This window comes from Polaromonas sp. OV174 (genome assembly GCF_900112285.1).
In the GTDB taxonomy this organism is placed as follows: Bacteria; Pseudomonadota; Gammaproteobacteria; order Burkholderiales; family Burkholderiaceae_C; genus Polaromonas.
Map to the genome: position 1 here is coordinate 1 of NZ_FOKZ01000004.1, position 56,268 is coordinate 56,268.

The 56,268-nt window shown below is 61.4% G+C and carries 56 protein-coding genes and 2 riboswitches (1 of these 58 only partly in view); of the genes, 27 read left to right on the forward strand and 29 right to left on the reverse strand.

The genetic code is table 11. The features are described 5' to 3' along the window. Positions 1-300: 300 nt before the first annotated feature. Positions 301-489: a heavy-metal-associated domain-containing protein gene (locus BM160_RS04685; protein ID WP_092001310.1), complete on the reverse strand. Its 189-nt coding sequence runs from the start codon at positions 487-489 to the stop codon at positions 301-303. A 199-nt stretch (positions 490-688) separates the two neighbouring features. Between BM160_RS04685 and BM160_RS04690 the strand changes: the two genes are divergently transcribed. The 5 genes from BM160_RS04690 to alkB all read left to right on the forward strand — a co-directional run bounded on the left by BM160_RS04690 (position 689) and on the right by alkB (position 5,622). Further along, positions 689-3,130: a heavy metal translocating P-type ATPase gene (locus BM160_RS04690; RefSeq protein WP_092001313.1), complete on the forward strand. Its 2,442-nt coding sequence runs from the start codon at positions 689-691 to the stop codon at positions 3,128-3,130. Beyond that, positions 3,127-3,543 (forward strand): Cu(I)-responsive transcriptional regulator, encoded by a 417-nt coding sequence (cueR, locus tag BM160_RS04695; RefSeq protein WP_092001317.1) that lies wholly within the window; start codon positions 3,127-3,129, stop codon positions 3,541-3,543. The genes BM160_RS04690 and cueR overlap by 4 nt, the downstream gene beginning before the upstream one ends. A gap of 141 nt (positions 3,544-3,684) precedes the next feature. Beyond that, positions 3,685-4,086, forward strand: coding sequence for a nuclear transport factor 2 family protein (locus BM160_RS04700; RefSeq protein WP_092002036.1), 402 nt, complete (start codon positions 3,685-3,687; stop codon positions 4,084-4,086). Between the two features lie 135 nt (positions 4,087-4,221). Further along, on the forward strand, positions 4,222-4,941 hold the full coding sequence (locus BM160_RS04705; RefSeq protein ID WP_092001320.1) for a 2OG-Fe(II) oxygenase: 720 nt from the start codon (positions 4,222-4,224) through the stop codon (positions 4,939-4,941). Positions 4,942-4,968: 27 nt separating this feature from the next. Further along, positions 4,969-5,622, forward strand: coding sequence for a DNA oxidative demethylase AlkB (gene alkB, locus BM160_RS04710; protein WP_092001323.1), 654 nt, complete (start codon positions 4,969-4,971; stop codon positions 5,620-5,622). Here the strand turns inward: alkB and otnI are convergent. From otnI to BM160_RS04735, 5 genes are all read right to left on the reverse strand, one after another. Continuing rightward, the gene (otnI, locus tag BM160_RS04715) at positions 5,606-6,418 is read right to left on the reverse strand and encodes a 2-oxo-tetronate isomerase (protein ID WP_092001326.1); all 813 of its coding nucleotides are present in this window, start codon (positions 6,416-6,418) and stop codon (positions 5,606-5,608) included. The genes alkB and otnI overlap by 17 nt on opposite strands. Positions 6,419-6,421: 3 nt before the next feature. Beyond that, positions 6,422-8,281 carry a SulP family inorganic anion transporter gene (locus tag BM160_RS04720; RefSeq protein ID WP_092001329.1) on the reverse strand — a complete coding sequence of 620 codons (1,860 nt, stop codon included), beginning with the start codon at positions 8,279-8,281 and terminating at the stop codon, positions 6,422-6,424. Positions 8,282-8,513: 232 nt separating this feature from the next. Next, entirely contained in the window at positions 8,514-9,122 is a 609-nt protein-coding gene (gene metW, locus BM160_RS04725) for a methionine biosynthesis protein MetW (RefSeq protein WP_092001331.1), read from the reverse strand. Further along, positions 9,119-10,276, reverse strand: coding sequence for a homoserine O-succinyltransferase MetX (locus tag BM160_RS04730; protein WP_092001334.1), 1,158 nt, complete (start codon positions 10,274-10,276; stop codon positions 9,119-9,121). The genes metW and BM160_RS04730 overlap by 4 nt, the downstream gene beginning before the upstream one ends. A gap of 129 nt (positions 10,277-10,405) precedes the next feature. Next, positions 10,406-10,969 carry a TMEM165/GDT1 family protein gene (locus BM160_RS04735; RefSeq protein WP_092001337.1) on the reverse strand — a complete coding sequence of 188 codons (564 nt, stop codon included), beginning with the start codon at positions 10,967-10,969 and terminating at the stop codon, positions 10,406-10,408. A 1-nt stretch (position 10,970) separates the two neighbouring features. Continuing rightward, a riboswitch (yybP-ykoY riboswitch) is annotated at positions 10,971-11,152 on the reverse strand. Positions 11,153-11,257: 105 nt separating this feature from the next. On the opposite strand from BM160_RS04735, the gene BM160_RS04740 reads away from it, so the two are divergent. The 3 genes from BM160_RS04740 to BM160_RS04750 all read left to right on the forward strand — a co-directional run bounded on the left by BM160_RS04740 (position 11,258) and on the right by BM160_RS04750 (position 12,828). Next, on the forward strand, positions 11,258-11,824 hold the full coding sequence (locus BM160_RS04740) for a sigma-70 family RNA polymerase sigma factor (RefSeq protein ID WP_092001340.1): 567 nt from the start codon (positions 11,258-11,260) through the stop codon (positions 11,822-11,824). 33 nt (positions 11,825-11,857) lie between these two features. Then, positions 11,858-12,097 (forward strand): zf-HC2 domain-containing protein, encoded by a 240-nt coding sequence (locus tag BM160_RS04745; protein ID WP_092002039.1) that lies wholly within the window; start codon positions 11,858-11,860, stop codon positions 12,095-12,097. A 284-nt stretch (positions 12,098-12,381) separates the two neighbouring features. Next, a complete protein-coding gene (locus tag BM160_RS04750) occupies positions 12,382-12,828 on the forward strand; it encodes an RNA recognition motif domain-containing protein (RefSeq protein WP_092001342.1) in 447 nt (148 codons plus the stop codon). Between the two features lie 178 nt (positions 12,829-13,006). On the opposite strand, the gene BM160_RS04755 is transcribed toward BM160_RS04750, so the two are convergent. The 4 genes from BM160_RS04755 to BM160_RS04770 form a co-directional block, all read right to left on the reverse strand. Next, positions 13,007-13,783: an SDR family oxidoreductase gene (locus BM160_RS04755; protein WP_092001345.1), complete on the reverse strand. Its 777-nt coding sequence runs from the start codon at positions 13,781-13,783 to the stop codon at positions 13,007-13,009. 63 nt (positions 13,784-13,846) lie between these two features. Further along, the gene (gene lptC / locus BM160_RS04760) at positions 13,847-14,458 is read right to left on the reverse strand and encodes an LPS export ABC transporter periplasmic protein LptC (RefSeq protein ID WP_369821744.1); all 612 of its coding nucleotides are present in this window, start codon (positions 14,456-14,458) and stop codon (positions 13,847-13,849) included. Between the two features lie 98 nt (positions 14,459-14,556). Next, complete coding sequence (locus tag BM160_RS04765; protein WP_092001351.1) at positions 14,557-15,102, reverse strand: KdsC family phosphatase; 546 nt, start codon at positions 15,100-15,102, stop codon at positions 14,557-14,559. Between the two features lies 1 nt (position 15,103). Next, positions 15,104-16,096 (reverse strand): KpsF/GutQ family sugar-phosphate isomerase, encoded by a 993-nt coding sequence (locus tag BM160_RS04770; RefSeq protein ID WP_092001354.1) that lies wholly within the window; start codon positions 16,094-16,096, stop codon positions 15,104-15,106. Positions 16,097-16,214: 118 nt separating this feature from the next. Between BM160_RS04770 and BM160_RS04775 the strand changes: the two genes are divergently transcribed. Both BM160_RS04775 and BM160_RS04780 read left to right on the forward strand, forming a co-directional pair. After that, entirely contained in the window at positions 16,215-18,200 is a 1,986-nt protein-coding gene (locus tag BM160_RS04775; RefSeq protein WP_092001359.1) for a monovalent cation:proton antiporter family protein, read from the forward strand. Positions 18,201-18,274: 74 nt separating this feature from the next. Continuing rightward, complete coding sequence (locus BM160_RS04780) at positions 18,275-18,841, forward strand: adenine phosphoribosyltransferase (protein WP_092001362.1); 567 nt, start codon at positions 18,275-18,277, stop codon at positions 18,839-18,841. Between the two features lie 119 nt (positions 18,842-18,960). Here the strand turns inward: BM160_RS04780 and BM160_RS04785 are convergent, their stop codons facing one another. The 7 genes from BM160_RS04785 to rpmH all read right to left on the reverse strand — a co-directional run bounded on the left by BM160_RS04785 (position 18,961) and on the right by rpmH (position 24,577). Then, positions 18,961-19,674: a hypothetical protein gene (locus BM160_RS04785; protein ID WP_092001365.1), complete on the reverse strand. Its 714-nt coding sequence runs from the start codon at positions 19,672-19,674 to the stop codon at positions 18,961-18,963. Positions 19,675-19,847: 173 nt separating this feature from the next. Beyond that, the gene (locus BM160_RS04790) at positions 19,848-20,207 is read right to left on the reverse strand and encodes a Crp/Fnr family transcriptional regulator (protein WP_369821745.1); all 360 of its coding nucleotides are present in this window, start codon (positions 20,205-20,207) and stop codon (positions 19,848-19,850) included. Between the two features lie 273 nt (positions 20,208-20,480). Continuing rightward, complete coding sequence (gene mnmE, locus BM160_RS04795; protein ID WP_092001373.1) at positions 20,481-21,917, reverse strand: tRNA uridine-5-carboxymethylaminomethyl(34) synthesis GTPase MnmE; 1,437 nt, start codon at positions 21,915-21,917, stop codon at positions 20,481-20,483. Between the two features lie 42 nt (positions 21,918-21,959). Then, on the reverse strand, positions 21,960-23,666 hold the full coding sequence (yidC, locus tag BM160_RS04800; RefSeq protein ID WP_092001376.1) for a membrane protein insertase YidC: 1,707 nt from the start codon (positions 23,664-23,666) through the stop codon (positions 21,960-21,962). Then, a complete protein-coding gene (gene yidD / locus BM160_RS04805) occupies positions 23,663-23,977 on the reverse strand; it encodes a membrane protein insertion efficiency factor YidD (RefSeq protein ID WP_177218913.1) in 315 nt (104 codons plus the stop codon). The genes yidC and yidD overlap by 4 nt, the downstream gene beginning before the upstream one ends. Then, entirely contained in the window at positions 23,974-24,384 is a 411-nt protein-coding gene (locus BM160_RS04810) for a ribonuclease P protein component (RefSeq protein WP_092002045.1), read from the reverse strand. The genes yidD and BM160_RS04810 overlap by 4 nt, the downstream gene beginning before the upstream one ends. A 58-nt stretch (positions 24,385-24,442) precedes the next feature. Next, complete coding sequence (gene rpmH, locus BM160_RS04815) at positions 24,443-24,577, reverse strand: 50S ribosomal protein L34 (protein WP_007862708.1); 135 nt, start codon at positions 24,575-24,577, stop codon at positions 24,443-24,445. A gap of 941 nt (positions 24,578-25,518) precedes the next feature. Here rpmH and dnaA point away from each other — a divergent pair. From dnaA to BM160_RS04840, 5 genes are all read left to right on the forward strand, one after another. Continuing rightward, positions 25,519-26,913, forward strand: coding sequence for a chromosomal replication initiator protein DnaA (gene dnaA, locus BM160_RS04820; RefSeq protein WP_092001379.1), 1,395 nt, complete (start codon positions 25,519-25,521; stop codon positions 26,911-26,913). Between the two features lie 275 nt (positions 26,914-27,188). Further along, on the forward strand, positions 27,189-28,295 hold the full coding sequence (dnaN, locus tag BM160_RS04825; RefSeq protein ID WP_092001382.1) for a DNA polymerase III subunit beta: 1,107 nt from the start codon (positions 27,189-27,191) through the stop codon (positions 28,293-28,295). A 101-nt stretch (positions 28,296-28,396) separates the two neighbouring features. Next, positions 28,397-31,021: a DNA topoisomerase (ATP-hydrolyzing) subunit B gene (gene gyrB, locus BM160_RS04830; RefSeq protein ID WP_092001387.1), complete on the forward strand. Its 2,625-nt coding sequence runs from the start codon at positions 28,397-28,399 to the stop codon at positions 31,019-31,021. A gap of 18 nt (positions 31,022-31,039) precedes the next feature. Continuing rightward, a complete protein-coding gene (locus BM160_RS04835; protein WP_092001391.1) occupies positions 31,040-31,645 on the forward strand; it encodes a 3'-5' exonuclease in 606 nt (201 codons plus the stop codon). An 86-nt stretch (positions 31,646-31,731) separates the two neighbouring features. Beyond that, positions 31,732-32,832 carry a 3-deoxy-7-phosphoheptulonate synthase gene (locus tag BM160_RS04840; RefSeq protein ID WP_092001396.1) on the forward strand — a complete coding sequence of 367 codons (1,101 nt, stop codon included), beginning with the start codon at positions 31,732-31,734 and terminating at the stop codon, positions 32,830-32,832. Positions 32,833-32,881: 49 nt separating this feature from the next. Here the strand turns inward: BM160_RS04840 and BM160_RS04845 are convergent, their stop codons facing one another. Continuing rightward, positions 32,882-33,517 (reverse strand): hypothetical protein, encoded by a 636-nt coding sequence (locus BM160_RS04845; RefSeq protein ID WP_177218914.1) that lies wholly within the window; start codon positions 33,515-33,517, stop codon positions 32,882-32,884. A 244-nt stretch (positions 33,518-33,761) separates the two neighbouring features. Between BM160_RS04845 and BM160_RS04850 the strand changes: the two genes are divergently transcribed. Continuing rightward, positions 33,762-34,340 (forward strand): NnrU family protein, encoded by a 579-nt coding sequence (locus BM160_RS04850; RefSeq protein WP_092001402.1) that lies wholly within the window; start codon positions 33,762-33,764, stop codon positions 34,338-34,340. A gap of 60 nt (positions 34,341-34,400) precedes the next feature. Here BM160_RS04850 and BM160_RS04855 read toward each other — a convergent pair whose 3' ends face one another. After that, the gene (locus BM160_RS04855; RefSeq protein WP_092001407.1) at positions 34,401-35,213 is read right to left on the reverse strand and encodes an alpha/beta fold hydrolase; all 813 of its coding nucleotides are present in this window, start codon (positions 35,211-35,213) and stop codon (positions 34,401-34,403) included. 232 nt (positions 35,214-35,445) lie between these two features. On the opposite strand from BM160_RS04855, the gene BM160_RS04860 reads away from it, so the two are divergent. Further along, positions 35,446-35,787, forward strand: coding sequence for a carboxymuconolactone decarboxylase family protein (locus BM160_RS04860; RefSeq protein WP_092001410.1), 342 nt, complete (start codon positions 35,446-35,448; stop codon positions 35,785-35,787). 118 nt (positions 35,788-35,905) lie between these two features. On the opposite strand, the gene minE is transcribed toward BM160_RS04860, so the two are convergent. The 10 genes from minE to BM160_RS04910 form a co-directional block, all read right to left on the reverse strand. Continuing rightward, the gene (gene minE / locus BM160_RS04865) at positions 35,906-36,169 is read right to left on the reverse strand and encodes a cell division topological specificity factor MinE (RefSeq protein WP_092001412.1); all 264 of its coding nucleotides are present in this window, start codon (positions 36,167-36,169) and stop codon (positions 35,906-35,908) included. A gap of 6 nt (positions 36,170-36,175) precedes the next feature. After that, positions 36,176-36,991 (reverse strand): septum site-determining protein MinD, encoded by an 816-nt coding sequence (gene minD / locus BM160_RS04870; RefSeq protein WP_092001415.1) that lies wholly within the window; start codon positions 36,989-36,991, stop codon positions 36,176-36,178. 91 nt (positions 36,992-37,082) lie between these two features. Continuing rightward, positions 37,083-37,844 (reverse strand): septum site-determining protein MinC, encoded by a 762-nt coding sequence (minC, locus tag BM160_RS04875; RefSeq protein ID WP_092001418.1) that lies wholly within the window; start codon positions 37,842-37,844, stop codon positions 37,083-37,085. A gap of 245 nt (positions 37,845-38,089) precedes the next feature. Further along, positions 38,090-38,908, reverse strand: a complete 819-nt coding sequence (locus BM160_RS04880) for an endonuclease/exonuclease/phosphatase family protein (RefSeq protein ID WP_092001421.1) — start codon at positions 38,906-38,908, stop codon at positions 38,090-38,092. Positions 38,909-39,142: 234 nt separating this feature from the next. Beyond that, positions 39,143-39,709 (reverse strand): Spy/CpxP family protein refolding chaperone, encoded by a 567-nt coding sequence (locus BM160_RS04885; protein WP_092001424.1) that lies wholly within the window; start codon positions 39,707-39,709, stop codon positions 39,143-39,145. A 167-nt stretch (positions 39,710-39,876) separates the two neighbouring features. Further along, on the reverse strand, positions 39,877-41,187 hold the full coding sequence (locus tag BM160_RS04890) for a four-carbon acid sugar kinase family protein (RefSeq protein WP_092001427.1): 1,311 nt from the start codon (positions 41,185-41,187) through the stop codon (positions 39,877-39,879). A gap of 7 nt (positions 41,188-41,194) precedes the next feature. Continuing rightward, on the reverse strand, positions 41,195-42,460 hold the full coding sequence (locus tag BM160_RS04895; protein WP_092001431.1) for a ribulose-bisphosphate carboxylase large subunit family protein: 1,266 nt from the start codon (positions 42,458-42,460) through the stop codon (positions 41,195-41,197). Positions 42,461-42,470: 10 nt separating this feature from the next. Then, positions 42,471-43,013: a VOC family protein gene (locus tag BM160_RS04900; protein WP_092001434.1), complete on the reverse strand. Its 543-nt coding sequence runs from the start codon at positions 43,011-43,013 to the stop codon at positions 42,471-42,473. A gap of 54 nt (positions 43,014-43,067) precedes the next feature. Then, positions 43,068-44,945, reverse strand: a complete 1,878-nt coding sequence (locus BM160_RS04905; protein WP_092001437.1) for a TRAP transporter large permease — start codon at positions 44,943-44,945, stop codon at positions 43,068-43,070. Positions 44,946-45,051: 106 nt separating this feature from the next. Next, complete coding sequence (locus BM160_RS04910) at positions 45,052-46,071, reverse strand: TRAP transporter substrate-binding protein (protein ID WP_092001440.1); 1,020 nt, start codon at positions 46,069-46,071, stop codon at positions 45,052-45,054. Between the two features lie 113 nt (positions 46,072-46,184). Between BM160_RS04910 and BM160_RS04915 the strand changes: the two genes are divergently transcribed. The 10 genes from BM160_RS04915 to BM160_RS04960 form a co-directional block, all read left to right on the forward strand. Next, on the forward strand, positions 46,185-47,249 hold the full coding sequence (locus tag BM160_RS04915; protein ID WP_092001443.1) for a LacI family DNA-binding transcriptional regulator: 1,065 nt from the start codon (positions 46,185-46,187) through the stop codon (positions 47,247-47,249). Positions 47,250-47,348: 99 nt separating this feature from the next. After that, a riboswitch (TPP riboswitch) is annotated at positions 47,349-47,462 on the forward strand. Between the two features lie 93 nt (positions 47,463-47,555). Then, positions 47,556-49,472 carry a phosphomethylpyrimidine synthase ThiC gene (thiC, locus tag BM160_RS04920; RefSeq protein ID WP_092001446.1) on the forward strand — a complete coding sequence of 639 codons (1,917 nt, stop codon included), beginning with the start codon at positions 47,556-47,558 and terminating at the stop codon, positions 49,470-49,472. Position 49,473: 1 nt separating this feature from the next. Then, on the forward strand, positions 49,474-50,556 hold the full coding sequence (gene thiO / locus BM160_RS04925; RefSeq protein WP_092001450.1) for a glycine oxidase ThiO: 1,083 nt from the start codon (positions 49,474-49,476) through the stop codon (positions 50,554-50,556). Then, positions 50,553-50,762, forward strand: a complete 210-nt coding sequence (gene thiS, locus BM160_RS04930; RefSeq protein WP_092001453.1) for a sulfur carrier protein ThiS — start codon at positions 50,553-50,555, stop codon at positions 50,760-50,762. Before thiO ends, thiS begins: the two co-directional genes overlap by 4 nt. Before the next feature lie 6 nt (positions 50,763-50,768). Continuing rightward, positions 50,769-51,581, forward strand: a complete 813-nt coding sequence (locus BM160_RS04935; protein WP_369821746.1) for a thiazole synthase — start codon at positions 50,769-50,771, stop codon at positions 51,579-51,581. A 4-nt stretch (positions 51,582-51,585) separates the two neighbouring features. Beyond that, positions 51,586-52,221: a thiamine phosphate synthase gene (thiE, locus tag BM160_RS04940; RefSeq protein ID WP_092001460.1), complete on the forward strand. Its 636-nt coding sequence runs from the start codon at positions 51,586-51,588 to the stop codon at positions 52,219-52,221. A gap of 196 nt (positions 52,222-52,417) precedes the next feature. Beyond that, positions 52,418-53,194, forward strand: a complete 777-nt coding sequence (locus BM160_RS04945; protein WP_092001467.1) for a GntR family transcriptional regulator — start codon at positions 52,418-52,420, stop codon at positions 53,192-53,194. Positions 53,195-53,200: 6 nt separating this feature from the next. Next, positions 53,201-54,685 (forward strand): sulfatase-like hydrolase/transferase, encoded by a 1,485-nt coding sequence (locus BM160_RS04950; protein ID WP_092001471.1) that lies wholly within the window; start codon positions 53,201-53,203, stop codon positions 54,683-54,685. 54 nt (positions 54,686-54,739) lie between these two features. After that, positions 54,740-55,723 carry a Bug family tripartite tricarboxylate transporter substrate binding protein gene (locus BM160_RS04955; RefSeq protein WP_092001475.1) on the forward strand — a complete coding sequence of 328 codons (984 nt, stop codon included), beginning with the start codon at positions 54,740-54,742 and terminating at the stop codon, positions 55,721-55,723. Positions 55,724-55,740: 17 nt separating this feature from the next. Beyond that, on the forward strand, positions 55,741-56,268 hold the 5' portion of the coding sequence (locus tag BM160_RS04960; RefSeq protein ID WP_255368643.1) for a gluconokinase. The gene runs 33 nt beyond the window's last position; the window shows 528 of its 561 coding nt (coding positions 1-528); its start codon is at positions 55,741-55,743; its stop codon lies off the right edge, out of view.

Here is a 56,268-nt window from a genome sequence, read left to right on the forward strand (position 1 = left end):
GAGGAGCGCAGGGCCAGACGGATCAGGGCTCGTGCTTGTCTGAGCCGCAGGCGAGTTTGCACGAGACCCCGGCTGGACCGAGCACCGCAGGGTGCCCGTAGCGAAGCGAAGGGTCGCAGACAGTAGGGTCGCCTTTTCTTTGCTTACTTTCTTTTGGCGAAGCAAAAGAAAGTAAGTAGCCGCCGGGCTACCCCCGGCCAGCCACGCTCAATAGCCCCGGCTAACTATCAATTCAATAGCTGTCTACGCAAGCTCCCTCTAGGCTGTGGCTACGAAACACTTAAGAAAATCCAAAACCCGTCACTGCGCCGGATAACCCGCCTCGGCCAGCGCCTCAGCCACGGTCTCGCGGTCTTCGGTGGTCTGCACCGTCACTTTTTTGCTGGCCAGATCAATGCTGACCTGGGCGTCGGGATCGGCTTGCTTCACGGTTTTGGTAATGACGCTGGCGCAGTGGCCGCAGCTCATGTCGGGGATGGTGAATTCCATAAATAACTTCTTGAAGGGTTGATGAATGTCTGCAAACCAAAGTCTGAAGCTTGCCATGGGGCAAGGTCAACGCCCGGCCTGCAATGCCCTTGCAGCGTGTCGGCTATTGCGGGCGCCGGCTTGACCCTGCCACGATGGTAAGGTTCAGACTTCGCTCCATGACACTTCAAACCACCATACCCGGATCCGGAGCCCAGCCATGAACCTCAGCGCCAACTTGCAAACCCCCGCCACCGGCCTGGCCGAATGGCAGTTTCCCGTGGAGGGCATGACCTGCGCCTCGTGTGTGGCGCGGGTGGAGCGCGCCTTGGGCGCCGTGGCGGGTGTGGCCGAGGCCAGCGTCAACTTCGCCACCGAACAGGCCCGCGTCAGGGCCAGCCGCGAAGTCAGCATGGAGACGCTGAAGGCCGTGGTGGAGAAAGCCGGCTACGCCGTGGGCGAGCAGTCGATACGGCTCAAGATTGGCGACATGACTTGCGCCTCTTGCGTCACGCGCGTGGAAAAAGCGCTCAAGCAATTGCCCGGCGTGCGTTCGGCCGAAGTCAACCTGGCCACAGAAACCGCCGAGGTCACGGTGACCGGCGGCGCCGTCAGCTTGCCGCAACTCATAGCCGCCGTGGACAAGGCCGGTTACCGCGCCTGGGAAATGCAGGCCTCCACCGCGGATGGCGGCGCCACCCAGGCAGCCGGCGCCAGCTGGTGGCCCATCGCGCTGGCCGCCGCGCTGTCGGCGCCGCTGGTGCTGCCGATGTTCGGCATGCTGTTTGGCAAGTCGGGGATGCTGGACGGCTGGCTGCAGTGGCTGCTGGCCACGCCGGTGCAGTTCTGGCTGGGCGCGCGCTTTTACCGCGCCGGCTACAAGGCGCTGCGCGCCAAAACCGGCAACATGGATTTGCTGGTCGCCATAGGCACCTCGGCCGCCTATGGGCTCAGCGTCTACCAGTTGCTGCTGCATGGCGACCACGGCATGGCGCACCTTTATTTCGAAGCCTCGGCGGTGGTCATCACGCTGGTGCTGCTGGGCAAATGGATGGAGGCGCGCGCCAAGCGCCAGACCACAGCGGCGATACGCGCACTCAATGCGCTGCGGCCGGAAACCGCGCGGCGCCGCCAGGGCGGCCAGGACCAGGAGGTACCGGTGGGCCAGGTGCGAGTGGGCGACCTGATCGTGGTGCGCCCGGGCGAGCGCATTGCCGTGGACGGCGAGATCACCGAAGGCGCAACGCAGGTGGATGAATCGCTGATCACCGGCGAGAGCCTGCCGGTCAACAAGCATGCGGGCGACCATGTCACCGGCGGCGCGGTCAACGCCGAAGGGCTGATCGTGGTGCGCACCACGGCGGTGGGCGCCGAATCGACACTGGCGCGCATCGTCCGCATGGTCGAGTCGGCGCAGGCCAAGAAAGCGCCGATTCAGCGCCTGGTCGATCAGGTCAGCGCGGTGTTTGTGCCGGTGGTGATTGGCATTGCCCTGCTCACGCTGCTGGGCTGGGGCTTGTTCACCGGCAACTGGGAAATGGCCATTCTCAATGCGGTGGCCGTGCTGGTGATTGCCTGCCCCTGCGCGCTGGGCCTGGCCACGCCCACGGCCATCATGGCCGGCACCGGGGTGGCGGCGCGTCACGGCATTTTGATCAAGGACGCCGAGGCGTTGGAAGTGGCGCACCAGGTGAAGGTCGTGGCTTTCGACAAGACCGGCACCTTGACCGAAGGCAAGCCCGAGCTGGTGGCGCTGCAGCCCCATGGCGTGACACGCGATGAGGCGCTGGCACTGAGCGCCGCCATACAGTCCGGCAGCGAGCACCCGCTGGCCAGGGCCGTCACGCAACTGGCGGCCCAGGAACAGCTCAAGGTGCCGGCGGCCACGCAGGTACGCGCCGTGGCCGGGCGCGGCATGGCGGCGCTGGTGGAGGGGCGCGAGTTGCGCCTGGGCAGCCCGCGCTTCATGCAGGAGCTGGGCGTGGACCTGGGCGATTTCACGGCCAGCGCCCAGGCGCTGGAAACCGAGGGCCGCACGGTGTCGTGGCTGGCCGATGTGACGCCCGCCAACACCACGCCGCAGCTGCTGGCGCTGCTGGCCTTTGGCGACACGCTCAAGGCCAGCGCCGCGCCGGCGGTGGCCAGCCTGCACGCGCTGGGCATACAAACCGCACTGGTCACCGGCGACAACCGCGGCAGCGCCGAGGCCGTCGCAAAACAACTCGGCATAGATATCGTGCATTCCCAGGTGCTGCCCGAAAACAAGGCCGCCATCATCGGCCAACTCAAGGACCAGCTCCGCCAGGCGGGCGGCCGCGTCGCCATGGTCGGCGACGGCATCAACGACGCACCGGCGCTGGCCGCCGCCGATGTCGGCATTGCCATGTCCACCGGCACCGACGTGGCCATGCACGCGGCCGGCATCACGCTGATGCGCGGCAACCCGGCGCTGGTGGCCGATGCCATAGACATCTCGCGCCGCACTTACGCCAAGATCCGGCAAAACCTGTTCTGGGCCTTTGCCTACAACGTGATCGGCATACCGCTGGCGGCCTTTGGCCTGCTCAGCCCGGTGATCGCCGGCGCCGCCATGGCGTTTAGCAGCGTCAGCGTGGTGATGAATGCCTTGCTGCTGCGGCGCTGGAAAGGAAGCTCCAAATGACAGCCACGCTGATACAGGCCGGCCCTTTAAACATAGGGCAAGCAGCGGCCCAATCGGGCGTTTCAGCCAAGATGATCCGCCACTACGAATCGCTAGGCCTGCTGCCCACGGTGCAGCGCACCGAGGCCGGCTACCGCCAATATGGCGACAAGGAAGTGCACACGCTGCGCTTCATACGCCGCGCCCGCAACCTGGGCTTCAGCATGCTGGAGATTGCCGAGCTGCTCAAGCTCTGGCAAAACAAGCGCCGAGCCAGCGCCGACGTCAAACGCATCGCGCTGGCCCATGTGGCCGACCTGGAGCGCCGCATTGCCGAGATGGAGGCGATGCGGCAGACGCTGCAGCAACTGGCGCATTGCTGCCAGGGCAATAATCGGCCCGATTGCCCGATCTTGAGCGAGCTGGCGGCCTGACGGGCCGGCGGCTGGTGCGCCTTTTTTGGCGCATGGCGTGGCCGTGTAGGAGTAGTCCTGCCAACGCAGAGAGTTCGGTCTGATGGCACGCGAACGAGGAGGCGCAGAAGATGAATGGCCTTCCATGAAAAGGAGTATCAAATGCCGACACCAAGCGAGACCTTGATCGACCTGGAGACGAAGTTCTGGCAATCGATGGTCGACCACGACACGGAGACCGCTCTGGAGATGCTGGGCGAGCCATCACTCATGGTCAGCACCCACGGCGCCATGAAGTTTGATCACGCCGGCTATCGAAAAATGGCGGATCACGGCTCAATGATCGTGACTTCATTCAAACTCAGCGACATGGAAACCGTCTTCCCCAGCGACACGACGGCGATTCTGACCTACCGCGTCAAGCAAAAAATTGCACCACGCGGAAAAGGCAAAAGCATTGAGCAGGAAATGCATGACTCGTCGACCTGGATCAACACGCCCACGGGATGGAAATGCGTCATGCACACGGAGACGCCCATAGCATCCAAGGCGGCGGTGCATTGATAACGCTGCTGCAATAAACGCATTGCTGCCAGGGAAATAGCCGGCCAGATTACCCGAACTTGAGCGAGCTGGCGGCCTGAATGAAGCGTCCGAATCCGACGAGCTTCAGGACGCACGCCGGGTTTATGCTGAGACATGGACTTGTTTACTTCTTCCCCTCTTGCGCCTGACGTTGCCCGCTGGGCCGAGACCCTGGCCGAGCTGAGTCGCCAGGGCAGCGCCGTCATACCCAAACTCCTGGACGCGCAGGCGTGCGAAGCACTGATCGCTCTCTATCCACAGGCCCAACACTTTCGCAGCCGCGTCGTGATGCAGCGTCATGGCTTCGGCCAAGGCGAATACCAATACTTCAGCTACCCGCTGCCGCAGACCGTGGCGCGCCTGCGCAACACGCTGTACCCGCCACTGGTGGGCCTGGCCAATGCCTGGAACGAAGCCATGGGTATAGCCGTTCGCTATCCTGAAGAGCACGCGGACTTTCTGGCGCGCTGCCACCAGGCCGGCCAGCAGCAGCCCACGCCTTTGCTCTTGCAATACGGCGCTGGTGATTACAACAGCCTGCATCAGGACTTGTACGGCGAACATGTCTTTCCCCTCCAGGTGGCGGTGCTGCTGTCACGGCCCGGCGAGGATTTCACGGGCGGCGAGTTCGTGCTGACCGAACAGCGTCCGCGCATGCAGTCACGTGCCGAAGTGGTGCCGCTGACGCAAGGCGACGCCGTGGTGTTTGCGGTGCACCACAGGCCGGTGCAGGGCACGCGCGGCTTTTACCGCGTCAACATGCGGCATGGGGTCAGCACCTTGCGCAGCGGCCATCGCCATACGCTGGGAATCATCTTTCACGATGCGCAGTAAGCACGGCCAACGCAAGCAGGAGGCGGTTTGACAGCAGATCTTTTCGACGACACGCCTAGTCCCTATGTGACGCCTGAGGTGATCGCGCCGGGCGCCGTGTTGCTGCGCGGCTTTGCCAGGGAGCAGGCGCAAGCGCTGCTACAGGCGGTGGAACAGCTGATCGCGGCCGCGCCGCTGCGCCACCTGGTGGTGCCGGGCGGGCACAGCATGTCGGTCGCCATGAGCAATTGCGGCACGCTGGGCTGGGTGTCTGACCGCAGCGGCTATCGCTACAGCGCCAGCGACCCGTTGTCCGGCCAGCCCTGGCCGGCCATGCCCGCCTGCTTTGCCGAGCTGGCGCTGCGCGCCGCCGCCGAGGCGGGATTTAACGGCTTCAAGCCCAATGCCTGCCTGATCAACCGCTACCAACCCGGCGCGCGCCTGTCGCTGCATCAGGACAGGGACGAGGGCGAGCTGAGCGCGCCGATTGTGTCGGTGTCGCTGGGTTTGCCGGCGGTGTTTTTGTTTGGCGGCACACGGCGCAGCGACAACCCGGCGCGTTACCGGCTGCTGCACGGCGACGTGGCCGTGTGGGGCGGCCCGTCGCGGCTGGCCTATCACGGTGTCGCGCCGCTGGCCGAGGGTGATCACCCCCGCCTGGGGCGGCAGCGCATCAACCTGACCTTCAGACGAGCGGTCTGAGCCAGCCCAGCCCGGCCGCCGTGGCGCCGGCTTGCGCACCGCGCGCCGGTTGGTATTCGCAACCGACCCAGCCGCCATAGCCCAGCTCATCCAGCAGGGCAAACAAATAGGGGTAGTTGATTTCGCCCACATCGGGCTCATGGCGCCCGGGCGCGCCGGCGATCTGGATATGGCCGACCCGCCCGGTAGGCAGGTAGTGGCGCAGCTTCATGGCCAGGTCGCCTTCCACCACCTGACAGTGGTAGAGGTCCATCTGCACCTTGAGATTGGCGGCGCCGACTTCACCAATGATGTCGTGCGCATGGTCTTGCCGATTCAAAAAATAACGCGGGATGTCGCGGCTGTTGATGGGTTCTATCAGCAGCTCCACGCCGACCTTGGCGGCCTGGCGCAAGTTATCCACATAAGTGGCTTGCACCGCCTGGCGCGCCACGCCCTCGGGCAGCACACCGGCCATCACATGGATGCGCGGGCATGCCAGCACTTGCGCGTAGTCCAGCGCCATGGCGATGCCGGCGCGGAATTCGTCCTCGCGCCCGGGCAGGCAGGCCAGGCCCTTCTGGCCGGTGGCCCAGGCGCGCTCAATGCCGGCGGCGTCCGTGCCACCGGGCGGGGCGTTGATGAGCACCAGTTGCAAGTCATGCGCGGCCAGCAGCGCCTTCAATTCGCCCGCAGGCCAGGCATAGGGCGACAAAATCTCCACTGCCTTGAAGCCATCGCCGGCCGCCGCCGCAAAGCGCTCCGGAAAAGGCAGCTCGGTGTAGAGCCAGCTGAGGTTGGCGGCAAAACGGGGCATGGGTCAGGCCTTGGCTTCGGCCTGCTCGGCGCCGGGCGCGGTTTTGCATTCCCAGAAAATCCTGGCCGTGCAATGCCGGCAAATTTCCGGATCCAGCTTGCTGAAGATGGTGGAAATCGCGGTGAACTTGTCGGGGAACTGGTGCTCCGGGCCCAGCACATCGGTGAAGCCGGTCTTGCGCCACATGCGAATCACTTCGGGCCGCGGCCGGTGAAAGTAGAGGTTGCCGCCCATGGCGCGGCGCGCGGCGAGTTCGCTCTCCCACAGCTCGGCCCCGGCCAGATCGATGAAGTTCATGCTCTTGGCCATAATCAGCAAATGCTTTTGCGGCTGCGGCTGGCTGCGCAGCGCGTGCAAGATGTCGGCCACATGCTGGGTGGCACCGAAATAGACCTCGCCCTCCATGCGCAGCAGCTTGAGCTGCGGGCACTCGGGTAAGGCCTGGCGCGGCGGCTCGTCAGACCTATTTGATCCATTCGCCGCTTCCGGCTCGGGGTCTATCACCACAAACTGGCGGTCCAGGCCGCGGCTGTCAAAGCCCATGCTGCGCATGGCCGGGCGCGAGGTGCGGTACAGAAACAGCATCAGCGACAACAACATGCCGAGCAAGATGGCAATCTCCAGCCGGATGGTGACGGTGGCGATCATAGTCGCCAGCGCCACGCCGAAATCGCTGCGGCTCAAACCGAAGAGCTCGCGCCAGCGCGCCAGCGCCAGCAAGTTCATGGCCACCAAGACCAGCAGCGCCGACAGCGCGGCCATAGGAATCTGCGCCAGCAGCTGCGCGCTGAAGGCCACCAGTGCCAGCAGCAGCAGCGCCGAGAACACCGAGGCCAGCGGCGTGCGCGCGCCGGCCTCCAGATTCGGCATGGAGCGGTTCATGGAGCCGCAGGACACATAGCTGGAGAAAAAGCCGCCCACGATGTTGGACAGGCCCTGACCGCGAAACTCGCGGTTCGCGTCAATACGCTGGCCAGACTTCAGGGCCACCGTCTTGGCGATGGAGATCGCCTGGCCCAGGGCCACAATGGTCAGCGCAAAAGCCAGGCCTATCAGCTCCGAGGCCTGGGCCCAGCTGATGTCGGGCACCTGGAAACGTGGCCAGGGCGTGGCGATATGGCCCACGGTGCGCAGCGCCGCTGACGGCGTCGCGCTGGCGTAGTGCGTCCACAACCAGGCCAGCGCGGTGGCGACCACCAGGCCTATGAGCATGTAAGGCCAGTTGCGGCGAAAGCGGCGCAGCAGCAAGGCCACACCCAGGGTGATGGCAGCCACCACCAGCGCGGCCGGCTGCGCCGACGTCAAGTGGCTGATCACGTGCTTGAGCACGGCGCCGGCGCTGTGCTCGGGCGCAGCGGCCAGGCCCAGAAAATCGGGCAGGGCATGCACCGCTATCAGCAGCGCAGCACCCGAGGTGAAGCCAAACAGCACCGCCGGCGAGATGAAGTTGGCCAGCACGCCCAGGCGCAAAGCGCCTATCAGCCATTGCAGCACGCCGACCATCACGGTGACGGCCAGCGCCAGCTGGATGTAGGCCGGGCTGAAGGCCATGGCCAGCGGCGAGAGCATGGCAAACAGTGCCAGCGAATTGGCATTGGTCGGGCCAGACATCACATGCAAGCTGGAGCCGAACAGCGCGGCGATGATGCAGGGAACGATGGCGGTGTACAAGCCGTATTCGGGCGGCAGGCCGGCCAGCGTGGCAAAGGCAATGCCTTGCGGCAAGACCAGCACCGCGCCCAGCAAGCCGGCCATGGCATCGGCGCGCAGGGTGGCTGGTGTCAGTTGCCTGACCCAAGCGCCAAACAGGCGTTCAAGCAAGGGAAGAGCAAGCGAGGTGCTAGGGGTATCTGAGGATTTCATCACGAGACTTCAAGCATAGCGTGGACAAGTCCCCCGGATTGTCGGGCCAGACCCAGCCAGCGCGGCGACAGCCCGGCCAAACCCGAGGCCGCCATCACGGCATAGCGGCAAGCACGCCCATCAGTTTTGGTATCAAAAAGGCCTGTAGCGCTCTATAGATAAGCGACGGCAGCTATAAAAATGAGAGCGCCATTGGCAATCACCGCCACCACAACGACGGCGGTGACCCCACTCAGGCTCGCTGGAACTTGAACACCGCCCGGCTGGCGCGCGCATTGGGCCAGAAGCGGATTTCCCGGCCGTCCTGCAGGCCAAACTCATCGAGCACCCGCAGCTGGTTTTTCACCGCCAGCGCCTCGAAGTCGCGCAGCGTGCCGACGCGGATATTGGGCGTGTCATACCACTGGTAAGGCAAGGTCTTGGTCACCGGCATGCGGCCGCGCAGCACCGCCAGGCGATTCGGCCAGTGGGCGAAGTTGGGAAAGGTCACGATGCCGATGCGACCCACGCGCGCGGTTTCGCGCAGCATGACTTCGGCATTGCGCAAATGCTGCAAGGTATCGATCTGCAGCACCACGTCAAAGGAGTTGTCGCCGAACACCGCCAGGCCTTCGTCCAGGTTGAGCTGGATCACGTTGACGCCGCGCGCCACGCAGGCCTGCACATTGGCGTCGTCGATTTCCACACCGTAGCCGGAGCAGCCGCGCTCACGGATCAGATAGTCCAGCAGTTCGCCGGTGCCGCAGCCCAGGTCGAGCACGCGCGAGCCCTTGGGCACCAGTCTGGCAATCGACAGCAGATTGGCGGAAGGCTGCGTCTTCACCTCAGGCAGTCCGTTCATGATGCCACCTTGCTCTGAAAATAGGAGCGAACCACGCCCATGTAACGGGCGTCATCGAGCAAAAATGCATCATGGCCATGGGGAGCATCAATCTCCGCGTAACTGACGTCGCGCTGGTTGTCGAGCAAGGCCTTGACGATTTCGCGGCTGCGCGCCGGGGAAAAGCGCCAGTCGGTGGTGAAGCTGACCAGCAGGAATTTGGCCTTGGCTTGCGCCAGGGCCAGGCTCAGGTCGCCGCCAAAGGCGCTGGCCGGGTCAAAGTAGTCCAGCGCACGGGTGATCAGCAAATAGGTGTTGGCGTCAAAGTACTCGGCAAACTTGTCGCCCTGGTAGCGCAGATAGCTTTCAATCTGGAACTCCACGTCCTGGGTTGAATATTTGTAGCCACTCGCGCTGGCGCTGTCGATCACCGCATCCCTCAGTTGGCGGCCGAACTTTTCGTTCATCACGTCGTCGCTGAGATAGGTGATGTGGCCAATCATGCGGGCGATACGCAGGCCGCGTTTTGGCAGCACGCCGTGGCGGTAGAAATGGCCGCCGTGAAAGTCGGGGTCGGTGACGATGGCGCGGCGGGCGACTTCATTGAAGGCAATGTTTTCGGCCGTCAGATTGGGCGCGCTGGCCACCACCACGGCGTGGCGCATGCGTTCGGGGTATTGCAAGGTCCAGGCCAGCGCCTGCATGCCGCCCAGGCTGCCGCCCATGACGGCGGCCAGTTGCCGTATGCCCAGCGCATCGAGCAGCCTGGCCTGGGCCGCCACCCAGTCCTGCACCGTGACGACAGGAAAATCCGCGCCGTAGATTTCGTTAGTGTCGGGGTGGCGCTGCATCGGTCCGGTGGAGCCGAAGCACGAGCCCAGATTGTTGACGCCAATGACGAAAAATCGATCGGTATCCACCGGTTTGCCCGGGCCTATCATGGTGTCCCACCAGCCTTCGGACTTGGCGATGACGGCGCCGCTGTCGTCGCAGTAAACACCAGCCACATGGTGGGAGGCATTGAGCGCGTGGCAGATCAGCACGGCATTGGACTTGTCGGCGTTGAGCTCGCCGTAAGTCTCGTAACTCAGGTCATAAGCGCGAATCGACGCGCCGCTTTGCAGAGGCAGGGCCTCGGCGAAATGCATGGTCTGCGGTGTCGCAACTAAGGTCAAGAAATCACCTGTAGAAAAACAAAAAACCCGGCATCGCTAAAGCGAGTCCGGGTTGATGGATGTCGTCTTTAGCTGAACTTTTTACGCGCCCGCAAGCTGAGCAAATCGGCGCAGGGCAAGTATAGCAAGCTAGGCCTTGATCAGCAGCGCCAGCACACCCAGCACCGCAAAAACCAGCGCCGACACGATATGGACCACGCGCAACGGCACCAGCCGCGTGACGCGCTCACCGAGCCAGACCACGGGCGCATTGGCCAGCATCATGCCCAGCGTGGTGCCGGCCACCACGGCGTAATAGGCTTCGTAGCGGGCGGCCAGCATGACGGTGGCAATCTGGGTTTTGTCGCCCATTTCAGCCAGGAAAAACGCCAGCACGGTGGTGCCGAAAACGCCAAAGCGCGGCGCGCTCGAGCCCTCTTCATCGTCAAGCTTGTCCGGTATCAGCATCCACACCGCCATGGCGAGGAAGGAAGCGCCCAAAATCCAGCGCAGGATTTGCGGACTGATCAGGGTGGTGACCCAGGCGCCCAGTGCGCCGGCCATGGCGTGGTTGGCAATGGTGGCGACAAAAATACCCAGAACTATGGGCCAGGGTTTGCGAAACCGAGCCGCCAGCACCAGCGCGAGCAGCTGGGTTTTGTCACCCATTTCGGCGAGGGCGACGATGCCGGTGGATATGAGGAAGGCTTCCATGAATAACTCCGGCCGGAACAAAAACCCATGACTGCACGACCCCCCCGGCCTAAAACGGTGGCTGTGCAGTCAAAGGTCTCGCTTGATCCGAAGACCGCTTGCGCCATGTCCATGCTGGACAAGTCTGTTGACGCAAGCCCCTTTCAAAAATTGAAAGGCTGGCTACTCCCCAATGACAGCGCTCATTATAGAACCGGGCGGCAAGCCCTTCCCCTGGACGGTATAGCCATTACCAGGCACGCACCGCTTTTTACCCACAAGCGACAGCACTGCCACTAGACTGCGTTCATGCCAAGCTTCGAAGAGCAACTGCTGGAACACCGCGCATATCTACTGCGGTTCGCACGCCTGCAGCTGCGCAATGAAGCCTGGGCCGAGGATGCCGTGTCCGAAACGCTGCTGGCGGCATTGTCCAAACCGCAGATGTTTGAGCAGCGCTCCCAGCTCAAAACCTGGCTGGTCGGCATTCTCAAACACAAGGTCATTGACCTGATTCGCAGCAATGCGCGACTGGTTGCCGCGCCAGATACGCAGATGGTCAGCGAGGGCGGTGAACTTGACCGCCTGTCATTCAAGGCCGATGGCCACTTTGCTCAAACCCCCAATGACTGGGGGGACCCCGAGCAGACCTTGCAGCAGGCGCAATTCTTTGCCGTGCTGGACGCCTGCATGGAGCGTCTGCCTCCGGCGCTGGGACGGCTGTTTTTGATGCGTGAGTGGCTGGAACTTTCTTCACCAGAGATCTGTAAGGAACTGTCGCTCACCCCGACTAACTTGTATGTCCAATTGCACCGGGCTCGATTGCGCTTGCAGGAATGCCTGAACCTTCACTGGTTTGGCAAGCACAGCGCCTGAGCCTTCCGATGGTCTTGCTCATGATTGTTTGATGTGAAAACGACATTCACTTTGTTAAGACGCAGCTGCCGGCAGGCTGCCGCGCTGCTGATCGCCCGCGAAGACCGTCCCTTGGGACTACCAGATCGCATCGCGCTGAAGCTGCACCTGCTGGCGTGTGACGCTTGTCCGAAATTTGAAAACCAGGTGCTGACCTTGAGAGCAGCCATGGGGCGCTGGCGTCACTACGGCAGCGAAGCGGATCAAAAGGCCGGTTCGGCACCCAAAATCTGAAAACCGCGAAGAGTCAACCCTATGCTGCAACACACCTGCCATTGGGATGGCTAGAAGGGTTCAAACGCCCTGTTTCTGCGGCTTTGAGCGCCCCTGCGACGTCTAGGTATAAACGATAGTTGCTTGCTTTTTCTATAACTGGAGCATAATAGAGGCGTGTAAATGCACGCATTTATGCATGTTAGGTGATCGGTAAGTTTCGCGCGCTACAGCGGTACGTATAAGATTTGTTGTGCTTTCGGGACCCCATCGCTTTTATTTTTGTGTTTTAGAGGAGTCCCTTCATGGGCAACAAACTTTACGTCGGCAACCTGCCTTACTCGGTGCGTGACGAAGACCTGCAACAATCCTTTGGTCAATTCGGCGCTGTCACCAGCGCTAAAGTCATGATGGAACGCGACACCGGTCGCTCCAAGGGCTTTGGCTTTGTCGAAATGGCTAGCGATGCAGAAGCACAAGCAGCCATCAACGGCATGAACGGTCAGCCTTTGGGCGGCCGTAGCGTTGTCGTGAACGAAGCGCGTCCCATGGAAGCACGTCCTCCACGTACCGGCGGCTTCGGCGGCGGTGGTGGCGGTTACGGCGGTGGTGCTGGTGGTGGTGGCGGCGGTTACGGCGGCGGCGGCCGTTCCGGTGGCGGCAGCGACGGCGGTTTCCGTAGCCCGTACGGCGGCGGCGGTGCTGGCGGCGGTCGTTCCGGTGGCGGCGGCGGTGGACGCGGCGGCTACTAAGCCCTGCTTTTAAGCAGCTGACTTACTAGTTAGCACAAACAGCATCTTCGGTCATTGACTGAAGATTGCTTTAAAAGGCTTCAGAACTTAGGTTTTGAAGCCTTTTTGCTTTTATCTATTGATCACGATCGCAAGAAGCCCTTGGTTCAATATGTAAATCTGGGCTAGCAGGCTGTGATCAGCGCTCGCCCTGCCGATGTTTACGGGCACGGCCGGCCAAAGCCCAGTCGAACAACCTATTCGGCAAAAGACGCAGCAACTTGGCAACCACACCCATTTGCCAGGGAATCACGCGGTAACTATGACCCGCCTGGATGGAGGCAAAAGCCTTGTCAGCAAAACTATCGGCCTTCATCAGAAACGGCATGGCATAACGGTTTTGCCGCGTCAGCGGCGTGTCGATATAGCCAGGGCAAATCGTCACCACCTTCACCCCGCTGGAGCGAAGCTCGCCACGCAAGCTTTCGCAATAGCTGATGACTGCGGCCTTGCTCGCACAATAGGCGCCGTGACCTGGCAAGCCACGCGCGCCGGCCACGCTGCCAATTCCCACCAGCGCGCCGCTACCACGCACCACCATGCCAGCCATAAATGGGTGAAAAGTGGCGGCCATGCCGATGTTGTTGGTGGCAAAGGTTTGCGCCATCACCTCCAGATCCTCCAACACCGCGCTATCCATGCCTATGCTGACGCCGGCACTGGCGATGACCACATCGGGCAAACCTTGCCCTGCGATACAGGCCTGGCCTGCTGTCACTATGCTGTCTATATCTGACACATCGGCGCCATAAATCTGACAGCGGCTGGCGCTGATGGCATTGGCCTCGGCCCAGGACTGGACTTCCGCGGTTCGACGTGCAGTCAGCGCCAGGCGATAGCCCGCCGCGTAATAGCGCAGCGCCAGGGCCTGGCCAAGGCCGCTGGATGCACCGGTGATGAACACGAGTCTGGACATGCTGGACTGACCTGAGTTGAAAACGGGCAGGGCCGGGGCCATACACGGCCACGGTACGAAGCGTTAGCGGGCTGGGGGCTTGGCAGCAGCGGGACTCGCGGCAGCACTCGATGATTTGGGCATCAACACACCTCGAACCCGGCCTTTCAGATTGGCTACTTGGTCCAGGTTATCGTAGGCAAAAGTGTCGCCGGTGAACTGGTCGGTGCCCCGGATCAAAATGACAGGTTTGTGGGACTGAACACGCTCTTCGTTTAAAAAGGCATGCAGGAATTCCCCACGAAACTCCAGTCGCGGCATCTCTTTGCCATTGGCGTCCTTGCTGGAATCACGTACCACCCGCGCATTGCCGGTCAACTGAACTTCCGAACCATCGCCATTGGTATAAGCCCGATTCGCCGTGGCCGTCGTGAGCCGCCCGTCGATGCTGATGCTATGAATCCGAGCCTGGTCGATTTCCAGAATGTCGGTGTCTTGGAAATGTCGTGCCTCGGTGCCATAGACTTCGCTTTTGAGTTTGCCGTTCTCGTCAAAGGTCTTGATGGTGAACTTGCGCATGAAGTAATCTACCTCGTGACCCGACTCCTTGACCACCTCAGGGGCGCTGAAGGTAGGCGCATTTCGTACCAACCAATAAGTGCTCAAGGCCAGCGAGCCCATCAACAGAACGGGCATGTAAATAGCCATGCGGTCCCATAAATGCAAGAAATTGCGCCAGGCCCCTGGCGACGGCGCAACACTACGGCCCTGGCCTGGATCGGGTAGAACGCCTGTCATTGGCTATATTCCTGCAGCAAACTGGCATAACGCCCGCTGGCAATCAGCAGCACATCACAAAATTCGCGTGCAGCGCCCTGGCCGCCGCAGGCTTGCGTGACATGGTGGGCTTGCGCTCTGACCTCACTATGGGCATTCGCTGGCGCGCAACTCAAGGCCACTCGTCGCATCACGGGCAGATCGGGCCAGTCATCGCCCATGGCCGCCGCCGCGCTCCAATCCAAGCCCAGGGCCTGCAAGGTGATTTCGGCAGCAGGACGCTTGTCTTCGGTGCGAAAGTGCGCGTGCGTGATGCCCAGCGCTTGCAAGCGCGCGCGCAGCACAGGACTGTCGCGGCCGGTGATGACTGCGGGTGTGATGCCGGCTTTTTGCAACAGCTTCAGGCCCAAGCCATCCAGAATATTGAAGCGCTTGAGGCTCTCGCCGGCCTCGGACAAATAAAGCCCGCCATCCGTCAGCACGCCATCGACATCAAAAAAGGCGACTTTCACCCCCTGTGCACGCAGCAGCAGTTCGGGAGAAAAATTCAAGGCAGGCGTCATATCAAATCACCTTGGCACGCATCAAGTCGTGGGTGTTGAGCGCTCCACACAACTCTCCGGCCTGATCCACCACCAACACACTGGTAATGCCGTGCTGCTCCATCAACGCCACCGCCTCGACGGCCAGGGAATCGGCCCGCACCGTGCGTGGCTGGGCATGCATCACCGCGCCCGCCGTGCTGCTGCGCAAGTCCGCGCCTTTTTCCACCAGGCGGCGCAAGTCACCGTCAGTGAAAATGCCGAGGACTCGCCGGTTTTCGTCCACCACGGCGGACGCCCCCAGGCCCTTGGCGCTCATCTCGCGCATGAGGTCTACAAATGAAGTCTCTAATCGCACCTGAGGAATGGCATCGCCACTGCGCATCACGTCACTGACGTGAGTCAACAGCTTGCGACCCAAGGCCCCACCGGGGTGCGAGCGGGCAAAGTCCTCTTCCTTGAAGCCGCGCGCATCCAGCAAAGCCACGGCCAGGGCATCGCCAAGCGCAAGTTGCGCCGTGGTACTGGCCGTGGGCGCCAGATTCAAGGGACAAGCTTCCCTGGCGACGCTGCTGTCAAGGACGACGCGAGCCTGCTTGGCCAGCGTCGACTGCAACCCGCCGGTAATGGCGATCAGCGGCACACCGAGGCGGCTCAACACCGGCAAAATCGCCGTCAGTTCCTCGCTCTCGCCGCTATTGGAAATGGCCAACACGACATCAATGGCCTGGATCATGCCCAAGTCACCATGGCTGGCTTCGGCCGGATGTACAAACAGGGAAGGCGTGCCGGTGGAAGCCAGCGTGGCAGCAATCTTGCGGCCTATATGACCGCTCTTGCCCATGCCCATCACCACCACGCGGCCGCGACACGCCACCAGCAGGCCGATCGCCTGGACAAACTCGGTTCCTACGCGTGCGGCCAAGCCCAGCACGGCCGCGGCCTCAATCTCAAAGGTCTTGCGGGCAAGCGTCAGCGCCTGCTCGGCATCAAATTTCGCGGTGTCAAAGCTCATTGCCGCATTCTATAGAGGAGCGCAAAGACACACGGGGTCTACGCATAGCCGGAACAGGGCTGAAAAACGACAAGAGATCGGGGCCGGTCAGAGCAGGCTCATCCGCTACTATCAAGCCATGAGTGCGCTTGAGATCACCTTGCTTTACCTGCTGGCTGCCGTGCTGGGGGTGGTGGCCTGCCGTTCGCTCAAATTACCGCCCATGCTGGGCTATCTGGCCGTCGGCGTGCTGATTGGCCCACATGCGCTGGCGGTTGCGCAAAGCGCAGATGCGGTACGCCATCTGGGCGAGTTCGGCGTGGTGTTTCTGATGTTTGTGATCGGACTGGAATTCAACCTGTCCAAGCTGCGCTCCATGCGCCGCCATGTCTTTGGCCTGGGCCTGCTCCAGGTCTCGATGACCATGATCTTTGTGACCTTCGGTTCATTGTTTCTGGCCAGCATGGCGCCCACTTTATGGACCATGGAGTGGCAGACCGCGCTGGCGCTGTCAGGCGCCATCGCCATGAGCAGCACGGCCATCGTGGTCAAGCTGCTGTCCGAACGCCTGGAGCTGGCCTCCGAGCATGGCCAGCGCGTGATGGGCGTGCTGCTGTTCCAGGATCTGGCCGTGGTGCCGCTGCTGGTATTGATTCCGGCACTGGGTTCCTCTCCCGATCAACTCTTCATGGCGCTGGCGATTGCCGGTTTGAAAGCCACGCTGCTGGTCGGCCTGTTGCTGACTGGCGGCCAGCGCTTGATGCGCTGGTGGCTCACCATCGTGGCCAGGCGCAAAAGCGAAGAGCTGTTTGTCCTCAACCTGCTGCTGGTCACGCTGGCTCTTAGCTGGCTGACCGAGTTGGCGGGCCTGAGCCTGGCACTGGGCGCCTTCATCGCCGGCATGCTGATTTCGGAAACCGAGTACAAGCACCAGGTCGAAACCGACATCCGGCCATTTCACGACGTCTTGCTGGGGCTTTTCTTCATCAGCGTCGGCATGATGCTGGACTGGCACGAGGTGGCACGGCAGTGGGCGCTGGTGTTGCTGCTGCTGATACTGCCCGTTCTGTTCAAGCTGGTGCTGGTCACCGGGCTGGCACGCTGGCTGGGAGCAACCGGTGGCGTTTCTTTGCGCACCGGTCTGTATCTGGCACAGGCCGGTGAGTTCGGTTTTGTGCTGCTGTCGCTGGCGCAAGACAGCCGGCTGGTGCCGCCCACCTTGCTGAACGCCATCCTGGCCAGCATGGTGCTGTCCATGCTGGCCACGCCCTTCATCATCATGTACAGCAATCGCATCGTGCTGAAGCTGGTCGCCAGCGAATGGTTGCAGCAGTCGCTGCAGATGACCACCATTGCCAGCAAATCCATGAACGTCAACAAGCACGTCATCATTTGCGGCTACGGTCGCTGCGGCCAGAACCTGGGCCACATGCTGGAGCGCGAAGGCATTCCCTACATGGCACTGGATCTGGATCCGGATCGGGTGCGCCAGGCTGCAGCGGCCGGTGACTCGGTGGTGTTTGGCGATGCGGTGCGCCTACAGGCCTTGATGGCGGCCGGACTGTCCCGCGCCAGTGCCGTGGTGGTGACCTATCTGGATACCGCCAGCGCCCTGAAACTGCTGGCCAACGCACGCGCCCATGCGCCCACGGTACCGGTGATTGTGCGCACCGTGGACGACCAGGATCTGGAAAAATTGCAGGCTGCCGGCGCCACCGAAGTCGTGCCCGAAGCCATAGAAGGCAGCCTGATGCTGGCCAGCCATGCGCTGGCGCTGGTGGGTGTGCCCATGCGCCGCGTGATTCGTGTCGTACAGGACCAGCGCGATGCGCGCTACAACCTGCTGCGCGGTTATTTTCGCGGTGCCGACGATGACACCGTGGGCGAACTCGAACAAGAACGCCTGTCGACCGTGACACTGCCGCCCGGCAACAAGTCGGTCGGCCAAACACTGGGCGCGCTGGCCTTGCAGACCACCGGCGTGCGCGTTGTCAGCCTGCGGCGCGGCAATGGCAAAACCCAGAAGGCGCTTGAAGAAGCCTGGCTGGAAGAGGGTGACACCTTGGTGCTGTCCGGCAAGCCCGAGGCACTGGCCATCGCAGAGCAGGCGCTGCTGCGCGGCTGACGAACCGCACGCAAGCGGCGCGCCCCCCAAGGTACAGGGCAAAATGGAGAGCCACAGCACCACAGGCTGACACCATGCCAAATACCCCAGACGCCTTCAATTACGGCCCCTACCTGCGACGCCACATCCGCACCGTGCCCGACTGGCCGGCGCCCGGCGTGCAGTTTCGCGATATCACGCCGCTGCTGCAAAACCCCAAAGTCTTCAGAGTGCTGATTGATGCCTTTGTCCACCGATACATGGACCCGGCGCTACGCCCCGACGTGGTCGCTGGGCTGGATGCACGCGGCTTCATTCTGGGTGCGGTAGTGGCCTACGAGCTGAATGTCGGTTTTGTGCCGATACGCAAAAAAGGCAAGCTTCCCTTCACCACGGTCGAGGAAACCTACGAGCTGGAATACGGCAGCGCCAGCGTCGAGCTGCACACAGACGCCGTCAAGGCTGGCGACAGGGTGCTGCTGATTGACGACCTGATCGCCACCGGTGGCACCATGATGGCGGGTAAAAAGCTGCTGGAAAAGCTGGGGGCCACGGTGACCGAAGGCGCCGCCATTGTTGACCTGCCGGAGCTCGGTGGTTCGGCCAGGTTGCGGACCGCAGGCCTGCCTTTATTCACATTGCTAGATTTTTCCGGTCACTGAACCATCACCCACCGACGGGCGAGATTACTATAAAAACAATAGCATTTAACGCCCGTTGAATAACGACAAACCTTGTTTTTTCTTATTATTTTCCTTCCCAATCAACCAGCTTGCCCGGCTTAATTGAGTTCGCCATATTGGGTATTGCTAAGCCCCGGAGAAGCAGCTGATTCAGCTCTCTCGGTATCTGCAAAGTCATTGACCTGCGGCGAGTAACGCAAACCGCGGCGAGCTTCAATGCGCTTTTCTGGCGCCACGGAGGTGCTGCGTGCGGACGCCGCCAGCAGGGCTTGGCGAAAGGCCGTCACTTCATCCGCCTGAATCGGCTCGTAACGCGAGGCCTGCGGTTTGACCGGTTTGGCTAACGCATCAGACGCTGGCGCTGCATGAGCTTCGGATTTTTTCACCACATCGACTTCAAGCACGCGCCAGTACACGGCGGGCACGGTAATTTCAAACCGCTGTTTGGCGTCTTGCACCATCAAGGCCTCAATCTCGCCAAGCCGAGGTGTCGGGGCAGCGGAGGCCTTGACCAGATCCATCATGACCAAAAACTCGTTACCGCCCTGGTCCAGCGACAGCACTTTGAACTTGTAGCTGGCAGACAAGACGCCGGCCCGGGTCATGGTTTCACGGATCGCCACATAGAGCTGTTCGCGGCGTGCATGACGTTTGGCTTTGCGCTCATCAGCAGAACCGCTGACCTCTGCTTGCGGACGCTGAAACGGCACCGCGCCGGCTTGCTCATGCCTCTTGAGCGCACGTGTTGCGCCATCAGGAGGCGTCGCTCTGGCGGAGCGGGAATGGCCTGAAAACCAGTTGAAAAAAGACATCTTTGCGCTTTTCTGCAGGCCACAGACGGCTTGCCATTGTTGTTGAATCCAGCGGATTCAGTTTAGCAATGAGCAACTGAATTCACTAGGATGAACAGAGCCGTATTTCTGCTTTTTTGTGGCATTCCCAACACTGTCACGACGCTGCAATAGCGGCTTGAACACGGTAGGGATCAGGTGACCGCCACACGCCGGGGACGGTTGTACAAGCGCTTGGCCATCACGGCCCCCATGGCCAGCGTCAACTCCAGTGCAATCGGGCTGTGACGGTTGGCCATTTCCTGAAAGCGTGTGGAAGTCAAACTCCACAGCTTGCAGGGCGTGGCAGCATGCACCGTGGCGCTGCGCGGCTGAGACGCGAAAAAAGTGCCTTCACCCAGCACAGTACCTGCGCTCACCATAGCCATCCGAACTCGCGCCTTTTCGTCTTTGTAATGCACGCTCAGGCTACCGCTTTCGATGAAATACAAAGTACGGTCGGTTGTGCCTTGCTCCATCAAAACCTGCCCATTGTTCAGGGTAAATGGCTGCATATAGGTTGCCAAAATATCCCAGTGAGGCTGGCTGAATTGGCAACTCAAGGCATCGCTCGCTTGGGAATGTGTGATGGCCTGGGCCAAACCTCGGATATCAGAACGGACGGCGGTGAGTAATGGTGCATTCATGGTGGACGGAAGATACCTTTGACCTACAAAAGCTGCAAGGGTAATTACCCATTAGCCAGGCTACTTTATGCCAACGCATCTTGCTGGTTTTGTCATCTTGTCATCCTCGCAGCCTCGCAGCCTCGCGTATGCTGGCTGAATCTACTTCCCGATACAGAATCTGGAAAAGATCTCGCCCAGCAAGTCGTCCGAGCTGAAAGCGCCGGTGATCTCACTCAACTGAAGTTGCGCCTGGCGTAAATCCTCGGCCAGCAAATCCAGCGCCGGTTGTGAGGCCAGTAGCTGAGCCGATGCGGTTTCCAACCCGGCTTGCACCTTGTGCAGCGCATGTACATGGCGTTCACGCGCCATGAATACCCCTTCGGGCGCGGCCTGCCAGCCCACCACCTGCAGCAACAGCTGGCGCAAAGCTTGCAGACCAGTGCCGGTTTTTGCCGAAATTTGCACGCCGCCAGAGATTTTTTTCAACAGCGCAGCGCTGGCCATGTCGCACTTGTTCCAGACATCGATGACCGGCGTATTTTTTGCAAGCTTTTGGCTTAATTCCCTTGCTATCTGTGCGTCATCAGCTATGTAATTAATAGCATTACCGGCCGAACCCTCATCTTCTTGCCGGGTCATGTCGTGCAAAAACAGCACGGCATCCGCCGTTTCAATTTCTGCCCAAGCGCGCTCCACGCCAATTTTCTCCACCTCGTCCAGCGCATCACGCAAACCGGCGGTATCCACCACATGCAGGGGCACGCCCTCTATCTGTATCAGCTGCGACACCTTGTCGCGCGTGGTGCCGGCGATCGGCGTGACGATGGCCAACTCGGCGCCGGCCAGCGCATTGAGCAGCGAGCTCTTGCCGGCATTGGGCTGGCCGGCAATCACCACCTTGATGCCCTCGCGCAAAATCGCCCCCTGGGTGGCACGCTGCAAGACGCCCGCCAGCGTGGTCTGCAAGCGCAGCAACTGACCCTGGGCATCGGCCTTTTGCAAAAAGTCTATGTCTTCTTCCGGAAAATCCAGCGTCGCCTCTACCAGCATGCGCAAATGAATCAGCTGCTCCAGCAAGGTATTAACGGCCAGTGAAAACTCGCCTGACATGGAACGCGCTGCCGAACGGGCCGCCGTTTCGGTGCTGGCGTCAATCAGATCGGCAATGGCTTCGGCCTGTGCCAAATCGATCTTGTCATTGAGAAAGGCGCGTTCGGTGAATTCGCCCGGTTGCGCCACGCGAAGCAAGGGCAGGGAGGCTTGGCCCGTCACCGGATCCAGAGCAGCGCCGGCTTCCAGGCAACGCGCCAGCAATAGTTGCAACACCACTGGCCCGCCATGGGCCTGCAGTTCCAGCACGTCTTCACCGGTGTAAGAATGAGGCGCGGGGAAATGAATCGCCAAGCCCTGATCTATGACCTGACCCAGGGCATCGCGAAAAGGCAAGTAGGTGGCCTGGCGCGGCGACAGGGAGCGCCCGCAAACGGCGGCAATCACCGCTGCAATCTGCTGACCGGAAACGCGGACTATGCCCACCGCTCCCCGACCGGGTGCTGTGGCAATAGCGACGATGGGATGGTGATGTCGGGCCAACATAAAGCTTCGCAATGTTAAAGGGCCGCTTAGCGGCCCTTTTTATTATTTGAACTTCGGCAGATTGAACTGCGGCGGAACACCCATCCGGGTATTGATGACCCATTGCTGGGTAATCGACAAGATGTTGTTGGTGATCCAGTACAAGACCAGGCCGGCCGGGAAGAAGAAGAACATCACGCTGAAAATCAGCGGCATGAACCACATCAGCTTGGCCTGCATCGGATCAGGCGGCGCGGGATTGAGCGCGGTCTGCAGCATGGTGGTCAAGGCCATCACGACCGGCAAGATGTAATACGGATCGGGCGAAGACAAGTCCTTGATCCACAAGATCCATGGTGCGCCGCGCATTTCGACGCTGGACAAAAGCACCCAGTACAGGGCAATGAAGACCGGAATCTGGATCATGATGGGGAAGCAGCCGCCCATAGGGTTGACCTTTTCCTCACGGTAAATCTTCATCATCGCCTGCTGCATTTCCTGCGGCTTGTCTTTCAGGCGTTCGCGCATTTCCGTGATTTTCGGATTGATGGCCTTCATCTTGGCCATGCTGGCATAGGCCTTGGCGTTGAGCCAATAAAACGCGATTTTCAGCAGCAGCACCAGCGCCACGATGGACCAGCCCCAGTTCTGGATGAAGCTGTGCAGCTTGTCGAGCAGCCAGTACAGCGGCTTGGCCAGAATGGTCAGCCAGCCATAGTCCTTCACCAGTTCCAGGCCAGGCGCCAGAGCTTCCAGCACTTTTTCTTCCTGAGGGCCAACAAAAAACTTGGAATCTATGGTCTTGGTCGCACCGGGTGCAATGCTGTCCAGCGGCGTAATCATGCCCACGGCATACAAATTCGTGTCGACCTTGCGCAAAAACAGGTCGCGCTTGATGCCGTCAGCCAGAATCCAGGCCGAGGCAAAGTAATGCTGCACCATGGCTACATAACCGTTGGTGGCCTGTTTCTCCACATCGACCTTGTTGTTTTCAATGTCCTTGAACTCAACTTTTTGGTATTTCTTGGCTTCGGTGTAAATCGCCGGACCGGTGAAAGTTGAGTAAAACGACGATTCTCCAGGCGGCTTGTTGCCGTCGCGTACCAATTGCAGATAGAGCTGAGGCGCCACCGGCGCGCTGCCGGTGTTGATCACCTCATGGCGCACCGCTAGGTCATACGCACCACGCTTGATGGTGTAGGTCTTGAGCAGCTTGACGCCACCGATGTCGGCCGACTCAAACTTGACTTGCAATTCATTCTGGCCGTCTTTCAAGACACGCTCGCCAGGCAGCAAGGTCATCAGTGTTTTGTGCGTCGGGAAAGCACCGCCCGTACTGCCTGCAACCAGACCCGATTGCGCGACATAAACACGGTTGGCGCTTTCATCCAGCAGCACAAAACCCTGCTCTTTGTGCGCCATATCCTTATATTTGTTGAACGCCGAGTGAACCAGCGTTCCACCTTCACTGTCAAAAGTCAGGCTGAGCACATCAGTGTTCACCACCACACGCTCTTTGGCAGCGGCGGGCGTTATAGAAGGTGCGCCCGTTGGCACCGTGCCTGGCGTCGCGCTCACTGGCGACGGCACTGCGGCGGCACCGCTGCCGGCAGCCGACGCGGCTGCGCTGACGACAGGTGCCTTGGCAGTCTGGCTGCTGGAAGGGAAAAAAGTGGCTTTGTGGCCATTAAAGACCTGCCATTGGTCCCACAACAAGACCATGGAGAAACCAAAAATCACCCACAAAATGGTGCGGCGGATGTCGTTCATGACGGCGTCTTTTTAGAAGGAATAGAAGCCGCGGGCGTGAGCAGGCGGCTGAAAAGGGAAGCAGAATTCGTGGCCGGCACCGGATCGTGTCCGCCATCACACCAGGGCTGGCAGCGTGCCAGTCGGCTCAGCGTCAGGTAGCTACCCTTGAGCGCACCGTGTTCTTGCAATGCTTGCAAGGAATAAACCGAGCAACTGGGTTCAAACCGGCAGGACGCACCCAGCCAGGGACTGAGCAATAAGCGATAGCCCTTGACCAAACCGATCAGCACGGTTTTCGGCAAACGCGTCAGGGTGGCGATTGCGTTCACGACGCCTTCGCTCCTGCCAACATCAACACCTGCATTTCGGCCCGCACCGCCTGCTTGAGCAGTTCCGAGCTGGCGCTGACAAATTCCGTACGGGGAAAACCGCGGCGCAAGCGAACCACAAATGCGGCTTGCGGATATTGCTGAGAAAAATCAGCACTCACGGTGTAGATCTGTCGTTTGATAGCGTTGCGCGTTGCAGCGCGTTTCGCCCAACGTTTTGGAACCATCGCGCCTATCCACATTGCCTGGACGGGAAACAACACAGGCGTATTGACCCGTTTGTCGGACTCTTCTTGCGCCGCCTTCACGTCCAGCGCATTGCGATGCAATGCGAAGTGCGTTGTTTTTGCAACGATGGCGCCGGCAAGAACTGCCTGAAACTGAGGTCGGGTTTTCAGCCGTAGCACTAGTGCCAAGCGTCAGCTCAACAGCAAAAACGGCACATGGCCTGCAAAAAAAACTGGCTTAGACAGCCAGACGCTTGCGACCTTTGGCGCGGCGTGCAGCGATAACTGCGCGGCCGCCACGCGTTTTCATGCGGGTCAAAAAGCCGTGCGTACGTGCGCGCTTAACTTTGGATGGTTGGTATGTGCGTTTCATGATAAATCCTACTAGCCCTACCGGGCCTGTTACTGGGCTGTCAGCTACAAAACTTCCCCGGGCGATTCGAATGATTTTTAGGCCGAAAAACGGCCCTTTTTGTAAGTCCAGGGACTTGCATTACTGCAGCGACAAGCTTTGAAGACGAATCAACAAGCAAGACTGCGCAGGCAGCGTTAAGCCGCAACGAATCGGGGAAACCCGTGATTATCGCAGATTTCCCAATCCTGGCAACAAGTTAGCGCTGATGTCGTCAGCAAGGGGTGAAATCAGACGGCTCGAATAGCTATTGCAAGCCTCACAACGCCAATGAAAAGAAATTTTCTGGCGTGCTGGTTTTCTCTCGGTAACTTCGATTTCTGGTCCCACTTTCGGCAACTTACAGCGATTTGGATGAAAAAACGACTTGGAATGAGTGTTCGAGGCAAAGCCGACGAGGCTATGTTTTTTGGATCGCCTGATTTTTCTATCTCTTCTTTAATTCTTTAATTCAAAATAGTAGTAGTGGTAAGGGATGCCACTATCTGTGGATAAGTTGTTTTTCCCTTTAAAAATCATCTGCTTAGGATTTGTTTAACCTTGTGCCAAGCTATTACGGAAGTCTGCTGCCATATATGAACAACTGTCAAAAGCTAACTTTCCCTGTGGATAAGTAGGTAGTTGTTCAAAAGTTGTCCCCAAAGTTATGTGACAAACCCAGTTTTTTCAAAAAAATAGTAAAAAAGTACTGCTTTTATGCAAAACTTCTTCTTGGCTTCATGTTTGATTTCGTCTTCGTCATGACTTCTTATTCAGAGTCAGCGCACTCAGCCAGATCAACCGAGAAGCCCCAATCTTGTGGATAACTAGCTGTCACGACTACAATTACGGGTGTCCAAAATTAACAATATCCACAAGCAGCTACAGCCTGCTTTGCACCCGCAGCCTGGTCAAAAGTCGTCATGAGTGAGGCATCCGTCAATAGCCTGAGTCAGGATTTGTGGCAGACCTGTGTTGACCATTTGGCCCAGGAATTACCTGAACAGCAGTTCAACACCTGGATTCGTCCATTGGTGGTCATAGTCGCCCCCGACCTGTCAAAAGTCACCGTTCAGGTTGGTAATCGCTTCAAACTGGACTGGGTTCGGGCCCAGTACGCCGCTCGTATTGCGGCCTTGCTCGAAAAAATATCGGGCCAGCGAATTCCCATAGAGTTAGCGCTCGCTCCCAGGGAAGCGCCTGCAAAATCAGATGTATTGATACGAAAATTTGATGCCATAGGGGTGTCTGAGCCGGCTAACTTGGGTGCGCCCGAGGAAACTGCCGCGTCCGCGTTCAAGAACCGGATCAATACCGCGCTGACCTTCGACACTTTGATTGAAGGCACGGCCAACCGCATGGGCCGGGCTGCCGCGCTTCATGTGGCCAGCAGTCTGGGTCAGCTTTACAACCCTTTGTTTATCTATGGCGGCGTCGGTCTGGGCAAGACCCATTTGATGCATGCCATCGGCAACAAACTGTTGGCGGATAACCCTGCGGCCAAAGTTCTCTACATCCATGCGGAGCAATTTGTATCGGATGTGGTTAAAGCCTATCAGCGCAAGACTTTTGACGAGTTCAAAGAGCGTTATCACTCGCTGGATTTGCTGCTGATCGACGATGTGCAGTTTCTGGCCAACAAGGATCGCACTCAGGAGGAGTTTTTCAACGCCTTTGAGGCCTTGCTGACTAAAAAATCACACATCGTGATGACCAGCGACACTTATCCCAAGGGTTTGACCGACATCCATGAACGCCTGGTGTCGCGCTTCGATTCCGGTCTGACGGTGGCCATTGAGCCGCCGGAACTGGAAATGCGCGTCGCCATTCTGATTCGCAAGGCCGATACCGAGGGTGCGGTCATGCCCGAAGAGGTGGCATTTTTTGTCGCCAAGAACGTCCGCTCCAACGTGCGTGAGCTGGAAGGCGCCTTGCGCAAAATACTGGCGTACTCGCGTTTCAACCACAAGGAAATCTCGATTCAGCTGGCCCGGGAGGCCCTGCGCGACCTGTTGTCAATCCAGAACCGGCAGATTTCCGTTGAAAACATCCAGAAGACGGTCGCCGACTATTACAAGATCAAGGTCGCCGACATGTATTCCAAGAAGCGGCCAGCCAGCATCGCCAGACCGCGCCAGATTGCCATGTACCTGGCCAAGGAGTTGACGCAAAAGAGCTTGCCGGAAATTGGCGAGCTCTTTGGCGGCCGCGACCACACCACGGTGCTGCATGCGGTACGCAAAATGGCCGCCGAACGCCAGTTGATGACCGAACTCAACCAGCAACTCCACGTGCTGGAGCAAACCCTTAAGGGCTAAAAGAATGCTTTTGTACTCTTTTTCAAAAACCTTGGACCAGACCCAATAATGCTGGGGATAACTTTTTAGCAAGTCATGACTTATCCACAGAAGCAGATGACAATCGAAAGTTGTTCCTGTCCGACAGGATACTTCCGGGGCCTCTGGGCACAAGGTTAAACAAACGCCAAGTATTTGATTTAAAAGGGAAAAATCACGCTATCCACAGATAGTGGCGGCCCTTATCACTACTACTAATTTGAATTAAAGAATTAAAGATAAATACAGAGGAAGACATGATCGTTCTGAAAGCCACTCAAGAAAAAGTGTTGTCGGTGCTGCAATCGGTCGCGGGCATTGTGGAGCGCAGGCACACTTTGCCGATTCTGGCGAATGTGCTGATCCGTAAAACCGGTCCCCAGTTGCAGCTCACGACGAGCGATCTTGAAATTCAGATCCGCACCACAGCCGAACTCGATGGCGACGCCGGCAACTTCACCACCACGGTAGGTGCGCGCAAGCTCATAGACATTCTGCGTTCCATGCCCAGCGACCAAACCGTATCGCTGGAGTCGGCGCAAAACAAGCTGATCCTGAAAGGCGGAAAAAGCCGCTTTACTTTGCAGACGTTGCCGGCGGAAGACTTTCCGCTGGTGCAAGAGGCCGCCAATTTTGGTCCGGCCTTCGCGGTACCGCAAAAAGTGCTCAAGGAATTGCTGAATCAGGTGTCGTTTGCCATGGCGGTGCATGACATTCGCTACTACCTCAACGGTATTTTGTTTGTTGCCGAAGGCAAGCAGCTGAGCCTGGTCGCCACCGACGGCCACAGGCTGGCCTTTTCTTCCGCCACGCTGGATGTTGAAGTGCCCAAGCAGGAAGTCATCTTGCCGCGCAAGACGGTGCTGGAAATGCAGCGCCTGCTCAGCGACAAGGAAGGCGCGATCGAAATGCAATTTGCCGGCAACCAAGCCAAGTTCAGTTTTGAGGGCATGGAGTTTGTGACGAAGCTGGTCGAAGGCAAATTCCCCGACTACAACCGCGTGATTCCCAAAAACCACAAGAACATCATCACGCTGGGCCGCGTGCCCCTGCTGGCCAGCCTGCAGCGCACCGCGATTTTGACCAGCGAAAAGTTCAAGGGCGTGCGACTGAACATCGAGCCCGGCACTTTGCGTGTGGCCTCGAACAACGCCGAGCAGGAAGAAGCGGTCGACGAGCTGGATATCGATTACGGCGGCGACGCCATCGAAATCGGCTTCAACGTCACCTACCTGATTGATGCGCTGGCCAATATGGACCAGGACATGGTGAAAATCGAGCTGGCGGACTCCAATAGCTCGGCCCTGCTCACCATTCCCGACGACACGGCTTTCAAATATGTCGTGATGCCGATGCGAATTTGACGCGCGGCTTGCACCAGAGCGCGTCAAAAACTGCCAACAGACCCGCTTGCCGAAGCGGGTTTGGTCATTGAAGAGATTGAAGAAATTGGGAATAGCTGGCCATGACTGAAGAAAACAAAGCAAACGAAGCCGATCAAGTGAACGTCAACGACGGTGCTGCGGGCGAGGGAAGCTCCAATTTCCAGCCAAAAATCGACACCAATCAGGCCGGCGCCTCTGAAGCCTATGGCGAAGGCTCGATCCAGATCCTGGAAGGTCTGGAAGCCGTGCGCAAGCGTCCCGGCATGTACATCGGCGATACCTCCGATGGCACCGGACTGCACCATCTGGTGTTCGAGGTTGTGGATAACTCCATCGACGAGTCGCTGGCCGGTCATTGCGATGATATTTTGGTCACCATTCACTCCGACAATTCCATCAGCGTGGTCGATAACGGCCGCGGGATTCCGACCGGCGTAAAGATGGACGACAAGCACGAGCCCAAACGCTCGGCAGCCGAAATTGCCCTGACCGAGCTGCATGCCGGCGGCAAGTTCAACCAGAACAGCTACAAGGTTTCGGGCGGCCTGCATGGCGTGGGCGTGAGCTGCGTGAACGCACTGAGCAAAATGCTGCGCCTGACGATTCGTCGTGACGGCAAGGTGCACACCATGGAGTTTTCCAAGGGCTTTGTGCAAAACCGCATCATCGAGACCGTCGATGGGGTGGAAATTTCCCCGATGAAGGTGATGGGCGACACCGACAAGCGCGGTACCGAAGTTCACTTTTTGCCCGACACCGACATCTTCAAGGAAAACAACGATTTCCATTACGAGATTCTGAGCAAGCGCTTGCGCGAGCTGAGCTTTCTGAATAACGGCGTGCGGATTCGCCTGAAGGATGAGCGCAGCGGCAAGGAAGACGACTTCGCCGGCGCCGATGGCGTCAAGGGCTTTGTCGGATTTATCAACAAGGGCAAAACCATATTGCACCCCAATGTGTTTGCCGCCATGGGTGATCGCCAGAGCGACCAGGGCACAAACATCGGTGTCGAAGTCGCCATGCAGTGGAACAGCGGCTACAGCGAGCAGGTGCTGTGTTTCACCAACAATATTCCGCAGCGCGACGGCGGCACCCACCTGACCGGCTTGCGCGCCGCCATGACGCGCGTCATCAACAAATACATCGACGACAGCGAGTTGGCCAAAAAGGCCAAGGTTGAAGTCACCGGTGACGACATGCGCGAAGGCTTGTGCTGCGTGCTGAGCGTGAAAGTGCCAGAGCCCAAGTTTTCCAGCCAGACCAAGGACAAGCTGGTGTCCAGCGAAGTGCGCGGCCCGGTCGAAGACATCGTCAGCCGTTTGCTGCACGACTACCTGCAAGAACGCCCCAACGACGCCAAGATCATCGTTGGCAAGATCATTGAAGCGGCGCGTGCCCGCGAAGCCGCTCGCAAAGCCCGCGACATGACACGCCGCAAAGGCGTGCTCGACGGCATGGGCCTGCCCGGCAAGCTGGCCGACTGCCAGGAAAAAGACCCGGCCGGTTGCGAAATCTACCTGGTCGAGGGTGACTCCGCCGGCGGCTCCGCCAAGCAGGGCCGCGACCGTAAGTTCCAGGCCATCTTGCCCTTGCGCGGCAAGATCCTGAACGTGGAAAAAGCGCGCTACGAAAAGCTGCTGACCAGCAATGAAATCCTGACCTTGATCACCGCCTTGGGCACCGGCATTGGCAAGGGCGGCGGCGTGGGCGGAACGCCGGGCGCGGACGACTTCAACGTCGCCAAGCTGCGCTACCACCGCATCATCATCATGACCGATGCTGACGTTGACGGCGCCCACATTCGCACCTTGCTGCTGACCTTCTTCTATCGCCAGATGCCCGAACTGGTGGAGCGCGGCCACATCTACATTGCCCAGCCACCGCTGTACAAGGTCAAGGCCGGCAAGGAAGAGCAATACCTCAAAGACACCGCGGCCCTCGACGGCTTCTTGCTGCGCATTGCGCTGAAAGATGCGGTGGTGCAAACCGGCGCCGATGAAAACGTCGTGCTGACGGGCGACACCCTGGCCGAACTGGCGCGCAAGCACCAGCTGGCCGAGTCGGTGATTGCCCGCCTGCGCGGCTTCATGGATGCCGAAGCCCTGCGCGCGATTGCCGATGGCGTGTCGCTCAATCTGGACACGGTGGCCGATGCCGAAGCCTCTGCGATTGCCCTGCAAGCCAAGCTGCGCGAACTGAACACCACCGGCGCGCCTGCCGACGTGGCTGGCGAGTTTGATGTGCGCAGCGACAAACCGATTCTGCGCATCAGCCGCCGCCACCACGGCAACGTGAAAAGCAGCGTGCTGACGCAAGACTTTGTGCACGGCGCCGATTACGCCGCGCTGGCCGAAGCCGCCACCACCTTCAAGGATTTGATAGGCGATGGCGCAAAAGTCATGCGCGGTGAAGGCGAGCGCAGAAAAGAAGAAAAAATCGGCGACTTCCGCCAGGCCATGAAATGGTTGATAGGCCAGGCCGAAAACGCCACCTCGCGCCAGCGCTACAAAGGACTGGGCGAGATGAACCCGGCCCAGTTGTGGGAAACCACCATGGACCCGCAAGTGCGCCGCCTGCTCAAGGTGCAGATCGACGACGCCATCGAGGCCGACCGCGTGTTCACCATGCTGATGGGCGACGAGGTCGAGCCGCGCCGCGAATTCATTGAACAAAATGCCTTGCGGGCAGCCAATATTGACGCTTGATAGGCAGGTGGGGTTTCCGTGAGTCTCACCGCCGTCATCGACTTTGAGACCACCGGTATTTCGCCCGCCTGCGGCGACCGTGCCACCGAGGTGGCCATCGTGCTGCTGGAAAACGGCCGGGTGGTGGACCGCTTCCAGAGCCTGATGAATGCCGGCGTGCGCATTCCGGCCTTCATCACCCAGCTCACCGGCATCACCAATGCCATGGTGGCCGCCGCGCCGGCTGCGGAAAAAGTGATGGGCGAGGCCAGCCGCTTTGTGGGCCAGGCGCCGCTGGTGGCGCACAACGCCGCCTTTGACCGCAAGTTCTGGCAGGCCGAATTGCAGCGCGCCGGGCTGGATGCGCCGCAGCCTTTTATCTGCACCTTGCTGCTGTCACGCCGACTTTATCCACAGGCGCCCAATCACAAGCTGGGCTCGCTGGTCGATTACCACCGCTTGCCGAAAACCGGCCAGGCGCACCGGGCGCTGGCCGATGCCGAAATGGCCGCCGAGTTGCTGGGCCAGATTCAGCGCGATCTGCAGTCCCGTCACGGCGTGGCCGGCATGGATCACGCCTTGTTGATGGCCTTGCAGCGCTGCGCCAAATCCGCCGTCAACAGCTTTATGGCGCGCTATGCGTAGTCATCACTTTCAAATTGCTATTGTTTTTGTAGCTGGTGGTGCTCTAGCCATATGCCATAGAGCCCTAAAACACTCATCATTTCGCCATGAATACCCACGTCCACCCCGCCACGCCACCGTCCACCCATGACAGCACCCGTATCGACGACCTGCGCATCAGCGCCGTGCGTCCGCTGATCACGCCGGCCTTGCTGGAGGAGTGGCTGCCCGTGCCCGAGGCCGCGCAGCGGCTGGTCGAGCACAGCCGCGCTGCCATCTCGCGCGTGTTGCATGGCGCCGACGACCGGCTGGTCGTCGTGGTCGGGCCCTGCTCGATTCACGACCACGACCAGGCCATGGACTACGCGCGCCAACTGAAGGCGCAAGCCGACGCCCTGGCCGGCGAACTGCTGGTGGTGATGCGCGTGTATTTTGAAAAGCCGCGCACCACCGTGGGCTGGAAGGGTTACATCAACGACCCGCACATGGACGGCAGCTTCGCCATCAACGAAGGGCTGGAAATGGCGCGCAAGCTGCTGCTGGACGTGCTGGACCTGGGCCTGCCGGTGGGCACCGAGTTTCTGGATTTGCTCAGCCCGCAGTTCATCAGCGATCTGGTGAGCTGGGGCGCGATTGGCGCGCGCACCACTGAAAGCCAAAGCCACCGCCAGCTGGCCAGCGGCCTGAGCTGCCCGGTCGGTTTCAAGAACGGCACCGACGGCGGCGTGAAGGTGGCCACCGACGCCATCCAGGCGGCCCAGTCCGCCCATGCCTTCATGGGCATGACCAAGATGGGGCAGTCGGCGATTTTTGAAACCCGTGGCAACCACGACTGCCATGTGATTCTGCGCGGCGGCAAGCAGCCCAATTATTTCAAGGCCGACGTGGACGCGACCTGTGGACAACTTCGGGCCGCCGGTCTGCGCGAGCAACTGATGATTGACGTTTCGCACGCCAACAGCAGCAAGCAGCACCAGCGCCAGATCAGCGTGGCCGCCGATGTGGCTAGCCAGGTGGCGGCGGGCGACGCCCGCATCATGGGCGTGATGATTGAAAGCCATCTGCATGAAGGCCGGCAGGACATTGTTCCCGGCCAGAGCCTGAAGCACGGCGTATCTGTGACCGATGCCTGCATCAGTTTTGAGCAGACGGTGCCGGTGTTGCAGGGCTTGGCCGCTGCTGTGCGGGCGCGACGGGCTGCCGCTTGACGCTTTATTAAGCGCTTGCCGAATTCAAGCCAGGTCTGCCCCTAGTCGTTTATTGGCAAGGAATGCGGAACTGCTGGTCGCGCAGTTTTTTCTTTTCCGCCGATATCCAGTCTTGCCTTTGTGCGCCTTGAGGCTGACGGGCCATCGCGTCCAAGCGCTTGATTTGTTCATCGAGGTTGGCGCAGATGAGTTTGGTTGAGTTGAGCGCTGGGCCGCTTTGCGTGACGACGACTGTTTGCTCAAACGTGGTTTCGCTGTCGGTATTGGCTGATGGGCGAACCGCGGCCATCAGGTTGTGGTCGTTTCTCGTCGTGACCCGGCTGGCAACGGCGCCTTGGGCGCACGCGCCGTCGCCGTAACTTGTCTTGCCATTGACGACGCATTTGGTGACCGTGCGTGTGCTGGACTCGCTGGTTTGCGGATAGTCGTAACTGGGTGCTGCCTGATGCGGGCTTGCTGGCGCGGCGCGCCTCACTGCCGCGGGCAGTTCGCTGGGTGATTGTGGATAACTCTGCTGCTTGGCGGCAAGGGCCGGGACCGGTGACTTGAGTTTCCAGTCCGCCACCTGGTAGAGCAGGAAAAGGATGGCGACAAAGATGAGCACCTTGCTCAGGGTGCTGAAGCGATCGGGCGGTGGGCTGAAAGGGCGCTGGCGCCTCTCTTCATGCATGTAGTCCCGGTCCATCAAGCCCATTGTTGCCTCCCTTTGCTTCTGTCTTTGTAGGCCGACCTTACCGCAAGCGCATGCTTGACAAGGTCTTAATGTCTCCGGCCACAGCCCAAGGTAGATGGCTGCACACCAATAAATTCAAGAGAAATAAGCCTTTTGCGTATATAGCACGGGCGTCACCAGCTATTAAAAAAATAGCGTTTTGGTGAACGCCGTCACATAATCAAGCTCTCTTCGTTTTTTGTCTCAAGGCAACACCATGGGCATGCTGATTCTGGGCTTGGTTCTTTTTCTAGGCGTGCATTCCACGCGCATCGTGGCCGATGGCTGGCGCACGGCCATGATAGGCCGCGTTGGCGAGCGGGCGTGGAAGGGCGGCTATGCCTTGCTGTCCATAGTCGGCTTTGTGTTGATCGTCTGGGGCTTTGGCCTGGCGCGGCAGCAGCCGGTGCAGCTGTGGATGCCGCCCCGGGGCATGCGGCATCTGGCTTCCTTGCTGACACTGATCGCCTTCATCCTGCTGGCGGCCACTTATGTGCCGCGCAACGCCATCAAGGCGCGGCTGCATCACCCCATGGTGCTGGCGGTCAAGGTCTGGGCGTTGGCGCATTTGCTGGCCAATGGCAACGTGGCGCATGTGGTGTTGTTCGGCTCCTTCCTGGTGTGGGCGGCGCTGAGCTTTCGTGCGGCGCGCTCGCGTGACCGGGCGGCCGGCACGGTGTACCCGGCCGGGACCATGTCTGCCACGGTGACGACGGTGCTGGTCGGCACGGTGGCCTGGGCCGTCTTTGCGTTCTGGGCGCACGGATTGTTGATCGGTATCCGGCCTGTAGGTTGAGGCTGATGCCGCATCGAAGTCCGGCGGCGTTATTGAAGTGGTGGCGTTGGGCGGTTTGACCTAGTCGGCGATGGCAGTCTTGATCCAGGCGATGACCTCATCGCTGGCGTTGCGCGGCGTGTCCAGGTGGCCGCCCGAGACTTCCAGGTATTTGTTTTTCGGATTGGCGGGCAGCTTGTCGACGTAATAGGCTTTGACCCGCTTGAACATCGGGTCCTTTTCGCCGATCACCGTCATCACCGCGGTCGTGGCCGGCACGCGCGGCGCGCTCAGCGACATCTCGGCATCGCCCTGGGGATCGAAGTAAGACAGGTAATCCTTGGAGCTGGTGATGATGGTTTGTTGGCGGCCCTGGTTGATGTCGCTGAAATGCTCGCGCGAATCGCCCTTGCCGGCGGCTACCAGAGCGCGTGCCTCGTCTATGCTGTCGTGCACCACCTGGCTCTTGAGCACGCTGTAGTAGGTCACCGGTGAATGTCCGGGTGCCAGCAGCACCAGCGCATCAACATTGCCGGCGCGCACCGCATGGCTGAGCGCCGCGGGCACCCCCATGCTGTGGCCGACGATGACGATTTTGCTCGCGCCTTGTTCGCGCAAGGTTTTCACATGGCCGGCCACTTCGGCCATGGCCTGGTCCCAGTGGCCATCGAGGTAGCGGCCGCGCGACCAGGGCATGTCGGGCACAGCGGCCAGCCAGCCCTGGCGCTCGAAAGTGGCTTTCATGGGGCTGAAATTGGGGTCCATATTGTTGCCCGGGCTTTTGCCGTGCAGCATCAGCACGCCGATGCGCGGCTGGGCATGGGCGGCGTTACTGCCAAAACCAAAGACGACGGCAAGGCAAAGGCTGAGGACCAAGAGCAGGCGATGACGCATGGCGGGACTTTCTGGTGGATCAGGCGCTGGCAGGGTTTGAACCCATGCTGTCATGGGTTCGCGGTGGCAGTCGGCTCAATTTAGCGGCATCCGTCAGCCGTGTCAGTCGGGTTTTCACGCGGGCGCGGCCAGCCCTGAGAGGCCCAGGCTGGTTGGATTTTTGGGGCCACAGGGCCATACTGGGGCCGCTGGCGGAACGCGGTGTTCGGCCCGCACTCGAGGAGAAAACACCATGCTGGACTGGGTTGGATACCGTAAGGAGTTGATGGGCAGCATCGGGGAGGTGGGGCGTTTGAGCCCCGACACGCTCAAGGGCTACCAGGTGCTGTCGGGGGCCGGTGAGAAGACCGGCCACCTGGACGCCAAGACGCGGGAGCTGATTGCGCTGGCCGTGGCGGTGACGACACGCTGTGACGGCTGCATCACGGTGCACACCACGCAGGCGCTGAAACAGGGCGCCACCAAGGAAGAGATTGCCGAGGCGCTGGGGGTAGCCGTGGCCATGAATGCCGGCGCCGCCATGGTTTATTCGGCCCGCGTGATGGATGCCGTCCACGCCAACCAGGCCAGCTGACGGGCACTATCGCACCGGGATTTTTCCGGTTTAAGAGCGAAAAATGGCTCTGGCCAAGGCAGAGCGGGCGCAGCCAGCTATCAAATCAGGAGTTTGACTGGGCCGGCCGGCTGCTGCTTTATTTCGCGTCTGGCAGCTCTATCTTCACTTCCAGCACATCGAGGTTGTCCTGGCGCTCCAGGTTGACCTTGATGTCGTCGGGATTGATGTGGATGTACTTGGAGATCACCGCAATCAGGTCGCGCTGCAGCGCCGGCAGGTAGTCGGGCTCGTGGCTGTGGCGACCCGAGCGCTCGTGCGCCAGGATAATTTGCAGCCGCTCTTTGGCGACCGAGGCGGTTTTCTTTTTCTCGCCCAGCAGAAATGACAGGAATGAGGCCATGGTGTTTTATTTCCCCCCGAACAGGCGCTTGAGAAAACCGGGTTTTTGGGCGTCGGTAAAGCGCATCGGCTTGTCTTCGCCCATGAAACGGTCGATCACGTCTTTGTAGGCTTCGGAGACATCACTGCCCGCCATGTGCACCGCCGGCACGCCCTGGTTGGAGGCTTGCAGCACCGCCTCGGACTCGGGAATCACGCCTATCAGCTTGATGCGCAGGATGTCCTGGATGTCTTCGAGCGAGAGCATTTGCCCCTGGTCGACCCGGCTGGGGTTGTAGCGGGTGATCAAGAGGTGTTCCTTGATCGGGTCGTCGCCGTTGATGGCGCGCTGGGTCTTGCTGGCCAGCATGCCCAGGATGCGGTCGGAGTCGCGCACCGAGGAGACCTCGGGGTTGGTCACCACCAGGGCTTCGTCGGCGAAATGCATGGCCATCAGGGCGCCGGTTTCTATGCCGGCGGGCGAGTCGCAGACGATGTATTCAAAGTCCATGGCGGCCAGATCCTGCAGGATTTTCTCCACGCCGGCCTGGGTCAATGCGTCCTTGTCGCGGGTCTGCGAGGCCGCCAGCACAAACAGGGTGGGGCACTGCTTGTCCTTGATGAGGGCCTGGTTCAGCGTGGCCTCGCCCTGGATGACGTTGACCAGGTCGTAGACCACGCGGCGTTCGCAACCCATGATGAGGTCCAGGTTGCGCAGGCCGACGTCGAAATCTATGACGGCGGTTTTGTGGCCGCGTAGCGCCAGGCCGGTGGCAAAGCTGGCGCTGGTGGTGGTTTTGCCCACGCCGCCCTTGCCGGAGGTGACCACAATGATTTTTGCCATTTGTAAAAGTCCTTTTGAAAACAAAGAAGGGTGTCGGGGACGGGTGGATGCGGGTTCGCGCCTTAGGCGAAACGAGGGCTGCGGGAGCGCTTCATGTCAGCACACTCATCACCAGCTTGTCGCCCTCGGGGCCTGGCACCAGCCGCACTTGCGTGGGATGGCCGGCCACGCCGGGTGGCAGCGGATTTTCACTGGTGCGGTAAACGCCGGCGATGGACAGCAGCTCGGCCTCCAGCGCCAACGCAAAGATGCGCGCCTCGGTGTTGCCGCGCGCGCCGGCCATGGCCTTGCCGCGTAGCGGCGCATAGACATGGATGTGGCCGTCGGCAATCACTTCGGCGCCGGCATTGACCATGGCCAGCACGATCAGGTCGCGGCCACGGGCATAGACCTGCTGGCCAGAGCGCAGCGGCTTGTCTATGACCAGGGCGCCCAAAGGCGCTGCCGGGGTGGGCGCAGGAGCCGGTTCGCTGGGCGGCGGCGGGACATGGCGGGGGCTGGTCAGGTGGGCGTCTGGCGCCGGCAGCAGGCCGGCTTGCAGGGCGGCTGCCATTTGCGCGGGGTTGCCGTTTTTGACGGAAATCGGCACCAGCTGGTAATGGCCCAGGAGGCTGATGAGGGCGGAAAAATCGATCGCGTTGCTGTCATCGGCGCCTGGCTTGGCTTGCAGCGGCGCCAGATCGATCATCAGCGCGTCCTGGTCGAAGAAATCGGGCGTGTCGCCGAAGCGCTGTGCCAGTTCGCGCGCGAGCGCCTCAAGGTCGGTGGATTTGAGCAGCAGCGCCACCAGCGGCAGGTTGGCACTTTTGATCTCAAAAGTGACGGGGGCCGTGGCCGGGATGGCAACAGTCATGGGCAATGCCGGGTCAGGGGCGCGACGTGGCGTGGGTGGGGTTGGCCGGCCTGGCTGCGGCTGGCGCCTGGCCGCTCACCGGAGCGGCCTTTTTTTGTCTGGGAAGGATGGTGCATTGAATGCATGCGGATTGCGCTCACATAAAAACTTGAGAACAAAAAAGCCATTATCCCGGAACTTGCGGGATGTTTTGGAGCAGATGCTTGTAAGCGCCTGTTTACGTTGGCGCGAGGCGCTGGCCGGCCTTATAGATGGATCTCGGCCGCCAGCGGGGCATGGTCTGACAGATGCGACCAGGGTTTGCTGGGCAGCACCACGGGGGCATGGGCCAGCGCATTGCGCACGTAGATGCGGTCCAGTCGCAGCAACGGCAGGCGCGCCGGAAAGGTGCGCGCCGCCTGGCCGTGGGCTTGCACGAACACCTCGTGCAGGTCGGCGCCGCGCTTGAGCTGGGCGTGGGCACGGTGGCGCCAGTCATTGAAGTCGCCGGCCACCACCAGGGGCGCGCGGGCCGGGATGTCTTTGCGCACCAGATCGCACAGCATCTTGATCTGCTGGGTGCGATGGGCTTCCATCAGGCCCAGGTGCACGCAGATGGCATGGATGTTTTTGCTGTGGCCAGGCAGTTGCAGCTCGCAGTGCAAGAGGCCGCGCCGTTCCGGGCCGCTGATGGAGACATCGTGGTTTTCGAAACGCACGATGGGAAATTTGGACAGCACGGCGTTGCCATGGTGGCCGTTGGTGTAGACGGCGTTGCGGCCGTAGGCAAATTCGGGCCAGATCGTGTCGGCCAGAAATTCGTAATGCGGCGCGTCGGGGTAGTTGTCGAACTTTTCGGCGTGCTTGCGGTGGGTGCCCGTGACCTCTTGCAGAAACACCACATCCGCACCCACGCTGCGTACGGCTTCGCGCAATTCGGTGAGTATGAATTTGCGGTTGAAAAACGTGAAGCCCTTGTGGATGTTGACGGTCAGAACCTTGAAGGAGAACGCCGCATCGGCGCTGGTCGCGGCCTTGACGACAGGCTTGCGGCGCGCGCGTGTATCAGTAGCAGAAGGTGACATAAGAGGGAGGCAACAGACGGCAGACAAGTAGTTTGGCTATTGTCTGCCTGTGAGCAAGCCTGCGTTGTAGGACGGGCTCTTTTTTGTGACGGGCTGACGCGGGCGCTGCCTGGATGTCGTCAAAATTTAATAAAAAGTGGCTATAGCCCAATAAGGACGAGCGCCACCAGCTATTAAATTAATAGTTGATGGCGCACCAAGGGCGGCACAGTCGCACCAGCCTTCACAAGGGTATTAGCCTTTGTGATGCATGCCGCCTGGGTGATGGCCGCGGCCGTCGCGGCCGCCGGAGCGCTTGTGCTCGGCATCAAAGACTTTTTGCTGCTCGGGGCTCAAGGCGGCATAAAAGGCCTTGGTGGCATCGCCGCGCTGGTCCATGGCTGCGTTCATGTCGGCCATGCGCTGGGTGCGCAGGGCGCGCATTTTGTCGATGCGCTCGGGCGTCGTCAGCTTGTCGAATTCGGCGCGCTGCTCGGCCGTGGGGCGCTGACCCATGTGGGCGGGCGGTTTCATGGCCGTGGTGTAGCTGGTCCAAGCGCCTTCCTGGGCTGGCGTGAGCTTGAGCTTGGCCTTCAGCTCGGCCTGGCGTTTGGCCATCCAGGCCTGCATTTTGGCCGGATCGTGACGGCCCATTTTGTGATGATCACCGGCGTGCGCCGTGGCTGGTTTGGTGGCTGCGGCCGGGGCCGCCGCCGGTGCTGCGGGCGCACCCTGTGCCATGGCGCTGGCGCCTGCGGTGGCCAGCAGGCCGGCCAGAAGCAGACCATTCAGGGAAGCAAGAGGTTTGAGGGCGAATTTCATGGAAACTTCCTTTCGGGGAGTAGACGCCTGGCACCAGTGACGTGACATACGGCTTTTGGCTACAGGTTGAAAGCAAGTTTGGCGGCCCCGTGTATACGCACCATTGCGCAGCGGTGATGGTTTGTAAAGTTGGGTGAGCGCCGGGTGAACCCGCGGCCGGGCGGCGTTCAGGACGTGCCGCGCAGCAGCGTTTCAAACAGGCTCTCGTCGCCCATTTGCCCGCCCTTGAGCATGAGCTCCATGCCGTCCAGCCTGGCCTGGTCGCTATGCAGGCGGCATAGCGCCACGCCGGGCGCCAGCTGCGCCTGGTAGCTCAGGCCCCAGGCCTGGAGCGCCTGCACGGCGTGGCTGGAGGTGTCGCCACCGGCAATGCCCAGGCGCCGCAGCGGCGCGGCCTCAAGCACTTGCGCCAGCAACTCGCCGCAGGCCGGTGCCAGGGCCCGCGCCGGCCTGGCGCTCTGGCGCTCGCTGTCGTCGCTGGCGGTACAGGCCAGCACATGCTGGCCCTGACGCAGCAGGCCGGCGATCTGCGCGGCCATTTGTGCCAGGTAGGCCGGGTCCTCGCACAGGCGCGGCGCATCCAGCGGCAGCTGCCGGTAGGAGCTGGCGGCCTTGATCTGACGCGCCGTCATGGGCGACAGACTGCCCGCCAGCACCAGCACCGGGCCGTCGGCCGGGGCAATGGTCGCCGGCTGGGTATCCAGGCTGCTTTGCCAATGCGCCGCCAGCGCCTGCACCACGCTGCTGGGCCCAACGGCCAGCAGGCGCTGGCGCTGGGCCTGCTGCCAGATCAGCCGGCCGACGGGGGCGAGGTGCGCGCTGTCGCCGATGTCAAACAGCACGGCGGTTGGCGTTTCTGTTTCAAGCAGCGTGTCCAGCTGTCGCTCCAGTGCCTCGTCGTCCTGCGCGTAGTCGGGGTAGGCGATGGCGCTGATGTGCGGCAAGCCTTGCTGCGCCAGGTGCAGGCGCAGGTCGGCCTCATGCATGGGCGTGACCGGATGCTGGCGCATGGTCGGGTGGCGGTCGATGCGGTGGATCTCTGGCCCGGCGCTGGCAAACAGGTTGCCGAACACGCAGTAGCGGCGCAGATTGGGTTGGCCGCCGACTATGGGCACGAATAAGTTATCCACATGCGGTCTGAGCAGCTGTATGGCCGCACCAATGCTGCCCATGTGCGGCGCGCTGTCGAAAGTGGAGCAGGTCTTGTAGTGAACGACAGGCGCTTGCAGGGCGGCGAACAGTTCGCCGACAGGCGTCAATTCGAGCTGCATTTCTGCCGGCGTCATGGCGCGCGCCGCACCGGCAATGCCCAGGCAGTCCAGCGGGCCGGCGCGCTGCAGCTGTGCGGCCGTCGGCAGGCCCAGGAACAGCAGGGTGCGCAGGCCGGCGCGCGCGGCCGTGGCGAGGGTGTCGGTGGCGCCGGTGAAGTCGTCGCCGTAGTAGGCGATCTTCAAGTCGCGCTGTTCCTGTGCGCTCATGCCTGCCTCACTTGCCAAAAAAGGCCAGCGCGGCGGCCAGCTCGGGCGCCTGGCGCGCGTAGTCGGCCAGAGCAACACCTTCGCGCGCGGCGGCCCAGGCCTGGCGAATGCTGGCCACGCCGGCGGCCGCACCGCCCGGGTGCGCCAAGATGCCGCCGCCAGACATGAAGAGCAAATCCTCGCTGTTGATGGCGGACCAGGTGGCGGGCACGGTGCCGGCCCACTGCCCCGAAGAGAAGGCGGGCATGACGCGGTCGTCCAGGCCCTCGCTTAGCGGCGTGTAGCAATCGTGCGCCGATTCGATGACTTCCGCATCGGGCTGCGAGAACTTGCCTTGCAGACCGTGCACATGCATGTGATCGACGCCGGCCAGGCGCCACAGCGTCTGGTAGGCCTGAAACGACATTCCCAGCAGCGGATGGCGCGAGATGGCGCCGTAGCCGTTGCGGTGGCCGTGGATGGCCAAGCCGGTGTGGCGGCGCAGCGTCTGCATGCCGGAATGGCCGCACCAGTTGAGGCTGGCCATGACGCAGCTGCCACCTTCGCGTTCGATGAGGTCGGCATGGCGTTTCATGGCGTCGGTTTCGTCGGTGATGTTGAAAGCCATCATCACGTGCTTGCCGCTGCGTTGCTGGTGCTCACGAATGACGGCCATCACGGCCGGCACGCGCTGCGCCAGCGGCGCATGCAGCGGGTCGGCGCAGACCTCGTCGTCCTTGATGAAGTCCACTCCCGCAGCGCACAGACTAGCCACCAGTTCCGCGGTCTGTTCGGCGGAAAAACCCACATTGGGCTTGATGATGGTGCCGACCAGCGCATCACGGCTCACGCCGGTGCGCCGACGTGTGCCGGCAATGCCGACCTTGGGTAGCTCGAACTGCGCGCGATAGGCGGCGGGCAGCTTCATGGACTCCAGGCGCAGGCCGCTGGCTTCGCCCAGGTCGTAGAGATTGCCTGAGACGGTGGCGGCCAGTGTCGGCAGGTTGGCGCCGACGTTGGCGACCGGAAAGGAGATGCGTACGCGGGCGCGCCGCCACGGGCCATTGTGGCCCTTGCGTTCCAGCAGGGCGTTGGCCAGACTGGGGGCGTTCACCGCTTCGAGTTCGGTGATGGACTCGACGGTGGCGCGGGCGCGCAGGCGCAGCTCGTCGGTCTCGCCCGCCACGCGGGTGAAGGTGCCGCAGGACTGCTCGCCCGCCATCACCTCGGCGACATGTTCAGGCGCCAGCGGCGTTTCAATCAGATAAGTGGCTTCAAAGCGGTCGGCAGTCATGGGCGGCGTTTCAGGGTTGGCTCAGATCAGGAAAAGGGCGGACGGGATCGGTGACACCGTCCCAGCCTTCGGAAGACTGGCGTATCAGGTCAAACATCTTGCCCTTGGGGCCGGCCACTTCGGACAGCTCTATGACGGTGCCGGGGTGGTATTCGGTGTCGAAATAAATGAAGCGGCCATTGACGCCGACTTCACCGCTCATCACCGGCTTGAAGCCCTGCTTGAGCAGGCGTTCCAGGTCGGCGTCGTAGTGGCTGGTCCAGTAGGCGACATGCTGCAGACCGGTGCGGCCGGCTTGCAGAAAGTCGCGGTACATGGAGGGCACGTCGTTGCGGGTCTGGATCAGCTCGACCTGTACAAAGCCGGAGTTGGCCAGCGCCACGGAGTTGTGCGGCTCGTGCGCTTCGCCCTTGTACGTGTAGTTCTTGATAGGCACCTTGGGGTTGTAAAACCAGGGGCCGACACCTAACGTTTCGCTCCAGTATTTCATGGCGGCTTCGATGTCGTGAACGACGTAACCCAGCTGGCGGATTTCTCCGAAATGGCGACTCATGTTGTGATCCGTTGTTAAAGAGTTAAGGGGATGGAAAAGGCGGGCGCGGTGCGCTTATTTCAGGAAACCGGTGGAGATCCAGGGAATGGCCGCCACCAGCGCCAGGCCCACCAGCAGCGCGGCCATATAGCCCCCGATGTACTTCAGGCCTTCATTGGGGTCGACCTTGGCCACCGCGCAGGCGCCGTAGTAGCCCACGCCTATGGGCGGCGCGAACAGGCCTATGCCCATGGCGAAGATCACCACCATGGAGTAGTGCACCGGATGCACGCCGACCTGTGACGCGATGGGAAAGAGCAGGGGGCCGAACAGCACGATGGCGGGAATGCCTTCGAGCACGCAGCCGAGCACGATGAAGGCCAGGATGGACACGGCCAGGAAGCCGTAGCTGCCGCCGGGAATGTTTTTCATCAACTGGGCCAGGTCGGTGGAGAATCCCGACTGCGTCAGGCCCCAGGCCATGGCGGTGGCGCAGCCGACGATGAACATGATGGCGCCCGACAGCGAGGCGGTTTCTATCAGCATGGGCTTGAGCCGGCGCCAGTCGAACTGGCGGTAGATCAGCAGGCCGGCGAGCACGGAATACACCACGCCTATGGTTGACACCTCGGTGGCCGTGGCCACGCCTTCGACCACCGCGGCGCGTATCACGAAGGGCAGGGCGATGGCGGGCAGCGCAATGACAAAAAACTTGCCGATCTGGCTCTTGCTGTAGCGCGTGACGCCGCTCAGGTCTTCCTTGCGGTAGCGCCACCAGACCACGCTGCACAGACACAGACCCAGCACCAGCGCCGGCAGCATGCCGCCCGTGAACAGCGCGGCAATCGAGACGCCGGTGACCGAGCCTATGGTGATCAGCACGATGGACGGCGGAATGGTTTCCGTCTGCGCGCCTGTGGCCGACAGCAGCGCCACCAGATCGCCGGGTTTGGCGCCGCGCTTTTTCATTTCTGGAAACAGCACGGGCGCGATCGCCGCCATGTCGGCAATCTTGGAGCCCGAGATGCCGGAGACCAGGTACATGGCGCCTATCAGCACGTAGCTGAGGCCGCCGCGCACATGGCCCAGCAGACTGGCCAGAAACTGGATCATGGCCTTGGCCATGCCGGTCATCTCTATCAAGGCGCCCAGGAAGATGAACAGCGGCACCGCCAGCATGATCAGGTGCGACATGCCCTCGTCCATGCGGCCCACCATCACGACCATGGGCGTTTGCGTGGTGAGTGCCAGATAGCCAAAGGTGGCCAGCGCAAACGAGAAGGCGATGGGCACGCCCAGAAACACATTGACGGCCACCACGACTAGGAAAAACACCACCAGGTTGAGCTTGCCCAAGTGGGTAAAAACCGGCTGGGCCAGCCAGAAGATTCCCACCATGAGAGCCGAGACGCCCACCGTCAGGGCGATGTTCTTGAGGCTGGAAAAACGGAACAGGCGCAGCAGGCCGAAGACCCCCATCAGGGCAATGCCCACGGGAATGGCGGAAGCGCGCCAGGCGTTGCTGATTTCCAGTGCCGGCGTGACGATGTAAGACTCTTCGTCGGCGTATTCATAAGCCGGCAGCATGACCATGACGATAAAGGCCAGCGAGGCACTGATGGCCAGGGCTTCCAGCACGGCACGCGCTTGCGCGCTGACCTTGCTCACCACCGCCGTCATGCGCATGTGTTCGCCGCGGCGCAGGGCCACCACGGCGCCCAGCATGGACAGCCAGAGGAAAAAGATGGAGGCCAGCTCGTCCGACCAGACCAGCGGCGCATGAAACACATAGCGCGAGACCACGCCCGCAAACAGGATGATGATTTCGACCAGCACGATGGCGGCGGCGATGGCTTCGATCACGGCGCCGAATTGCTTGTCAATGCGGCTGGCCAGCCCGCTCAAGGGATTGGCGGGCGGCGCGTTGACGTCTATGGCGGGTGCGTGGGACATGGGCGAATGCTTTCTTCAGGGCAGGGTCCAGCCGGCGCGGCAGCGCCGGTGGTGCGTCTCAGGACGCAGGGGGAAGCAAGAGTCGCCGCTGCGACCCTTTGTCAACTCAGGCCAGTTTGCCGACCGATTGCTCCAGCAGGCCCCAGGCCTCATTGCCGAAACGGCCTTTCCACTCGCTGTAAAAGCCGGACTCGCGCAGCTTGGCGCGAAAGCTCTCCGAGGTCGGGCGGTTGATGCTCAGGCCCTTGGCTTCCAGATCGGAGACGACCGAGTCGTTGAGTTTTTTGATGTCCTCGCGCTGCTTCATGCCGGACTCGTTGATGGCGGCGGCCACGATGGTTTTCAGGTCGGCCGGCAGGCGGTCCCAGGCCTTGCCGTTGGCGATGAACCAGTAACCGTCCCAGATGTGGTTGGTCAATGAGCAGAACTTTTGCACTTCGTAGAGCTTGGCGACCTGGATGATGGGCAGGGGGTTTTCCTGCGCGTCAACGATCTTGGTTTGCAGCGAGGAATAGACCTCGCTGAACTGCAGGCTGGCCGGCGCGGCGCCCAGGCCCTTGAACATGGAGATAGACAGCGGGCTGACCGGCACGCGGATCTTCAGGCCGTCCAGATCCTTGGCCGACGTCACGGCGGCCTTGCTGCTGGTGGTCTGGCGAAAGCCGTTGTCCCACATCTTGTCGAAGGCGTAGAGGCGCATCTTGCCTATGGCCGCACGCACATGGGCGCCCAGCTTGCCATCCATGGCGTTCCAGACCTGGTTGTAGTCGGAGAAGGCGAAACCGACGGCGTTGATAGCGGCGACCGGCACCAAGGTGGCGATCACCAGCGCCGAGGGCGTGAAGAACTCGATGCCGCCCGAGCGCACCTGGGCCAGCATGTCGGTGTCGCCGCCCAGCTGGTTGTTCGGGAAGATCTTGATTTCGACCCGGCCCTTGGTTTCCTTCAGGATGCGGTCGGCCGCTTCCTGGGCGCGGATGTTGAGCGGGTGGGTCACCGGCAGGTTGTTGCCGTATTTGTAGCTGAACTCGGCGGCGCGTGCCATGGAGGGCAGGGCGGCGGCAATGCCGGCAGCGGGTACGGCGGACAGGCTGCGCAAAACACTGCGGCGGGTAACTTGGCTCATGGTTGTCTCCAGTTTTGTTTTGATGCGTTTTGAGGCATCATTGGATAAATAGCATCGCAACGATAGGTGCTAGATGCTAAATCGTCAAATCAAAAAATGATGGGTTTTGATGTATGAGGGTTATCCCTGATCAATTGGACGAGTTGCCGACACGTGCGCGTGTGGCCGACATCGCACGGGCCGCCAAGGTCTCGACCGCCACCGTGGACCGGGTGCTGAACCGCCGGCCCGGCGTGCGCGATGCGACGGCGCAAAAGGTGCTCAAGGTTGCGGCCGGGCTGGATTACCTGCCGGAAACCGGCTTGTATGCCGCGCTCGCGGCGGCGCCCATGCGTCTGGTGTTTTTGCTGCCCGACGGCAGCAATCGCTTTATCCGCATGCTGGGCGACACGGTCGGCTATTCGCAGGAACATCTGACGCCCTTTAACGTGAAGTGCCGCAGCGAGCAATTCGAAAGCTTTAACCCGCAACAGCTCGCCGCCAGCTTGCTGCGCCTGGGCCAGCGCAGCGACGGCATTGCCTTCATGGCGCTGGAGCATCCGGCGGTGCGCGAAGCCGTCAGTGTGCTGGCCGAAAAAGGCGTGCCTACGCTGACCCTGATTTCGGATCTGTCGGGCTCGCAGCGCGCCGGCTATGTCGGCCTGGATAACCGCGCGGCCGGTCGCACGGCCGGCTATCTGGTCGGGCGCTTCATTGGGCCTGGTGTGCGTGCGGGCAAGGTGGCCCTGATTGCCGGCTCGCGCAGCTATAGCGCGCACGAGGAGCGCGAGGCCGGCTTTCTGCATGTGATCGAAGAGATGTTTCCGGCCTTGCAGGTGGTGGGCCTGCGCGAGGGCCAGGACGACGCGCAGAAAAATTACCAGCAGACCCGCACCCTGCTGGAGCAGTACCCGGACCTGGCCGGCATCTACAACATAGGCGGCGCTTCCGATGGCGTGGCACGCGCGCTGAAGGAGAGCGGGCGCGAGCACAAGGTGGTGTTCATAGGCCACGGCCTGACGCCGGATACCCGCGCCATGTTGATAGACGGCAGCATGGACGCGGTGATCACGCAAAGCCCGCAGAGCGCCATGATGAGCTGCGTGCGCATGTTCACCAACCTGCGCGACAAGCGCGATGTGATGAGTGGTGTGGATGCCGTGCGCAGCCAGGTGATTTTCAGAGAAAACCTGCCCTAGCCCATGATACATATGCGCAATCGGCTATTAATTTGGTAGTAAATGACGGCACTGAGGTGCGGCATGGACACACGACATGCGGGCCGTGCTTACAATGACAGCAGCTTGTCGGGGTGCCAAGGATGTTTACATTCGAGGCTGAGATCGCAGATTGCGAGACCCGCTGAACCTGATCGGGATCATCCCCGCGTAGGAAACAAGGCACTTTGGCTCCGGAACTCCGTCATCACACCCGTCACAGGTGTTTTTTGCCGGCAACATCTCCGGCTCCCCAGGCAGGCACCCACACCTTCTCTGGAGATAGCCATGGCCAAGACCCGTCTTACCGTTGACACCAACGACCTCGCAAGCCGCATCACGCGCACGCCTTTTCCCGGCTCCGCAAAAATTTACATTGAGGGTTCGCGCCCCGATATTCGCGTGCCCTTTCGCGAGGTGACGCTGACCGATACGCTGGTGGCCGAAGGCCAGGAAAGCCGCCGCGAAGCCAATCCGCCGCTGCGCCTGTATGACGCTTCGGGCGTCTACACCGACCCGGCTGCGCCCATAGACATCACGCGCGGTTTGCCGCCGCTGCGCGGTGCCTGGATCAACGAGCGCAACGACACCGAAGCCTTGCCCGGCATCAGCAGCGCCTATGGCCGCGAACGCCTGAACGACCCGGCGCTCGCCGCGCTGCGCATGGCCCATGCGCCGGTGCCGCGCCGCGCCAAGGCCGGCGCCAATGTGTCGCAAATGCATTACGCGCGCCAAGGCATCATCACGCCGGAGATGGAGTACATCGCCGTGCGCGAAAACCTGGTGCGCGCCCAACTGGCCGAGCGCCTGGCGACCGAGCGCATGCCGAAAAAAGGCCATTCCTTCAACGCCTCGATTCCGAAGGAGATCACCGCCGAATTCGTGCGTGATGAAGTGGCACGCGGCCGCGCCGTGATTCCCAATAACATCAACCATCCGGAAAGCGAGCCCATGATCATCGGCCGCAACTTCCTGATCAAGGTCAATGCCAACATCGGCAACTCGGCCGTGACCTCGTCGATTGAAGAGGAAGTCGACAAGCTGGTCTGGTCGATTCGCTGGGGCGCAGATACCGTGATGGACTTATCCACAGGCGAGAACATCCATGAAACGCGCGAATGGATTTTGCGCAACTCGCCGGTGCCTATTGGCACGGTGCCGATTTACCAGGCGCTGGAAAAGGTCAACGGCAAGGCCGAAGACCTGACTTGGGAAATTTTCCGCGACACCTTGATAGAGCAGGCCGAGCAGGGCGTGGACTATTTCACCATTCACGCCGGCGTGCGCCTGGCCTATGTGCCGCTCACCGCGAATCGTTTGACCGGCATTGTGTCGCGTGGCGGCTCCATCATGGCCAAGTGGTGTTTGTCGCACCACCGCGAGAGCTTTTTGTACGAGCACTTCGAAGACATCTGCGAAATCATGAAGGCCTATGACATCTGCTTCTCGCTCGGCGATGGCCTGCGCCCGGGCTCGATTGCCGATGCCAATGACGAGGCGCAGTTTGCCGAGTTGCACACCCTTGGCGAGCTGACGCAAATCGCCTGGAAGCACGACGTGCAGGTGATGATCGAAGGCCCTGGCCATGTGCCCTTGCAGCTGGTGAAGGAAAACGTCGATAAGCAACTCGAGGCTTGTTTCGAGGCACCGTTCTACACGCTGGGCCCGCTGATCACCGATATCTCGCCCGGCTACGACCACATCTCTTCCGCCATGGGCGCGGCCAACATCGGCTGGTATGGCACGGCCATGCTGTGCTACGTGACGCCCAAGGAACACCTCGGTTTGCCGAATCGCGACGACGTCAAGCAGGGCCTGATTGCCTACAAGATTGCCGCGCATGCGGGTGACCTGGCCAAGGGCTATCCGGGCGCGCAGATGTGGGACAACGCGGTGTCGAAGGCGCGCTTCGAGTTCCGCTGGGAAGACCAGTTCCGCCTGGCGATAGATCCGGACACGGCCATGGCTTATCACGACGAAACCCTGCCGAAAGAGAACGCCAAGGTGGCGCATTTTTGCTCCATGTGCGGGCCGAAGTTTTGCTCCATGAAGATCTCGCAAGAGGTGCGCGAGTTTGCCCGGCTCAATCCTTCCACCACGACATTGGCGACAAGCCCGGGCGTGATTCCGATTCAGCAAATCCACAGCGGCTTCGAGGAAAAGGCCGATGAGTTTCGCAAGGGCGGCAACGAGATTTATTCCTGACATGGACCGCCTGCACATAGGCATTGCCGGTGCCGGCCTGGCCGGCCGCACGCTGGCCTGGCGCCTGCTGCGCGCCGGTTGCCGCGTCAGCCTGTTCGATGCGCGCCGTCGCGACGACTTATCCACAGCGTCCATGACGGCGGCGGCCATGCTGGCGCCGCTGGCCGAGCTGGCGGTGTCGGATGATGTGGTGTTTGCACAGGGCCAGCGCTCCATGCAGCTATGGCCGAAGTGGATTGCCGAGTTGAAGGATGCGGGCGCGGGCGAGGTGTATTTTCGCCAGCAGGGCACCTTGGTGGTAGCGCATGCGGCGGACCAGTCTTCGCTGGAGCATTTCACTCGCCTGCTGCAGCACAAGCTGCCGCAAGCCTGCAGGACGCAAATGAAATCGCTCGATGGCGCGGCATTGGCGCAGCATGAACCCGCGCTGGCCGGCCGCTTTGGCGGCGGCCTGTTTTTGGAGGGCGAAGGCCAGCTCGCCAACGATCAATGGATGGCGGCGCTGGCAGTGGAAATCGACCGGCTGGGCGGCCATTGGCATGAAGGCAGGGCGGTCGAAGGTGTGGAGGAAAAGCGCCTGCTCTGTGGCGGCGAAACGCATGGCTTCGATGTGACGGTGGACACGCGCGGCGTCGGCAGCAAGGCGCAGTGGCCGGCCAGCAATCCCTTGCGTGGTGTGCGCGGCGAGGTGCTGACGGTGGAATGCGCGGGCGTGCAATTGCAGCGCCCGGTGCGCCTGATGCACCCGCGCTACCAGCTCTACGTGGCGCCGCGTCCGAATCAGCAGTTTGTGGTCGGCGCGACCGAGCTGGAGTCCGAAGACAGCGGCCCCGTGACCCTGCGCTCCACCCTGGAGCTGGGCAGCGCGCTGCACAGCCTGCATCCGGCTTTTGGCGAGGCGCGCGTGCTGCGACTGGCGGCCGCCCTGCGCCCGGCGCTGGACGATCACCGGCCCACGCTGGCGCTGCGCGACGGCGTCTGGCATCTCAATGGCTTGTACCGCCATGGCTATCTTTGCGCACCGGCGCTGGTGGATGAATTGGTGCGGCAACTGCTGCCCGCAGCTGACAAGGAGTCAACATGACAAGGCTGGAAATTTCCCTCAACGGCGAGCGCCTGCAAACGCAGGCTGGCACGCTGCAAACGCTGCTGCTTGAGCGCGGCTATGAGCTCAAAAGCGCGTTTGCCTGCGCCATCAACAGCAGCTTTGTGCCGCGGCCGCAGTGGCCAGCTCGCGCCTTGCAAAACGGTGACCGCATTGATGTGGTGACCCCGATTACCGGAGGCTGAATGACCATGACAACAGCAGAAAGCATTGCCCACGGCAGCTCGTGGACCGTGGCCGGAACGACTTTGAATAGCCGGTTTTTTCTCGGCACTTCGCACTACCCCTCGCCGCAGGTGATGAGCGAGGCGGTGCGCGCCAGCGGCACCCAAGTGCTGACCGTGGGCCTGCGCCGCCTGCAGCCCGAGAGCGGCGGCGGCAACAGCTTCTGGCAACGCATCCAGGCGCTGGGCTGCCACATCCTGCCCAACACGGCGGGCTGTCACTCTGCCTCCGAAGCCATCACGTTGGCGCAGATGGCGCGCGAGATTTTCGGCACCACCTGGATCAAGCTGGAGGTGATAGGCGATGACTACACGCTGCAGCCCGACACCGTGGCCACGCTGGAAGCGGCGACGGTGCTGGCGCGCGAGGGCTTTGCGGTGTTTGCCTATACGACGGACGACCTGGTGATGGCGCAGCGCTTGCGCGATGCCGGCTGCGCCGCCGTGATGCCCTGGGCCGCGCCCATAGGCACGGGCCGTGGGCCGCTCAACCCTTACGCGCTGGAAACCATGCGCCGGCGTTTGCCCGATGCGGTGCTGGTGGTCGATGCCGGCCTGGGCCGGCCCTCGCATGCGGCGCAGGTGATGGAGTTGGGCTTTGACGCCGTGCTGCTCAACACCGCCGTGGCGCAGGCCGGCGACCCGGTGCGCATGGCGCGCGCCTTTGCCGACGGCGTGGCGGCCGGCCGCGCCGCTTACGAATCCACCCCCATGCCCGAGCGCGCTGCGGCGCAGGCCTCCACCCCAACCGTCGGCGTGCCGTTTTGGCATGCCAATTAATGCCATGAAATCCACTGCCTTCACACCATTGACCGGCCCCATCGGCTTTTATCCCGTCGTGCCCGATGCCGCCTGGGTGCAGCGCCTGCTGGACTGGGGCGTGCGCACGATTCAGCTGCGCATCAAGGCGGCCGACCACACGCAATCCGAGATTGAACGCGAGGTGCGCGCCGCCGTCGAGGCGGGCAGCAAAGTAGCCGGCGCGCAGGTCTTCATCAACGACCACTGGCAGCTTGCGCTGGCGGCCGGTGCCTATGGCGTGCACCTGGGCCAGGAAGACCTGGACAGCGCCGACCTGGACGCGCTGCGCAGCGCCGGCATCCGCCTGGGCCTGAGCACGCACACGCCGGCCGAGCTGGCGCGGGCCAAGGCGGTGCAGCCGTCCTACCTGGCGATTGGTCCGATTTACCCGACCACGCTGAAAGTCATGCCCTATGAGCCGGTGGGGCTGGAACAACTAAAGGCGTGGCTGCCACTGGCCGCACCCTACCCGGTGGTGGCGATAGGCGGCATTTCGTTGGAGCGCCTGCCCGGCGTGATGGCTTGCGGCGTTGATGGCGTGGCGGTGGTCAGTGCCGTGACGCTGGCGCCAGATCCGCAAGCTGCGGCGCTGAGCGGTGTGCGGCTGGCGCTGCGCTAAAACCGGGTTTTAGGCATTAAATAGTGCTCTAGCCCAATAGTGACGGGCGCAAGGCGCTATTGATCGGATAGCGTCGGGTCGTCGGTATAGCGCCTTGGTGCCGCCGCCAGCACGGCTGACTGGCGTGAGGCGTGAGACGAGTTTTGACGCAGCTGGAAAAATTTGTATACTTGCATGCAAGAATACAGGATCCATCATGACGCCTACATTAGCCCGCAGCAATTCAAAATCTCAAGCATCCGGTCAGCTTGACCTGGGTGGGCCCATAGGCTTGCACACCGGGCTTCCCATCCGTCACCAGGTGGAGCAGCGCCTGAAGGAGCGGATTCAGAACGTCACCCTGCTGCCGGGCACGCCGTTGCCCGAAAACGAGCTGGCTCAGCAGCTGGAAGTCTCGCGCACTCCGGTGCGCGAAGCGCTGCAACGATTGACCCACGAGGGTTTGATCCAGGTGGTGCCGCAGGTCGGCACCTTCGTCGCGCGCATTGACCTGGATCGCGTGAAAGAAGCCCTCTTCGTGCGCGAGGCCGTCGAATGCACCGCGCTGACCAACATCAGCACCCGGCTATCGAAGGACGACATGGCGGCGCTGAAGCGCCTGGTGGAAATGCATCAGGCAGCTGTTGAGAAGAACGACACCGAAGCGACGCTGCGGGCGGACGAGGCCTTTCATCGCTACCTGCTGGCGCTGGGCGGCGTGCCCGGAGCCTGGCGCTACGTGCAGGAGGCGCGCGAGATGCACCGGCGCGTACGCATCCTCACGCAGACCAGTGCGGCTGACGGCGCGCGACGCTCGGTTGCGCAACACGCGAGCATCTTGAAACGGCTGGCACAAGGCAAGTTGCCTGAGGCCGCCGATCTGCTTCGCGAGCATGTCCGGATGAATTTCGAGATGGCCAAGGAGCTGGCCCGTTCACATCCGGACTACTTTGTGGCGAGCTCAATTGCCACCTTGCCTGGCACCAACGCCTGAACACGTATGACTCCCAAACACCCCAACGTTCTCTTTGTGATGGTCGACCAGTGGCCCGGCAAGTTGCTGCGGACCGCCGGCCATCCGCGCGTGCTCACGCCCACGCTAGACCACCTGGCCCGCCTGGGCACGCGCTACAGCCGTGCCTATTCCGAATGCCCCATCTGCATTCCCGCGCGCCGCACCGTGATGACCGGAACATCGTCTCGCACGCATGGCGACCGCAGCTTCGCGCCGGCGATGGAGATGCCTGCGCTGCCGACGATGGCGCAGAGCTTTCGCGATGGTGGCTACCAAGCTTATGCCGTCGGCAAGATGCATGTGTTCCCGCAGCGCGATCGCATGGGCTTTGACGACATTTTGCTGGCCGAGGAAGGCCGGCCGCAACTGGGCAGTGTTGACGACTACGACATCTACCTCTCTGAGCAGGGCGTGGCCGGAGAACAGTTTCTCCACGGGATGAACAACAACGACTACCTGTTCAGGCCTTGGCACCTTCCCGAGCGCATGCATGTGACCAACTGGACCACGCGCGAGATGGCCAAAACCATCAAACGTCGCGACAAGCGCAAGCCCGGTTTCTGGCATGTGTCCTACACGCATCCGCATCCGCCACTGGTGCCGCTGGAGAGCTACCTCAATCTCTATGAACGCGCCGCCATCGACCTGCCGCTGGGCGCGAGTTGGGCAGGCGAAGACGTGCCGCACGCGCTGCAGACCATACGCGACCACTGGTACACGCGTTATGCCGACGACGAGCTGCAGGCCATACGCCGCGCTTTCTACGCCTTATGCACCCACATCGATCACCAGCTGCGCGTGCTCATAGGCACCTTGCGCGAAGAGCAACTGCTGGAAGACACCGTCATCCTGGTCTGCAGCGACCACGGTGACATGCTGGGCGACTTTGGCCTCTGGGCCAAGCGGCTGTTCTATGAAGGTGCGGCCAACATCCCCATGCTGCTGGTCGGTCCGAGTCGCGACGCCCGCATCGGGGTCAACCGTGTTGATGACCGCCTGGTCGGTCTGCAGGACGTGATGCCTTCGCTGCTGGACCTGGCCGGGCTGCCCGTGCCTGCTTCGGTGGAAGGGATTTCCATCGTCGGCAATCAGCGCCGCGAGGTGCTCTACGGCGAGTGCAAGGAGAACGCCCTGGCCACCCGCATGGCCCACGATGGCCGCCACAAGCTGATCTGGTATCCCGCTGGCAACGTGCTGCAGCTCTTTGACCTTGAAACCGATCCAGGCGAGGCATGCAATCTCATCGGCCATCCGGATCGGGTCGCGGTGGAGCAGCGCCTCACCCGATCGCTGATGGACAAGCTCTGGGGTGGCGATCTGGACTGGGTGAAAGATGGCCGCCTTGTCGGTATGCCGCGACCGGCCGCATCACCTGGCAAGGGCGACCGCCATTTCGGCGGTCAGCGTGGTCAGCACTACCCGCAGCCGCCGCTGGACGACCCTGCGCGCATGGTCGGGTCGCCGGGCTGAGCGCCAAGCTTTCATTCAACAGATACAACGATTTCACATAAGGAAAGAGAGACGATGAAACGCAGGAATTTGATTAGCTTGGCCACGGCGGCCGGGCTGGCCGTTGGCACCATGGGCGTCACTGGCTTGGCACAGGCTCAGGCCTGGCCGGCACAAAAGCCGATACGTTTGATCGTGCCCTTTGCCGCTGGCGGCAATGCCGACATCATCGGCCGCGTATTCGCGCAGAAGATCGGCGAGTCCATAGGGCAGAGCATTGTGGTGGACAACCGTGCGGGTGCGGGGGGGTCTATTGGCGCCACGCTCGCCGCACGGGAACCGGCGGATGGCTACACGCTTTTCCTGGGCGACATCGCCACCCACGCCATCAACCGCCTGGCCATGCCCAAACTGCCCTACGACGCAGAGAAAGACTTCGTGCCGGTCTCGCGTCTGACCTCGGTGTCGCTGCTGCTGGTGGCCAATGGCAAGAGCGATGTCAACGACACCGCAGGCCTCATCAAGTGGGCCAAGGCCAATCCGGGCAAACTCAGCTACGGCTCCAGTGGCAACGGCACGCCCAGCCACTTGTCCACCGAAATGTTGCGTGGCATGACGGGAATGGACATCCAGCACATTCCCTACAAGGGTAGTGCGCCGGCGCTCAACGACCTGGTCGCTGGCCAGATCGACCTGATGATCGACGGCTCGGCGGCACCGCTGGTCAAGGCCGGCAAGCTCAAGGTGCTGGCTGTCACCGGCCAACGCTCGCCCGCTTTTCCCAATGTGCCCACCTTGGCCGAGGCCGGCGTGGCAGGATTCAACTTTGTCTCCTGGCATGGACTCTTCGCGCCCAAGGGCACGCCGCCAGAGGTTGTCCGCAAGGTCGCCGCGGCAGTCGCAGAGATCGCCCGCCGCCCCGACGTGCGTGCGCAGCTCGAAGGTCTGGGCATCACCTTGAATACCAGCTCAGGCCAGGAGTTCAGCAACTTCATCGCGCAGCAGCGGCAGTCTCTGGCCACGCTGGTCAAGCAACGTCAGATCAACTTCGACCAGTGAGGCCTAGCGGAGTTTCTATGGGTGGCGGCGACGCCGCCGCACCCATTGTCGTGATGGGCGTGTCCGGCTGCGGTAAATCGACCTTGGCCCTGAGCTTGGCGACGGCTCTGGCGTGGCCCTTCATCGAAGGCGATGCCTATCATCCGCCGGCGAACGTAGAGAAGATGACCGCCGGCATTGCCCTGACGGATGCCGATCTGCAATCCTGGCTGGCTTCCTTGGTCGAGGTGTTGCGCACGCACCCGCAAGGGACGGTGCTGAGTTGCTCGGCCCTCAAGGCCGCCTACCGGGATACGCTGCGACAAGCCCATGCGGGCATGCGCTTCGTTTTTCTGGATCTTGACGAAGTCGCCGCAACGCAGCGCGTGGCAGCTCGCAGTGGCTCGCATTTTTTCAACCCATCACTGGTGCGCAATCAGTTTGACAACCTGCAGCGACCCGATGCCGAGCCGGGCGTTCTCTGTCTGGATGCAATGCTGCCGCAGGCGCTGCTTTGCCAGCAGGCCCTGGTCTGGGTGAAAGGTGAAGCGCCAAAGCCTGAAGGC

Coding starts and splice junctions, on each gene's coding strand:
- BM160_RS04750 (WP_092001342.1), top strand. CDS start 12,382: ATGGGCAACAAACTTTACGTCGGCAACCTGCCTTACTCGGTGCGTGAC.
- BM160_RS04700 (WP_092002036.1), top strand. CDS start 3,685: ATGCCGACACCAAGCGAGACCTTGATCGACCTGGAGACGAAGTTCTGG.
- BM160_RS04705 (WP_092001320.1), top strand. CDS start 4,222: ATGGACTTGTTTACTTCTTCCCCTCTTGCGCCTGACGTTGCCCGCTGG.
- BM160_RS04880 (WP_092001421.1), bottom strand. CDS start 38,908: ATGTCACCTTCTGCTACTGATACACGCGCGCGCCGCAAGCCTGTCGTC.
- BM160_RS04860 (WP_092001410.1), top strand. CDS start 35,446: ATGCTGGACTGGGTTGGATACCGTAAGGAGTTGATGGGCAGCATCGGG.
- BM160_RS04885 (WP_092001424.1), bottom strand. CDS start 39,709: ATGAAATTCGCCCTCAAACCTCTTGCTTCCCTGAATGGTCTGCTTCTG.
- thiE (WP_092001460.1), top strand. CDS start 51,586: ATGAAATCCACTGCCTTCACACCATTGACCGGCCCCATCGGCTTTTAT.
- BM160_RS04935 (WP_369821746.1), top strand. CDS start 50,769: ATGACAACAGCAGAAAGCATTGCCCACGGCAGCTCGTGGACCGTGGCC.
- BM160_RS04950 (WP_092001471.1), top strand. CDS start 53,201: ATGACTCCCAAACACCCCAACGTTCTCTTTGTGATGGTCGACCAGTGG.
- thiS (WP_092001453.1), top strand. CDS start 50,553: ATGACAAGGCTGGAAATTTCCCTCAACGGCGAGCGCCTGCAAACGCAG.
- metW (WP_092001331.1), bottom strand. CDS start 9,122: ATGAACGGACTGCCTGAGGTGAAGACGCAGCCTTCCGCCAATCTGCTG.
- BM160_RS04945 (WP_092001467.1), top strand. CDS start 52,418: ATGACGCCTACATTAGCCCGCAGCAATTCAAAATCTCAAGCATCCGGT.
- otnI (WP_092001326.1), bottom strand. CDS start 6,418: ATGCCCCGTTTTGCCGCCAACCTCAGCTGGCTCTACACCGAGCTGCCT.
- gyrB (WP_092001387.1), top strand. CDS start 28,397: ATGACTGAAGAAAACAAAGCAAACGAAGCCGATCAAGTGAACGTCAAC.
- BM160_RS04850 (WP_092001402.1), top strand. CDS start 33,762: ATGGGCATGCTGATTCTGGGCTTGGTTCTTTTTCTAGGCGTGCATTCC.
- mnmE (WP_092001373.1), bottom strand. CDS start 21,917: ATGTTGGCCCGACATCACCATCCCATCGTCGCTATTGCCACAGCACCC.
- BM160_RS04740 (WP_092001340.1), top strand. CDS start 11,258: ATGCCAAGCTTCGAAGAGCAACTGCTGGAACACCGCGCATATCTACTG.
- lptC (WP_369821744.1), bottom strand. CDS start 14,458: ATGCCCGTTCTGTTGATGGGCTCGCTGGCCTTGAGCACTTATTGGTTG.
- BM160_RS04780 (WP_092001362.1), top strand. CDS start 18,275: ATGCCAAATACCCCAGACGCCTTCAATTACGGCCCCTACCTGCGACGC.
- BM160_RS04775 (WP_092001359.1), top strand. CDS start 16,215: ATGAGTGCGCTTGAGATCACCTTGCTTTACCTGCTGGCTGCCGTGCTG.
- BM160_RS04735 (WP_092001337.1), bottom strand. CDS start 10,969: ATGGAAGCCTTCCTCATATCCACCGGCATCGTCGCCCTCGCCGAAATG.
- BM160_RS04905 (WP_092001437.1), bottom strand. CDS start 44,945: ATGTCCCACGCACCCGCCATAGACGTCAACGCGCCGCCCGCCAATCCC.
- yidC (WP_092001376.1), bottom strand. CDS start 23,666: ATGAACGACATCCGCCGCACCATTTTGTGGGTGATTTTTGGTTTCTCC.
- BM160_RS04685 (WP_092001310.1), bottom strand. CDS start 489: ATGGAATTCACCATCCCCGACATGAGCTGCGGCCACTGCGCCAGCGTC.
- BM160_RS04720 (WP_092001329.1), bottom strand. CDS start 8,281: ATGAAATCCTCAGATACCCCTAGCACCTCGCTTGCTCTTCCCTTGCTT.
- BM160_RS04785 (WP_092001365.1), bottom strand. CDS start 19,674: ATGTCTTTTTTCAACTGGTTTTCAGGCCATTCCCGCTCCGCCAGAGCG.
- minD (WP_092001415.1), bottom strand. CDS start 36,991: ATGGCAAAAATCATTGTGGTCACCTCCGGCAAGGGCGGCGTGGGCAAA.
- BM160_RS04915 (WP_092001443.1), top strand. CDS start 46,185: ATGAGGGTTATCCCTGATCAATTGGACGAGTTGCCGACACGTGCGCGT.
- BM160_RS04765 (WP_092001351.1), bottom strand. CDS start 15,102: ATGACGCCTGCCTTGAATTTTTCTCCCGAACTGCTGCTGCGTGCACAG.
- cueR (WP_092001317.1), top strand. CDS start 3,127: ATGACAGCCACGCTGATACAGGCCGGCCCTTTAAACATAGGGCAAGCA.
- BM160_RS04840 (WP_092001396.1), top strand. CDS start 31,732: ATGAATACCCACGTCCACCCCGCCACGCCACCGTCCACCCATGACAGC.
- BM160_RS04895 (WP_092001431.1), bottom strand. CDS start 42,460: ATGACTGCCGACCGCTTTGAAGCCACTTATCTGATTGAAACGCCGCTG.
- dnaN (WP_092001382.1), top strand. CDS start 27,189: ATGATCGTTCTGAAAGCCACTCAAGAAAAAGTGTTGTCGGTGCTGCAA.
- thiC (WP_092001446.1), top strand. CDS start 47,556: ATGGCCAAGACCCGTCTTACCGTTGACACCAACGACCTCGCAAGCCGC.
- minE (WP_092001412.1), bottom strand. CDS start 36,169: ATGGCCTCATTCCTGTCATTTCTGCTGGGCGAGAAAAAGAAAACCGCC.
- dnaA (WP_092001379.1), top strand. CDS start 25,519: ATGAGTGAGGCATCCGTCAATAGCCTGAGTCAGGATTTGTGGCAGACC.
- BM160_RS04955 (WP_092001475.1), top strand. CDS start 54,740: ATGAAACGCAGGAATTTGATTAGCTTGGCCACGGCGGCCGGGCTGGCC.
- BM160_RS04845 (WP_177218914.1), bottom strand. CDS start 33,517: ATGGACCGGGACTACATGCATGAAGAGAGGCGCCAGCGCCCTTTCAGC.
- thiO (WP_092001450.1), top strand. CDS start 49,474: ATGGACCGCCTGCACATAGGCATTGCCGGTGCCGGCCTGGCCGGCCGC.
- BM160_RS04890 (WP_092001427.1), bottom strand. CDS start 41,187: ATGAGCGCACAGGAACAGCGCGACTTGAAGATCGCCTACTACGGCGAC.
- BM160_RS04770 (WP_092001354.1), bottom strand. CDS start 16,096: ATGAGCTTTGACACCGCGAAATTTGATGCCGAGCAGGCGCTGACGCTT.
- BM160_RS04690 (WP_092001313.1), top strand. CDS start 689: ATGAACCTCAGCGCCAACTTGCAAACCCCCGCCACCGGCCTGGCCGAA.
- BM160_RS04910 (WP_092001440.1), bottom strand. CDS start 46,071: ATGAGCCAAGTTACCCGCCGCAGTGTTTTGCGCAGCCTGTCCGCCGTA.
- rpmH (WP_007862708.1), bottom strand. CDS start 24,577: ATGAAACGCACATACCAACCATCCAAAGTTAAGCGCGCACGTACGCAC.
- BM160_RS04790 (WP_369821745.1), bottom strand. CDS start 20,207: ATGCAGCCATTTACCCTGAACAATGGGCAGGTTTTGATGGAGCAAGGC.
- BM160_RS04855 (WP_092001407.1), bottom strand. CDS start 35,213: ATGCGTCATCGCCTGCTCTTGGTCCTCAGCCTTTGCCTTGCCGTCGTC.
- minC (WP_092001418.1), bottom strand. CDS start 37,844: ATGACTGTTGCCATCCCGGCCACGGCCCCCGTCACTTTTGAGATCAAA.
- BM160_RS04900 (WP_092001434.1), bottom strand. CDS start 43,013: ATGAGTCGCCATTTCGGAGAAATCCGCCAGCTGGGTTACGTCGTTCAC.
- BM160_RS04755 (WP_092001345.1), bottom strand. CDS start 13,783: ATGTCCAGACTCGTGTTCATCACCGGTGCATCCAGCGGCCTTGGCCAG.